This window comes from Staphylococcus marylandisciuri (assembly GCF_025519785.1).
Lineage (GTDB): Bacteria > Bacillota > Bacilli > Staphylococcales > Staphylococcaceae > Staphylococcus > Staphylococcus marylandisciuri.
On the sequence record NZ_JAOPKZ010000011.1, the window covers coordinates 57,672 to 107,400 of the forward strand.

The 49,729-nt window shown below is 34.9% G+C and carries 53 protein-coding genes, 7 pseudogenes, 1 riboswitch and 1 other annotated feature (1 of these 62 running past the window's edge); of the genes and pseudogenes, 27 read left to right on the plus strand and 33 right to left on the minus strand.

Annotation, left to right across the window (positions count from 1 at the left end; translation table 11 throughout):
• On the minus strand, positions 1 to 429 hold the start of the coding sequence (locus N9R04_RS07395) for a PLP-dependent transferase (RefSeq protein ID WP_262856077.1). 675 nt of this gene lie to the left of the window's left edge; only the first 429 of its 1,104 coding nucleotides appear in the window; its start codon is at positions 427 to 429; its stop codon lies off the left edge, out of view.
• A 61-nt stretch (positions 430 to 490) separates the two neighbouring features.
• Positions 491 to 846 (minus strand) — a binding site (T-box leader).
• A 188-nt stretch (positions 847 to 1,034) separates the two neighbouring features.
• Here N9R04_RS07395 and N9R04_RS07400 point away from each other — a divergent pair.
• Positions 1,035 to 1,871 (plus strand): ParB/RepB/Spo0J family partition protein, encoded by an 837-nt coding sequence (locus N9R04_RS07400; RefSeq protein WP_262856078.1) that lies wholly within the window; start codon positions 1,035 to 1,037, stop codon positions 1,869 to 1,871.
• A gap of 52 nt (positions 1,872 to 1,923) precedes the next feature.
• Here N9R04_RS07400 and N9R04_RS07405 read toward each other — a convergent pair whose 3' ends face one another.
• Together N9R04_RS07405 and N9R04_RS07410 are read right to left on the minus strand one after the other, a co-directional pair.
• Positions 1,924 to 2,382, minus strand: a complete 459-nt coding sequence (locus N9R04_RS07405) for a DUF3021 domain-containing protein (RefSeq protein ID WP_262856079.1) — start codon at positions 2,380 to 2,382, stop codon at positions 1,924 to 1,926.
• Positions 2,379 to 2,819, minus strand: a complete 441-nt coding sequence (locus N9R04_RS07410; protein ID WP_262856080.1) for a LytTR family DNA-binding domain-containing protein — start codon at positions 2,817 to 2,819, stop codon at positions 2,379 to 2,381. Before N9R04_RS07410 ends, N9R04_RS07405 begins: the two co-directional genes overlap by 4 nt.
• A gap of 397 nt (positions 2,820 to 3,216) precedes the next feature.
• On the opposite strand from N9R04_RS07410, the gene N9R04_RS07415 reads away from it, so the two are divergent.
• The 3 genes from N9R04_RS07415 to ychF are packed head-to-tail and all read left to right on the plus strand — an operon-like array spanning position 3,217 to position 5,434.
• The gene (locus tag N9R04_RS07415; RefSeq protein ID WP_262856082.1) at positions 3,217 to 4,104 is read left to right on the plus strand and encodes a mechanosensitive ion channel family protein; all 888 of its coding nucleotides are present in this window, start codon (positions 3,217 to 3,219) and stop codon (positions 4,102 to 4,104) included.
• 20 nt (positions 4,105 to 4,124) lie between these two features.
• Entirely contained in the window at positions 4,125 to 4,337 is a 213-nt protein-coding gene (locus N9R04_RS07420) for a DUF951 domain-containing protein (protein WP_306439843.1), read from the plus strand.
• Complete coding sequence (ychF, locus tag N9R04_RS07425; protein ID WP_262856083.1) at positions 4,337 to 5,434, plus strand: redox-regulated ATPase YchF; 1,098 nt, start codon at positions 4,337 to 4,339, stop codon at positions 5,432 to 5,434. Before N9R04_RS07420 ends, ychF begins: the two co-directional genes overlap by 1 nt.
• A 547-nt stretch (positions 5,435 to 5,981) precedes the next feature.
• On the opposite strand, the gene N9R04_RS07430 is transcribed toward ychF, so the two are convergent.
• Positions 5,982 to 6,797 carry a GH25 family lysozyme gene (locus tag N9R04_RS07430; protein WP_306439844.1) on the minus strand — a complete coding sequence of 272 codons (816 nt, stop codon included), beginning with the start codon at positions 6,795 to 6,797 and terminating at the stop codon, positions 5,982 to 5,984.
• A 368-nt stretch (positions 6,798 to 7,165) separates the two neighbouring features.
• Here N9R04_RS07430 and rpsF point away from each other — a divergent pair, with 368 nt between their 5' ends.
• Genes rpsF through rpsR form a run of 3 tightly spaced genes read left to right on the plus strand, consistent with a single transcriptional unit; the run spans position 7,166 to position 8,278 of the window.
• Positions 7,166 to 7,474 (plus strand): 30S ribosomal protein S6, encoded by a 309-nt coding sequence (rpsF, locus tag N9R04_RS07435; protein ID WP_262856084.1) that lies wholly within the window; start codon positions 7,166 to 7,168, stop codon positions 7,472 to 7,474.
• 15 nt (positions 7,475 to 7,489) lie between these two features.
• Positions 7,490 to 7,990 carry a single-stranded DNA-binding protein gene (gene ssb / locus N9R04_RS07440; RefSeq protein WP_262856085.1) on the plus strand — a complete coding sequence of 167 codons (501 nt, stop codon included), beginning with the start codon at positions 7,490 to 7,492 and terminating at the stop codon, positions 7,988 to 7,990.
• 45 nt (positions 7,991 to 8,035) lie between these two features.
• A complete protein-coding gene (rpsR, locus tag N9R04_RS07445) occupies positions 8,036 to 8,278 on the plus strand; it encodes a 30S ribosomal protein S18 (protein WP_262856133.1) in 243 nt (80 codons plus the stop codon).
• A gap of 193 nt (positions 8,279 to 8,471) precedes the next feature.
• Here the strand turns inward: rpsR and N9R04_RS07450 are convergent, their stop codons facing one another.
• Both N9R04_RS07450 and N9R04_RS07455 read right to left on the minus strand, forming a co-directional pair.
• Positions 8,472 to 9,479 (minus strand): Abi family protein, encoded by a 1,008-nt coding sequence (locus tag N9R04_RS07450; protein WP_262856086.1) that lies wholly within the window; start codon positions 9,477 to 9,479, stop codon positions 8,472 to 8,474.
• Positions 9,460 to 10,698 (minus strand): annotated as a pseudogene (locus tag N9R04_RS07455) (tyrosine-type recombinase/integrase). The gene N9R04_RS07450 and the pseudogene N9R04_RS07455 overlap by 20 nt, the downstream one beginning before the upstream one ends.
• A 45-nt stretch (positions 10,699 to 10,743) precedes the next feature.
• On the opposite strand from N9R04_RS07455, the pseudogene N9R04_RS11560 reads away from it, so the two are divergent.
• Positions 10,744 to 10,950 (plus strand): annotated as a pseudogene (locus tag N9R04_RS11560) (excisionase).
• Here N9R04_RS11560 and N9R04_RS07460 read toward each other — a convergent pair.
• The 6 genes from N9R04_RS07460 to N9R04_RS07485 form a co-directional block, all read right to left on the minus strand.
• Entirely contained in the window at positions 10,930 to 11,634 is a 705-nt protein-coding gene (locus tag N9R04_RS07460) for a hypothetical protein (protein WP_262856087.1), read from the minus strand. The pseudogene N9R04_RS11560 and the gene N9R04_RS07460 sit on opposite strands and share 21 nt — an antisense overlap.
• A gap of 41 nt (positions 11,635 to 11,675) precedes the next feature.
• Complete coding sequence (locus tag N9R04_RS07465; protein ID WP_262856088.1) at positions 11,676 to 11,870, minus strand: hypothetical protein; 195 nt, start codon at positions 11,868 to 11,870, stop codon at positions 11,676 to 11,678.
• Positions 11,871 to 11,894: 24 nt separating this feature from the next.
• Positions 11,895 to 12,032: a hypothetical protein gene (locus N9R04_RS07470; RefSeq protein ID WP_262856089.1), complete on the minus strand. Its 138-nt coding sequence runs from the start codon at positions 12,030 to 12,032 to the stop codon at positions 11,895 to 11,897.
• A 20-nt stretch (positions 12,033 to 12,052) separates the two neighbouring features.
• Entirely contained in the window at positions 12,053 to 12,262 is a 210-nt protein-coding gene (locus N9R04_RS07475; RefSeq protein WP_262856090.1) for a hypothetical protein, read from the minus strand.
• 14 nt (positions 12,263 to 12,276) lie between these two features.
• Complete coding sequence (locus tag N9R04_RS07480) at positions 12,277 to 12,771, minus strand: hypothetical protein (protein ID WP_262856091.1); 495 nt, start codon at positions 12,769 to 12,771, stop codon at positions 12,277 to 12,279.
• 117 nt (positions 12,772 to 12,888) lie between these two features.
• Positions 12,889 to 13,611: a helix-turn-helix domain-containing protein gene (locus tag N9R04_RS07485; RefSeq protein ID WP_262856092.1), complete on the minus strand. Its 723-nt coding sequence runs from the start codon at positions 13,609 to 13,611 to the stop codon at positions 12,889 to 12,891.
• Positions 13,612 to 13,751: 140 nt separating this feature from the next.
• Between N9R04_RS07485 and N9R04_RS07490 the strand changes: the two genes are divergently transcribed.
• The 7 genes from N9R04_RS07490 to N9R04_RS07520 all read left to right on the plus strand — a co-directional run bounded on the left by N9R04_RS07490 (position 13,752) and on the right by N9R04_RS07520 (position 17,022).
• Positions 13,752 to 13,964, plus strand: a complete 213-nt coding sequence (locus N9R04_RS07490; protein ID WP_262856135.1) for a helix-turn-helix domain-containing protein — start codon at positions 13,752 to 13,754, stop codon at positions 13,962 to 13,964.
• Positions 13,964 to 14,236, plus strand: a complete 273-nt coding sequence (locus tag N9R04_RS07495) for a helix-turn-helix domain-containing protein (RefSeq protein WP_262856093.1) — start codon at positions 13,964 to 13,966, stop codon at positions 14,234 to 14,236. Before N9R04_RS07490 ends, N9R04_RS07495 begins: the two co-directional genes overlap by 1 nt.
• Positions 14,236 to 14,397 carry a hypothetical protein gene (locus tag N9R04_RS07500; RefSeq protein ID WP_262856094.1) on the plus strand — a complete coding sequence of 54 codons (162 nt, stop codon included), beginning with the start codon at positions 14,236 to 14,238 and terminating at the stop codon, positions 14,395 to 14,397. Before N9R04_RS07495 ends, N9R04_RS07500 begins: the two co-directional genes overlap by 1 nt.
• A 1-nt stretch (position 14,398) precedes the next feature.
• Positions 14,399 to 14,782 (plus strand): hypothetical protein, encoded by a 384-nt coding sequence (locus N9R04_RS07505; RefSeq protein ID WP_262856095.1) that lies wholly within the window; start codon positions 14,399 to 14,401, stop codon positions 14,780 to 14,782.
• Between the two features lie 14 nt (positions 14,783 to 14,796).
• Positions 14,797 to 15,087: a hypothetical protein gene (locus tag N9R04_RS07510; RefSeq protein WP_262856096.1), complete on the plus strand. Its 291-nt coding sequence runs from the start codon at positions 14,797 to 14,799 to the stop codon at positions 15,085 to 15,087.
• Between the two features lie 8 nt (positions 15,088 to 15,095).
• Positions 15,096 to 15,404: a hypothetical protein gene (locus tag N9R04_RS07515; protein ID WP_262856097.1), complete on the plus strand. Its 309-nt coding sequence runs from the start codon at positions 15,096 to 15,098 to the stop codon at positions 15,402 to 15,404.
• 898 nt (positions 15,405 to 16,302) lie between these two features.
• Positions 16,303 to 17,022, plus strand: a complete 720-nt coding sequence (locus tag N9R04_RS07520; RefSeq protein WP_262856098.1) for a hypothetical protein — start codon at positions 16,303 to 16,305, stop codon at positions 17,020 to 17,022.
• Positions 17,023 to 17,743: 721 nt separating this feature from the next.
• Here the strand turns inward: N9R04_RS07520 and N9R04_RS07525 are convergent.
• The 3 genes and pseudogenes from N9R04_RS07525 to N9R04_RS07535 all read right to left on the minus strand — a co-directional run.
• Positions 17,744 to 18,028, minus strand: a complete 285-nt coding sequence (locus N9R04_RS07525) for a KilA-N domain-containing protein (protein ID WP_444544743.1) — start codon at positions 18,026 to 18,028, stop codon at positions 17,744 to 17,746.
• Positions 18,029 to 18,159: 131 nt separating this feature from the next.
• On the minus strand, positions 18,160 to 18,639 hold the full coding sequence (locus tag N9R04_RS07530) for a hypothetical protein (RefSeq protein ID WP_262856099.1): 480 nt from the start codon (positions 18,637 to 18,639) through the stop codon (positions 18,160 to 18,162).
• A gap of 5 nt (positions 18,640 to 18,644) precedes the next feature.
• Positions 18,645 to 18,999, minus strand: a pseudogene (locus N9R04_RS07535) (tyrosine-type recombinase/integrase); the annotation flags it as partial.
• 234 nt (positions 19,000 to 19,233) lie between these two features.
• Between N9R04_RS07535 and N9R04_RS11465 the strand changes: the two are divergent.
• Positions 19,234 to 19,362, plus strand: a pseudogene (locus N9R04_RS11465) (IS200/IS605 family transposase); the annotation flags it as partial.
• 749 nt (positions 19,363 to 20,111) lie between these two features.
• On the opposite strand, the gene N9R04_RS07545 reads toward N9R04_RS11465, so the two are convergent.
• On the minus strand, positions 20,112 to 20,939 hold the full coding sequence (locus N9R04_RS07545; protein ID WP_262856100.1) for a nuclease-related domain-containing protein: 828 nt from the start codon (positions 20,937 to 20,939) through the stop codon (positions 20,112 to 20,114).
• A gap of 101 nt (positions 20,940 to 21,040) precedes the next feature.
• Between N9R04_RS07545 and N9R04_RS07550 the strand changes: the two are divergent.
• Positions 21,041 to 21,550: pseudogene (locus N9R04_RS07550) on the plus strand (IS6 family transposase); the annotation flags it as partial.
• 222 nt (positions 21,551 to 21,772) lie between these two features.
• Here N9R04_RS07550 and N9R04_RS07555 read toward each other — a convergent pair.
• On the minus strand, positions 21,773 to 23,080 hold the full coding sequence (locus tag N9R04_RS07555; RefSeq protein WP_262856101.1) for a TrkH family potassium uptake protein: 1,308 nt from the start codon (positions 23,078 to 23,080) through the stop codon (positions 21,773 to 21,775).
• Between the two features lie 193 nt (positions 23,081 to 23,273).
• On the opposite strand from N9R04_RS07555, the gene N9R04_RS07560 reads away from it, so the two are divergent.
• Positions 23,274 to 23,669: a nuclear transport factor 2 family protein gene (locus tag N9R04_RS07560; RefSeq protein ID WP_262856102.1), complete on the plus strand. Its 396-nt coding sequence runs from the start codon at positions 23,274 to 23,276 to the stop codon at positions 23,667 to 23,669.
• Positions 23,670 to 23,754: 85 nt separating this feature from the next.
• Here the strand turns inward: N9R04_RS07560 and N9R04_RS07565 are convergent, their stop codons facing one another.
• Positions 23,755 to 23,979 (minus strand): hypothetical protein, encoded by a 225-nt coding sequence (locus tag N9R04_RS07565; protein ID WP_262856103.1) that lies wholly within the window; start codon positions 23,977 to 23,979, stop codon positions 23,755 to 23,757.
• Between the two features lie 791 nt (positions 23,980 to 24,770).
• Between N9R04_RS07565 and N9R04_RS07570 the strand changes: the two genes are divergently transcribed.
• A complete protein-coding gene (locus tag N9R04_RS07570) occupies positions 24,771 to 25,388 on the plus strand; it encodes a LysE family translocator (RefSeq protein ID WP_262856104.1) in 618 nt (205 codons plus the stop codon).
• A gap of 90 nt (positions 25,389 to 25,478) precedes the next feature.
• Here N9R04_RS07570 and N9R04_RS07575 read toward each other — a convergent pair whose 3' ends face one another.
• The 8 genes and pseudogenes from N9R04_RS07575 to N9R04_RS11475 all read right to left on the minus strand — a co-directional run.
• On the minus strand, positions 25,479 to 25,844 hold the full coding sequence (locus tag N9R04_RS07575) for a YdeH family membrane protein (RefSeq protein WP_262856105.1): 366 nt from the start codon (positions 25,842 to 25,844) through the stop codon (positions 25,479 to 25,481).
• 295 nt (positions 25,845 to 26,139) lie between these two features.
• Positions 26,140 to 26,322, minus strand: coding sequence for a hypothetical protein (locus N9R04_RS07580; protein WP_262856106.1), 183 nt, complete (start codon positions 26,320 to 26,322; stop codon positions 26,140 to 26,142).
• A 243-nt stretch (positions 26,323 to 26,565) separates the two neighbouring features.
• On the minus strand, positions 26,566 to 27,183 hold the full coding sequence (locus N9R04_RS07585; protein ID WP_262856108.1) for an NDxxF motif lipoprotein: 618 nt from the start codon (positions 27,181 to 27,183) through the stop codon (positions 26,566 to 26,568).
• Between the two features lie 475 nt (positions 27,184 to 27,658).
• The gene (gene ahpF / locus N9R04_RS07590; protein WP_262856109.1) at positions 27,659 to 29,182 is read right to left on the minus strand and encodes an alkyl hydroperoxide reductase subunit F; all 1,524 of its coding nucleotides are present in this window, start codon (positions 29,180 to 29,182) and stop codon (positions 27,659 to 27,661) included.
• 16 nt (positions 29,183 to 29,198) lie between these two features.
• Positions 29,199 to 29,768: an alkyl hydroperoxide reductase subunit C gene (gene ahpC / locus N9R04_RS07595; RefSeq protein WP_262856110.1), complete on the minus strand. Its 570-nt coding sequence runs from the start codon at positions 29,766 to 29,768 to the stop codon at positions 29,199 to 29,201.
• 477 nt (positions 29,769 to 30,245) lie between these two features.
• Complete coding sequence (locus tag N9R04_RS07600) at positions 30,246 to 32,243, minus strand: catalase (RefSeq protein WP_262856111.1); 1,998 nt, start codon at positions 32,241 to 32,243, stop codon at positions 30,246 to 30,248.
• 610 nt (positions 32,244 to 32,853) lie between these two features.
• Positions 32,854 to 33,228, minus strand: a complete 375-nt coding sequence (locus N9R04_RS11470) for a winged helix-turn-helix transcriptional regulator (protein ID WP_262856138.1) — start codon at positions 33,226 to 33,228, stop codon at positions 32,854 to 32,856.
• A pseudogene (locus N9R04_RS11475) lies at positions 33,205 to 33,498 on the minus strand (winged helix-turn-helix transcriptional regulator); the annotation flags it as partial. The gene N9R04_RS11470 and the pseudogene N9R04_RS11475, both read right to left, overlap by 24 nt.
• 139 nt (positions 33,499 to 33,637) lie before the next feature.
• Here N9R04_RS11475 and N9R04_RS07615 point away from each other — a divergent pair.
• The gene (locus tag N9R04_RS07615; protein ID WP_262856112.1) at positions 33,638 to 34,378 is read left to right on the plus strand and encodes a pirin family protein; all 741 of its coding nucleotides are present in this window, start codon (positions 33,638 to 33,640) and stop codon (positions 34,376 to 34,378) included.
• Positions 34,379 to 36,041: 1,663 nt separating this feature from the next.
• On the opposite strand, the gene N9R04_RS07620 is transcribed toward N9R04_RS07615, so the two are convergent.
• The gene (locus N9R04_RS07620) at positions 36,042 to 36,818 is read right to left on the minus strand and encodes a 2-keto-4-pentenoate hydratase (RefSeq protein WP_262856113.1); all 777 of its coding nucleotides are present in this window, start codon (positions 36,816 to 36,818) and stop codon (positions 36,042 to 36,044) included.
• A gap of 485 nt (positions 36,819 to 37,303) precedes the next feature.
• On the opposite strand from N9R04_RS07620, the gene N9R04_RS07625 reads away from it, so the two are divergent.
• From N9R04_RS07625 to N9R04_RS07635, 3 genes are all read left to right on the plus strand, one after another.
• A complete protein-coding gene (locus tag N9R04_RS07625; protein ID WP_262856114.1) occupies positions 37,304 to 38,059 on the plus strand; it encodes an NADPH-dependent oxidoreductase in 756 nt (251 codons plus the stop codon).
• A 94-nt stretch (positions 38,060 to 38,153) separates the two neighbouring features.
• Positions 38,154 to 38,735 (plus strand): hypothetical protein, encoded by a 582-nt coding sequence (locus N9R04_RS07630; protein ID WP_262856115.1) that lies wholly within the window; start codon positions 38,154 to 38,156, stop codon positions 38,733 to 38,735.
• Positions 38,736 to 38,783: 48 nt separating this feature from the next.
• On the plus strand, positions 38,784 to 38,951 hold the full coding sequence (locus N9R04_RS07635; protein ID WP_262856116.1) for a hypothetical protein: 168 nt from the start codon (positions 38,784 to 38,786) through the stop codon (positions 38,949 to 38,951).
• A gap of 423 nt (positions 38,952 to 39,374) precedes the next feature.
• Here the strand turns inward: N9R04_RS07635 and N9R04_RS07640 are convergent, their stop codons facing one another.
• The 5 genes from N9R04_RS07640 to N9R04_RS07660 form a co-directional block, all read right to left on the minus strand.
• Positions 39,375 to 40,763 (minus strand): L-cystine transporter, encoded by a 1,389-nt coding sequence (locus N9R04_RS07640; protein WP_262856117.1) that lies wholly within the window; start codon positions 40,761 to 40,763, stop codon positions 39,375 to 39,377.
• A gap of 499 nt (positions 40,764 to 41,262) precedes the next feature.
• Positions 41,263 to 41,418, minus strand: a complete 156-nt coding sequence (locus N9R04_RS07645) for a hypothetical protein (RefSeq protein ID WP_262856118.1) — start codon at positions 41,416 to 41,418, stop codon at positions 41,263 to 41,265.
• Between the two features lie 161 nt (positions 41,419 to 41,579).
• Positions 41,580 to 42,566: a hypothetical protein gene (locus N9R04_RS07650; RefSeq protein WP_262856119.1), complete on the minus strand. Its 987-nt coding sequence runs from the start codon at positions 42,564 to 42,566 to the stop codon at positions 41,580 to 41,582.
• A 129-nt stretch (positions 42,567 to 42,695) separates the two neighbouring features.
• Complete coding sequence (locus N9R04_RS07655) at positions 42,696 to 43,367, minus strand: hypothetical protein (protein WP_262856120.1); 672 nt, start codon at positions 43,365 to 43,367, stop codon at positions 42,696 to 42,698.
• Between the two features lie 313 nt (positions 43,368 to 43,680).
• Positions 43,681 to 44,106: a general stress protein gene (locus N9R04_RS07660; protein WP_262856121.1), complete on the minus strand. Its 426-nt coding sequence runs from the start codon at positions 44,104 to 44,106 to the stop codon at positions 43,681 to 43,683.
• 233 nt (positions 44,107 to 44,339) lie between these two features.
• A riboswitch (purine riboswitch) is annotated at positions 44,340 to 44,442 on the plus strand.
• 213 nt (positions 44,443 to 44,655) lie between these two features.
• Between N9R04_RS07660 and xpt the strand changes: the two genes are divergently transcribed.
• Genes xpt through guaA form a run of 4 tightly spaced genes read left to right on the plus strand, consistent with a single transcriptional unit; the run spans position 44,656 to position 49,578 of the window.
• The gene (gene xpt, locus N9R04_RS07665) at positions 44,656 to 45,234 is read left to right on the plus strand and encodes a xanthine phosphoribosyltransferase (RefSeq protein ID WP_262856122.1); all 579 of its coding nucleotides are present in this window, start codon (positions 44,656 to 44,658) and stop codon (positions 45,232 to 45,234) included.
• Complete coding sequence (gene pbuX, locus N9R04_RS07670) at positions 45,235 to 46,506, plus strand: xanthine permease PbuX (RefSeq protein WP_262856123.1); 1,272 nt, start codon at positions 45,235 to 45,237, stop codon at positions 46,504 to 46,506. It begins immediately after the preceding gene.
• Between the two features lie 34 nt (positions 46,507 to 46,540).
• Positions 46,541 to 48,007, plus strand: a complete 1,467-nt coding sequence (guaB, locus tag N9R04_RS07675; RefSeq protein WP_262856124.1) for an IMP dehydrogenase — start codon at positions 46,541 to 46,543, stop codon at positions 48,005 to 48,007.
• Between the two features lie 29 nt (positions 48,008 to 48,036).
• Positions 48,037 to 49,578, plus strand: a complete 1,542-nt coding sequence (gene guaA, locus N9R04_RS07680; protein WP_262856125.1) for a glutamine-hydrolyzing GMP synthase — start codon at positions 48,037 to 48,039, stop codon at positions 49,576 to 49,578.
• On the opposite strand, the pseudogene N9R04_RS07685 reads toward guaA, so the two are convergent.
• Positions 49,515 to 49,729 (minus strand): annotated as a pseudogene (locus N9R04_RS07685) (IS5/IS1182 family transposase); the annotation flags it as partial. The gene guaA and the pseudogene N9R04_RS07685 sit on opposite strands and share 64 nt — an antisense overlap.

The window sequence follows — 49,729 nt, forward strand, 5'->3', positions numbered from 1 at the left end:
GTTAGATATAGGTTCTATAAATAGTGCGCGTGTTTGAGGTGTGATAGTGCTTGCGACTTCTTCGTAGTTTAAAAAGTCTACGTATTTAAACCGAATACCATATTGTTGCTCATAGAAATCAAATAATCTAAAAGTCCCACCATATAAATCGAAAGAAACTAGAATTTCGTCGCCTGGTTTAAAGAGGTTGCAAATAAGTTGTATAGCTGACATGCCGCTTGAAGTTGCGAATGAAGCGATGCCGCGCTCTAACTTTGCGAAAGCCTCTTCAAAAGCAGAGCGAGTGGGATTTTTCGTTCTAGAATAATCATACCCTGTAGATTCACCGAGATGAGGGTGCTGATACGCAGTGGATAAATGGATAGGATTGGCTACAGCACCAGTTGCATCTTGCGTTAGTGCGATCTGTGCGAGTTCTGTGTTTTTCATATTAAGCATCCTCCTTTTACTAAAAAAAGCTTCCGTCCTTTAAACCCGAATACTATCGGATGTAAAGGACGAAAGCTTTGCTTCGCGGTACCACCTTTATTTGTTACTTTATCACTAAAGTAACCTTGTCCAGTACGCTACTTGTTAATATCTAGGGTACCGAACACTAAACATATATCAAATAGCTCATTATACGAGAAAGACGAGCATTAACCTGATATATGACGTGAATCAATCCAGTACGCCATTTAACAAATATTTATACTGTATCGCTATAACGGGCGAACCCGTTGATATCTCATATTGATATCAACACTCAAAGGCCATTTTCAAACTTTCTTTCTGTGTCTTCTTTCAGCGACCAAAGACTCTCTGTGCCAGCAGGGTAAGTTCTACTTTCCTTATTGCTGTGTTTAAACGCTTAATCAATTTATTACAACTCAGTTTACAGACAGAGCAATAGTTTGTCAACTACTTTTCTGAAAATTGCGAGTTGAAAAAATAATTGAATATACATTAAATATTGATACAACAACGTTTACCACTTGTGAATAGTTAGAAAAATTTCTACAATAAAGAGTGATTAAAGGAGAGGAGAGGGTAAGATGAGGCGTTCAGATAATAAATACGTAGATGGCAATGAAGACGCTACTGTCTATCATATTGCAATCAAAGATATCAAACCGAACCCTTATCAACCGAGGAAAACATTCGATGAAGAGAGCCTAGTTGATCTAGCGGACTCAATTAAACAACATGGAATCCTTCAACCTATCGTTCTTAGGCAAACTGTTAAGGGCTATCATATTGTGGTAGGAGAACGGCGTTATCGCGCTGCACAAATAGCGGGGTTAAGTGAGCTGCCAGCGATAGTTAAACAGCTGACGGAAAGCGAAATGATGGAGCTTGCAATTATCGAGAATTTGCAACGAGAAGATTTAAATGCGATGGAAGAAGCCGAGAGCTATGCGAAATTGATGCATGATTTAAATATGACTCAACAAGAGGTGGCCAAACGATTAAGTAAATCTAGGTCGTACGTAGCGAACATGTTAAGATTACTCAACTTACCACAGCCGATAGCCAAAATGATTCGGGAAGAGAAGATTTCTGGTGCGCATGGGCGGACGTTATTGGCGATGAAAGATGTGCATAAGATGAAGCGTTTAGCGAAGAAAGTTGCTCAAGAGAAGTGGAGCGTACGGTACTTAGAACGCTATATTGCAGATCATAAGGTGAATCAGAAAGTAGAGACGTCATCGAAGCGCGCTCAATCTAAACCTCAATTTATAAGAAAACAAGAGCGCCAATTAAAGGAGCAGTATGGCACTCAAGTTTCTATTTCAACGCGCAACCAAAAGGGGCAAATTACATTTGAGTTTACCTCTGAAGCTGAATTCAAACGGCTCATACGCCAATTAAATAATGACCAATTGTTTTAATAGAGTAGTGAGTATTTATCAATCAGGGTTGCTGACATACTATTTTCTCAGCCTATTGATTTCTTTCAAGTAAAGAACGATTGATTTCCTCGATGTGTTTTTTATTTTGATGGAAATTTATTAACCAGATGATGATATAGACGATGATGTACATAACTATAAAGCTCAGAATTGCTATTAGTTTAAGAGGAAACCAACCAGCAAGTATCCCTAAAGGACAAAGCCCACCAAGCATTAGAATAAAGTGCACCGTAGTTATTTTCCATAGTGGCCATTCAGTGCCCTCGAATAAGTAGCCACCTATGTGGAAGAGTACACCTATTAACCCCCATAGGAGGGTCGACAGTAACATAATCGAAGGTTCGTTGAGGTGGGCGTAGTACAATTTACCCATTGTAGAAACAGGTGATTGCGGAAAATAGTGACCCTCTCCGAAGATATAACTAAATATGATGGATAGCATAAGTCCGATGACTATTCCTATCCCATAACTTTTGAATAGTGCTTTCATAATGCTAATCTCTCCTTTATACTCTTAAGATAACGTCGTGAGGAATGAGTGAAATCTTTGTTGTTAAAGAATATTCGTATCAGTCCGTTTGCCTCTAATTTAACTTTATAAATAAAATTAATATTAATAATTTCTGATTTTGAAATGCGTACAAATTCAGAAGGTAATTGTTCTTCTAATTGATAGAGACGTAGATTAATTTCGTACTCCTCATGTTGAGTAAGTGCGAATACTTTCTTCGTTAGAGCTTTAAATGATTTAACTTCTTTGATGTTAATTAAGTATATATCTTGCTCTTTCTTGCCTTGAATTTGTCTTAAGTGATTCAAATTATCAATAAATGATATAAGCTGGTGTACTGCATCAGTCATTTTAGGTGCCGTTATCGATACAGCCTCTTCTTGGAATAGTTCGTTTATATTTAAATCGAGTTTCATTAAGTGTGCCTTACCTCCCTAACGTAAGTTCCTTTCTATTTAAACATATAGTGGAGAACCATTCAGCAGAGTGCAGATAAGTGGTGGTTTTCAAGTGATGAGTGGTCGCTAGTTGATAAGGAGTAGTTCACGTGATTGTATGCTCTCGGCATTTATCTTATCTTCCTGTAACAATGTAAAGGTTGTGTTTCTGATCTTAATTAGCATGTAATTCACCTTGAAATTATAAAAAACCTGAGAGATTGACTGCCTATTACGTAATAGTTTATATTTTACTTTTGGTAAAAATTGCAGAGAGTTTGAAGATAGCGGTTAAGGTCTTTCAATTCAGCAAGTTAATTACTTTGAATATTGCGTTTTATAATTATGAATAATATGACTGACGGGAGGTAATATCGTGAATCAAGTACTCAATATCTTAAGATCAATCGCGGCTCCATTAACGAAACCTGAAACATATCAACATTTCGCTTCTAATGTGGTAATGATCATCGTTTATATAATCGTAGCTTGGATTATAATCCGCATACTTAACAAGATTATCGCTCAGTTCTTCAAGCTACAAAATAGAGGTAACAAAGGAAATAAGAAACGTTCAAAAACACTGATCTCGCTTATTCAAAATATAGTAAGTTATGTGGTGTGGTTTATTGTGATTACTACAATATTAAAGAAATTTGGAATCAGTGTTGAAGGTATAATCGCCAGCGCTGGAGTAGTTGGGCTTGCTGTAGGTTTCGGCGCGCAAACTGTAGTGAAAGACATCATTACAGGTTTCTTTATCATCTTTGAAAATCAATTCGATGTAGGAGATTATGTTAAAATAAATAGCGGAGGAACAACGGTCGCGGAAGGAACAGTAAAGTCAATCGGTCTTCGCTCAACGCGTATCAATACGATTAGTGGAGAGCTCACTGTCCTACCTAATGGCAGCATGGGTGAAATTACTAATTATTCAGTGACAAACGGAACTTCTATCGTTGAGATTCCTATTTCTCCTAAAGAGAACATTGATAAAGTAGAGAAACAGCTCAATGAGCATTTAGTTTCAATTAGATCAAAATATTATCTATTTGTATCAAACCCTACAGTTATAGGAATTAATTCCTTAAAAAGTGATGAAATCATCATAGGTGTGACTGCTGAGACTGTACCTGGAGAAGGCGCTGCAGGCGGACGAATATTACGCAAAGAAATTTATAACTTCTTAAAGGTAAAAGGTATTAAAATGCCACAACCGCTTATGGTACAATATGATCCGGATAAACAAAATGACGCAGAATAGTTCGGAGGAGTGACAGCATAATGAACAACTACGGTTTAAATGATATTGTTGAAATGAAAAAACAACATGCTTGTGGTACCAATCGTTTTAAAATTATTAGAATGGGTGCAGATATCCGAATAAAATGCGAAAATTGTCATAGAAGTATTATGCTACCGCGACAAACGTTTAATAAGAAAATGAAAAAAGTTCTTGAATCTCATCAAGAAACTGATAATAAGGAGAATGATTAATGGCTTTAACAGCAGGTATTGTAGGCTTGCCAAACGTAGGTAAGTCTACCCTTTTCAATGCAATCACTAAAGCAGGTGCGCTCGCCGCAAACTATCCGTTCGCAACGATTGACCCAAACGTGGGGATCGTAGAAGTGCCTGATAGTCGTCTGAATGTCCTCTCAGATATGGTTCAACCTAAAAAAACTGTTCCGACAACATTCGAGTTTACAGATATTGCAGGTATAGTGAAAGGTGCCTCTAAAGGTGAAGGTTTGGGTAATAAATTCTTGTCTCATATTCGAGAAGTCGATGCTATTTGCCAAGTTGTGCGCGCGTTTGATGATGATAATGTCACGCATGTGTCAGGCAAAGTTAATCCAATTGAAGATATCGAAGTCATCAATATGGAACTCGTATTAGCGGACTTAGAGTCTGTAGAGAAACGTTTACCTAAACTTGAGAAGATGGCACGTCAGAAAGATAAAAAGGCTGAGAATGAAGTCCGTATATTATCTAGAATTAAAGAAACGCTAGAAGAAGGTAAACCGGTACGTAGTCTTGAATTTGATGAAGAAGACTATAAATATGTGAAGCAAGCCCAATTATTAACTTCAAAAGACATGTTATACATCGCTAACGTAGGTGAAGAAGAAATTGGCGATGACGATAATGAAAAAGTAAAAGCAATCCGTGAATACGCAGACAACGAAGGGTCTCAAGTGATTGTGATTAGCGCGAAAGTGGAAGAGGAGATTGCTACACTAGATGATGAGGACCGTGACATGTTCTTAGAAGATTTAGGTCTTGAAGAACCCGGTTTAAATCGTTTAATTCGGACGACGTATGATCTACTTGGTTTAGCCACATACTTTACTGCCGGCGTTCAAGAGGTACGTGCTTGGACATTTAGAAAAGGCATGACTGCTCCCCAATGTGCAGGCGTGATTCATACAGATTTTGAGCGAGGATTTATTCGTGCAGAAGTAACGAGTTATGATGATTATGTAGCGCATAATGGTGAAAATGGTGCTAAGGAAGCGGGCAAACAACGACTAGAAGGTAAAGATTACATTATGCAAGACGGGGACGTAGTACACTTTAGATTTAACGTATAAGAAGAATTAAATAGGGTGTAGGGAGCGGGACAGAAATCTAATTTGAATAAAAAGATTTCGTAGTCCTGCCCCGGCAAGGATGACTAGAATTGAAAAAAAGCTTGATACAAGCGCATTTTTAAATCAGTCATCTACTGCCGAGATGTTGAAGAGGCTGGGATTTATGTCCCAGCCTCTTTCTCTCTAGTCAAAGACCATTATGTCCTAGCCTCTATACCCTACTTTTTTATATTTTACAAAGAGGGCAGGCTGCCGGACGTCTTAAAAATATGGGTTGGGCCCACCCCAACTCGCATTGCTTGTGGGAGCGGGACAGAAATCTAATTTGAATAAAAAGATTTCGTAGTCCCGCCCCGGCAAAGATGACTAGAATTGAAAAAGCTTGATACAAGCGCGTTTTCAAATCAGTCATCTACTGCCGAAATGTTGAAGAGGCTGGGATTTATGTCCCAGCCTCCTTTGTCGGGGCCCCACCCCACATCCTAAACGCTTGTGTCCTGACCTTGATTAGACGTATAAATAAAACGGCTATTTAATTGTGAACTAATTAATTAGTAAACCATTTCGCGTTGACACTAGAATCAAGATAGCTTGCATCCACGTTTTGTTGTAACTCTGGTGAGTAATAACTATCTGTATACTGCCACAATACTTTCTCGCGTGTTGGTTGTTGATCAGTGTATGCAGCTAACCAGAAGCCATCGTAGTCACTTACAGCAATTGAAGCATTTTGTAACATGAAGTTTTCGTATGAATAAAGTAAGATTTTTTTATTACCAGCAAGACGCTTCATTTCGTCGTGCCAAGCTGACGTAGCTTCATCAGTAGTACCTGAAGTTACAGAATTTTGTTCAAAGTCGTTAACGTAGAAGCTTGCTTTTGGGGCACGGTTATATAAAGTTTGAGCCTCATAGCGTGCATCTTGTGGATTTTCATACATGCTGTAAGAGTAAACACCAAACTTCATACCATTTTTATCTAGTAAATATGAGTTGTGTTCTAATGACTTATCTACATATTCCGAACCATACTGTGCGCGGATAATAATGAAATCATAATTCTTTTTCAATTGTTTAACTTGTGCCTGTGTGAGATTGCCTTGCCATTCTGAGATATCTAATACGCGTTCCCCAGAAGATGTTGTTTTATCTTGAGCTGAACGGAATAGAGAACGGTTACTTTCTGATTGAGAAGGTTTTTTTGCTTTTTCCGGATGTTTTGCCATATATTGTTGATAGCCAGACCCCATTGTCCCTTTGGGCGCGTTATTGTCTGTTGCTGCGTGTGTTGTTGAAGTTAAAGCTAATGTCGAGGCAGTTAGAATACCTGCTGTCACTAAGCTTTTTTTAATTGATAAAACCAATTGAGATGCTCCTTTTTAGTGAATTTTTAGATAAAATTAAACTTTAACTACCACCATATATAAAGAGTAAAATTTTATATTCTAAATATAATAGTAATCGTAAAAGATTTAATATAATTTGACAACCATGCAGAATGATTTAAAAAAGATTAGTAATACGTGTAATCAAATTGTAATAGAGACGTATCTTTATAAAAAATGTTAGGTAGTAAGATATACGTTGAAAATGAGGAGACTCTCTGATATAATTCTAGATTGGAACTAATGAAAATTATTCCTTGGGATTGATGATTTGAGTAGGATGCATTGAATGCATTTGAATTGAATCTAGACATCCCCGCATAGACCATAAGGAGGTGCAAGAAATAATGGCAGCAACATATGAAGTGATGTACATCGTTCGTCCTAATATTGAAGAAGATGCAAAGAAATCAGTTGTAGAACGTTTCAACGGCATCTTAGCTTCACACGGATCTGAAGTTTTAGAAACTAAAGATTGGGGCAAACGTCGTTTAGCTTATGAAATCAAAGACTTTAAAGAAGGATACTACAATATCGTACGTATCAAAACTGACAATAACGATGCTACTGACGAATTCCAACGTTTAGCTAAAATCAGCGATGACATTATCCGTTACATTGTTATCAACGAAGACGACGACAAGACAAGAAAATAAAATGGGGGCGCTTAAATGATCAATAGAGTTGTTTTAGTAGGTCGCTTAACGAAAGATCCGGATTATAGAACAACACCCTCAGGCGTGAGTGTAGCTACATTCACACTTGCCGTTAATCGTACTTTTACGAATGCACAAGGTGAACGCGAAGCTGATTTTATTAACTGCGTTGTCTTTAGAAAGCAAGCAGAAAATGTAAGTAACTACTTATTTAAAGGTAGTTTAGCTGGCGTTGACGGTCGTATTCAATCACGTAGCTATGAAAACCAAGAAGGTAGACGAATTTTTGTCACTGAAGTAGTGTGTGATAGCGTTCAATTCCTTGAACCTAAAAACCAAAATCAACGTCACCAACAAAATAACGATTTCCAAGACTTTGGACAAAGTTATGGTGGCCAACAATCAGGGCAAAATACTTCTTACAATAATAATTCATCAAACAATAACCAATCTGACAACCCGTTTGCGAATGCAAATGGACCGATTGATATTAGTGATGATGACTTACCATTCTAATGTAAGTGAACGTATATAAAAATATTGATGAAAAGGAGGCAGTTCATCATGGCAGGTCCAAGAAGAGGCGGACGTCGTCGTAAAAAAGTGTGCTACTTCACAGCGAATGGCATTACTCACATCGACTACAAAGATATTGATTTATTAAAACGCTTTATCTCAGAACGCGGTAAGATTTTACCTCGTCGAGTGACAGGCACTTCTGCTAAATATCAACGTATGTTGACTACTGCAATTAAACGTGCTCGTCAAATGGCGTTATTACCATATGTTAAAGAAGAACAATAATATATAACGTATAGCAAAACCCTTTAGCAATCAGGCTAGAGGGTTATTTTTGTACTTGGATTTTAAAAAAAAGGGCAGAAAAAGGGCGCGTTTTGAAAGACTTTTAAATTTTGACATAAAAAAAGAGGCGACCGTCAGTAACAGTCAACCTCGAGTGCATTCCGCAGATATGCACCGCTATTTGATTATAATATTAATCTACTTTCAGATAGAAAGCAAGATTATTGATGAAATTTTTTAAGCTTTTTAATTTAGGTCTCGCTTCAACGCCAATTATTTTATCGTAAATAGATTCGCTTATTTTTGAGCGTAAATAATCTAGCTGTTGCTCAAATTGTCTTATAATTCTTTGAAGTTCTGTCTTAGAATAAGATAGACCAGAACAAATTAGAATTAATAAAATTAGATAATCGATTATTCTATTGAAATCTAAATTGTCTATACCCATTTTTACCCCTAAATATTCTTTTAACCTACTACTTGCTTCACCGGTTTTAAACCTACAGTCATAAAGTATACCATTATGGGCTATAGCATTTCTTAATCCTTTCATGCAATCAATAATGTCACCTAGTATATCTTTGCTTTGATCGAATGCGGGTGAATATAATTTTAATTGTTTTTGAGCTTCTATATTCAAATTAGAAGACATACAACGAGTGAAAAATACTAGGTTACCTAAAGTAAATAACTCAAACACTGCGTATAGTGGCACAGGTCTATCTTGGTGTATGTAATGGTAAATATAAGGTTTTGAATTACAATGTTCATGAATCATATCGTAAATATCTCTTCTTAGTCTGGTAGTGTTTTTTAAATGTTTTTTATATTTTGAGCTGCCAGGACTATAACTTTTATAATATGTTAATGATTTTTGAAATAAATTATCTAAATCAAATCCAGAGTTTATACAAACTATTTCTAACAGTCTATTTTTAATGGCAGTTTCACAAAACATAACGTGTTTATAGAAAAGACTTTTTATTTCTGTATCGAAATTGTATAAAGCTTGTAACTCACTGAATTTTTCAAAATTAAGTTTCTCTTCTTTGTTTAGAAAGAAATTATATCCTTTAAATCCGTGAAAATACCCCATGTTTCGTAACTGGCTTTTTTCTTTACTATTACTTATCTCAATGCTTTTATTATCCCTAATATGCCTCATCAAACCATTAATAGTTTTAGGCTTTTTTCTTTCCATAGTTTTTATTCCCAATCCCCTCTAGTTTATTCATCTTATCTTTAGCCATCTGATCCGTAACATAGGTGTAAATCTCTAAAGTTGATTTATAATCACTGTGACCAACTCTATCTTATATAGCTTTTAGGTTAATTCCTAACTGTGCAGGTGTAGATATGTGTGTGACGTAATGTGTGCGTTGTAACATATTTATTAATCGAACTAATATTAGTTGTTTCTTTAATTATATTGTTCACCTTGTTTAAGTCAATAGGAATTCCAGCAGTATTAGTGAATATATAACCTCTATCAATAAATTTATCATTCTACTGATTCTCTTTTTCATTTTCTAACATGAGTGTTTTAAGTAAATTAATACTTTGAGTTGTGAGTCCGATTGTTCGATAACTCTTACTTGTCTTAGTTGTTTCTTTAACGCCAAATGCTCTAGTATCTGCATCAGTAACCCAGTTGATTATGCCATTGATTTCTAGTGTTTTATTCTCAACGTCTACATTGTCTGTCTTGATTGCTAGGAGTTCGCCAATACGCATACCGTTGTTAATTTGGAACTCTACTAATGACCTAACCATTTCATAGTTGCGTTTTCGAGTAGCATGGCTTTTATGCTTTATCAAATAGTCGAAGCACTCTAGTAACTCCTTTACTTCACTATCTTCTAAATAGTTATTGCGTTTAGCTTGTAGCTCATTTCTAGTTTTAGCTTTCTTTGGTATATCTATTTTATCTAGCACACTAATTTCTTGCAGATCATAATATTTAAACGCATATTTGAAAACGGAACGGATAACAATAACAAGTGATTGAACATGTCCTGTACTATGTGATTTAGCCCATTCATTTATGATGTCTTGTAAGTATGTATGTGTAATCTTATAAATAAGTACATCTTTATCTATAGCAGATTTTACGGTGTTAGTATTGCTCGTTTTTTCTTTGATAGTGGTAGTTTTAGATCCAGAATGATTTTTATAATGTTCTAGCCACTCATCACACGCTTGGTGAAAGGTAAGTGTTTTTAGGGCAGTTGGTGTCTTATCATTCAACTTCTCTCTATACGCTCATTTAAAAGTCTTTGCGCCTCTTTCTGCGATTGTTTACCATTCTTATTTAGAACAACGCTAACACGTTTCCATTTGTCTGTGTATGGGTCTTTGTATTTCTCATAGAAACGGTACTGTGTTTGATTATGCTTATTAGTGAATTGCTCATGCCACATTTGTCATCTCTCCTTAAAAATTAGTACCAGATACTAAAAAGTGTTATGATAAAAGAAAAAGTTGGTGATTATTTGAATATAAATTTTGATGAAAAAGAGATTGCTTTTATTAAAGAATCAGTACAAAATTACAGTAATGAATTTGACATCTAAGATGAAGAGCAGTCAAAAAAGAAAGAAGCTTTTGAATCTATTGTGAGTAAAATTGAGTCAAATTATTGTAGTGCTTATTTATTTCGAATCATCAATTGATTTATTATACTCTGCTATTGTTTCTTGGTTATTGTCTACTAGATCTTTTAGTGTATTTAATAAAAAGTCACAATCTGTCTTTGCTACAGCACCAGCTTGAGTATGGTTGACGATATTTCGCATAGAATAGGCTACTTCAATACGTTTCTTAGTTCTATAATTTAATTTATTATTTTTTCCTAAATCTTCTAGTAGTTTACTATACATGAAAGAATCAGAATTCTTATGCTTAATATTATTCGCTCTTTTTAGTTTGATTAAAAATGTTTCTATTGCCACTGCAAATGTGGCTGCAGCCGGTAAATATAATTCTCTTTTATATGCTTCAAGCCCTTGATTTATTTGATAATCAAATGTATCGTCATGTACAATTCTTTTCATATCATCTAAATTCAAGTGGTTAAAGGGGGATACCGTTTTATGAGATTTATCACTCATTTTTTCATTTGAAGCCGCAAAATATTGCTGATATTGTTTTTTAGCAAAGCGTTTCCCATCTTGATTGTAGCCATCTAAAATGAAATTCTTAGTTTCTTTAAAAGGATATTCATCATGGAAAATTGATACATAGTAAATAAAATTATCATTATCAATTATATTGGTTTGCTCGCGAACGTAGTCATCAGCATTATATATATAATTAGTGTAATTTTTTGAAAGTGCGCTTGAATCTTCCTTTTGCAAATTATATTCATGCTTTATATTTATGTCATTTGTAAATATTATTACTTTAGAATATTCGAAAAATTTTCGTTTAAGAGAACTATAGAGCACCTATAATTATCTTTTTTCATAAATGGAAATGCTTCTGGATTACTTTGGTATTGATAAAAGTATCTTTCATTCACTACAAATTTATATCCTTCTAAAAATTCATGGAGGTAAGTATTCGCTATTTGAATAGATTTATGTTCTTCCATATTACATTTCCCCTTTGTTATATATTATTTTTCTTTTTCCAACCCAATAATCAGCATTACTACTACTGAAATTAGCATGAATGGTACGAAAATAGATGTTACTAGAAATCCACTAATCATGATTAGATAAAACTCATCAATCTTGTACTTGCCGAATTTCATAAAAAACTCCTTTGAAATCATTATAAGTCGCTTTCCCTAATTAAAATGTTTTCTTCAATAAACTGTATAGCTGGTTTGATTTTGATATAACGTTTGTTACCCTTGCCAAATCTGTACATGCAATGCTCTTGAAAATCAGCATCAGAATAAACATGTTTCTCTAAATCATTTTTTGAAATACCACTGATTCTTACAAACTCTCTCGCATCTGCAAAACCTATATATTCCATGATACTCCTCCATTTTACTTATTTGCTATTTTAGTTAATAAATTAATTATTTCTTTGTTCTGATTAATTAGCGTGTCATTATGTTCTTTCAATTCTTTATTATCTTTAATCAAATCATCAAGTAATTTAATAAGAGCGAAATTTTGGTTGATTTGTTCATAAGTGAATATAGTGTCGGAATCTTTAGGATTCATAGCAGTACTGGACAGTCTAGAGAAGAAACTATCTATAAATTGACCTATATTATTTACTTTTATTAACTCTTTGGTGGGATCTGTAACATTTGTTAAACCATGTTTTTTGAGTGTTTTGTTAACAGACTTGAAAGGATCTTGTTCCTCAATAGTGTTAGTATCTTTTTGTACTTTAAAATTATTTAAAATTTTTCTTTTTTGTTCAATAGAAAGTTCTTTATAGTTTTTCTTATCTTCTTTACTTAAGGTTGATAAGTAATCTACCTCAACCCAAAGTTCTTTCATGGTTAGTCTGTTTTTAGGTGCTTCTTTCATTCTACATCACTCCTGAATTCATTATATATACTACTTAATTAAAATTTTGCTATGTATCTCACAACCTTAAAATAGGACGTACGTGTGCAGAGATACGTAGTATTTAATTCAATGATACTAATCTAAATGATACCAATCTGTGACATTTTGTGTTCTGTTCTTTTCATCTGTAACCGTTAAATAAAAGTTTTCTGGATTTTTAATTTTAGGGTATTTACTTTCTAAATATACTTCTATTAATCTTTTGATTGTGTATAGATCACTTTCATCCAAAGTATTGTAATAGTACATGTCCTTCGTTTTTAAACTTCTTTTTTCGACTGTATCAAAATCCGTTAAAAAATCACGTCCATAGAAAACATTGTACTTACTTTGGTTCAGTAACCATTGTAAATCTAGATATGGTTCTTCTAATTCTTCGAAATTATTAGAGTTTCTAAGCATTTTTATTTTATTGGAGTATATAGATTGAGTACTACTAATACTCTTGCTTAAAAAAGCTTTTTCCTTTTTTTGATAAAATATTTCAAATTCGTCTTGAGAAGTTTCCATCTCATACTCTGTTAAATTACTATCATCGCTTGTTACAAATTCACCTAATAATAATTCTATTTCTGGTATTACAAAGTCTTCATAATTTTCTAAGTTACTATATTTTTCCATAGCATTAAGCATGAAACCGTATGTGATATTAAAAATTATTTCTAAAGTAGGAAAAGATCTTTTACGATTTTCGAGTTTACTTATATAAGTTGTTGAAACGTCAGCTAATTTTGCCAACCTATTTATTGACAAGTTTTCTTTAATTCTAGCGCTTTTTAAGATATCTGAGAAATACAAATAATCACCTCTAACCCTATAATAACCTATGTACATACAAACAACAATGATTTATGTTGACAAACCTATTGGATACATGTTTAAATGAATTTGTACAAATAAACAAAGTTTGTACATATAAACAAAAAGTAGGTGGTTAAATTCATAATAATTTGAGTTTGTTAATGCGGAAACATCGAGTTACAGCTTCAAAACTAAGCATAATAACTGGTATCTCTAGAACTTCAATACATGGCTTGTATCACGAGCGTACTGAAAATCTAGATACAAAAACAGTTATGAAGTTGTGTGAATACTTTAATGTAACGCCAAACGAGTTTTTTGGAATTAATGACAAAGAGGGGGCTAAATAATGGGAGTTCACAAGTTACATGAAAAACTAACGAAGGAAAACACTGTATTAGAACCAAAACAAGTGATGGTAAAGCCTATGTTTGCAAAGCCACACGCACTAGCGAGCATATTTGGTATATCGTATTCATCAGTCAATCGTATTTTAAAAGAGTGGGAGAAAGATTCAAAAGGGATTGATGATCTGTACTATTCATTATCATCCACTATGACAGTAATTAGTATTGCACGTTTTGAGGATTACATGAAGAAACGTCATAAAGGGTGGTTGTGATGGGTTTATACTCAATTTTTATGACACTCATTACAATAATAGCAACTTTAATTGTACTAGCATTTGGAGATATTTATTTATCAATAGTGATTTATGGATTGTTAAGTATTATAGCTGTACCAATTGCAAATCAATATGAATTTAAAAAGGAGAATGAATAAAATGAAAAGTATAACTAAACAAGATTACAAGGAATTAATGTATAAACTTTACGCAGACCGTATTGAAAATAAAGATATTAAAAATCTTGAAAGATTTAATAGAGACCAAGCAATTATTACTGCTGAATTTGTAGGTAAGAAATTAATTAGCAGTCAAGATAAAACTGATGTTAGAGATATTGCGATGGACTTCTCATGCATGGAATATATGGAAGAAATAAGTAAGAGTATTCAAGGTTCAGTTGTTGATTCAAATTTAAGCAATTTAAGTAAGTTTGCTAGAGAAGATGGGCTAAATGATTTGTATTTAGCTAAACAACAAATAGAAAAGTTGATTAACACTATTCAAGCTGAACATTCAGATTACCAATTATTCTATAAATAAAGGGGATTAACTTAATGGATAATAAAATACTGTTTGATTTATATCAGAAACGTTGGGAGTTAATAGGGCACATTCAAGCTAATGCAGATAATTTGGAAATGCTAGATGAAGTTAGAGAAATGTTCAATGGCGTTATGAAAGATAGTGCATCTATACAGATGGTGGAAAACAAACTCATCAATGAGATGAAGGATGACATCGAAGAGCAGCGTAAGTCATCAAAGCAATTAGATTTAATGTTAGTGCATAGTATGGCCACAGGTAATGTATTAGATTTCAAAGAAAATATGATGTTAAGAAAGTAGGAGAGAAAATGAAACAACTATTAAACATTAAAGATGATTTAAATGTTGCCAATTTAGAAAGAAAATTACAAGTAGTATTAGACCTTGTATGTGACCGAATGAGTGAAGATGAAGAAGCAGAAAATATATTTGCAAGATTTAACAAAACTGATTTAGCTTCTCATGCTAGAGAATTTCAAGATTTTAATTACATTGTTTCATCTACGTTAAAAGTATTAGTGGATGGAATTGATTATACAGTTAGAAAAATAAATGAAAGTATAGAAAAAGCGCTATCTGAACAGTCGGCAAACTTACCAGATAACGCACAACAATAGAATGTTTGATAACAATACAAATACATTCTACCAAATTTGAGTAACATTTTACATAGATATGTGGAAATTATTGGGGTTTAATAAGATACCACTTAAACATAATACTGATATATCTGTTGTTGAGTATGAGAGTTTAGACTCTGGATCATTCTAACAATTTACTGAATGTACGTGGGATGAGCTTGTTAACCGACTGCAAATACCTAAGATAAATAAGAAGTGGAAAAAAGAAAATTTTAATACCATAAGCAAATGGATAATTACAAAAAGGAGATAAAGAAAGTAAATCAACATTATATTAAGGGTTTAAATAACAATAAAGAATTAATATATTTCATAAATAACTTTGTAAAATTAGATTATAGGACAGTTATGTCTTCTATTAGCTTTTTATATACTTTGAAATATGTTGTTGAAAATCTATCTAAAAATAATGAATATATAGATTTTACTATTATAGAGGAATTGTAACAAAAGAATTTTGAGATTAAAAAAGGCGTAATGATACTTAAAACTAATGCGACACATTTATATTTATTTAGTAATGATGATACAGAAATTGCTTTAATGGGGGGAACATTTAATGGAATATTACAGCCAAGAAAAAAATAAAAATTGATTAATGATATAAATAGAGCCATATTGTCTTCGGCTGAAATTTTGAGTATTATGAGTAAACTAGATTCTGTTTTAGTTAACAAGATAAATATATTGTGTTCAGAAAAACAAGGTGATGGCACAATGACTTTTGTATCGGTACTGAGTATTTTAAATGGTATTTTCCTAAACATGCAAATGAAGTAACAAAATAAAAATAAGTGACTTTAAGCGCTTTAATTTATAGAATTCACTACTAAAAGAGGTTATAAATAATAAAATATTAAAAAAGAGGGATAATATGAATGACGTTGTTAAATCTATGGATGTAAATGTATGGTGGTCTTTATTTATATTAATAGGTTTATATGGTGTTAAAGAAATAGTTAGATATATATTGGATGCTCGTAAAAGTATTAAAAATATTGAAAGTGAAATGCAATATAAGTATGCTGAGAAACTATTAGATCAAAAAATACCTATATACGTAGAACATTATTCATATTTGAAGAAAGCAATTGGAATATATCAACATATTGCAAATTACTACCAAGAATTTGAAAAATGGAATGACGCCGTCTACAGTAACATAGTAAATGACAAACAGTATGCGATAGAAGACAAAGATGAAGCATACCGAAATATACTTGGTTATCGCTTTTGTGAAAATCTAAGTAATTATATAGCGAAGTTTGAAGATATGAAAATAAAATCTATAAATGTGTTTAGTCTGAACCAATTATTTATTGATGAAAATTTAATATCAAAATCATTAACTATTAATACAAAAATAGATAAAAAACTAGAGGAGTTAGTAGCTATTGAATTAAATATTGAAAAGCAACGTAATTTAAGTGATGAAGAATTTACAATTTACTATAAAAAGCAATTTTTAATGTTAAAATATCAAGACTTTATTGAAGAGGTTGAACGATACTTGGAAGAAGTGAAAATAGAGTTTTATAATGAATACAATATCGAATTACAAAATGATTATGTTAAAGGTAATAAAAGAGTATAATTTTGATGATAAGGACAAGGTAATATGTTCGCAAAAGTTCGCAAAGTTGCGAAATAGTGTGCATGTTCATAGCCTTTCAAAATGGAAATGTGCACTATAAAACGTTGATTGAACCCCGTTTTAAACACTAATGATTATTTATAAAATAGCAGCATATAAAAAGAGAACAATAATATATAGTATATTGTAAAACCCCGTAAACCTAGGCTTACGGGGATGTTTTTTGCATTTTAGAATATAGAAAATGGGCGTGATGTGAATCTTTTGTCCAAAAAGTAATTTTAAATTACTAGTCCAACAATTTTTGGTTTTGAGAATTGTTAAGTGTTTTAGAATGTAACAGTGATTTCATTTGTTTTCTAGCTAAGCTGTTTAAAATTTCTAGTCTTGAACTTTGTTCGATGCCTTTTTCGATTAATTTCGCGTTTCTGCTTTCTAAATTACTTATAACAATCATTTCTTCAATAGAAGCATAATCTCTTTGATTCCCTTTTTTGTCAGGATTATTTACTCTCCATTGTGTCGCAGTTAAACCAAAAATTGCAACATTTAAAACATCAGCTTCATTAGCATAAGTATATCTTATCTGTTGTTGTGATAGCTTAGAGTTGATTAAATTATCTTTGTTAGCATCTGTATGGATTGAATAGTTATTTTTGCTAATTAAACGTTTTAAATCCCAATTTAACTTTTCTGGATCCTCCTCTTGTTCTTTTAAACGTTAGTAATTTTGAATGATATATAATTTAAATTCTGCTGAAATCCATCTAGCGAATTCGAAAGCTATGTCTTTTTGAGCAAATGTACCTCCATATCGCCCAGCTCTAGTAATTAAACCAATAGCGTTAGTTGTATTGATCCATTTAGTTGAAGACATTAAAAACGCATTTCTACCAGCTTGATTTCTAAGCCCGTCGAATTTGACGGGTTTAAAATTAGGATTGTTTATATTTTCCCACACTCCCAAAAATTCTATAGTAGCTTTAGATCGGAGCCAGTTTTTTATAACGTCATTTGGATCATCACTTTATATTTTGCAATATCTGTCAGACTTATATAATCTTCACTTTCGTTTTTTAAATATAGTTATTTGTTGTCCAATTGCATTAATTTTTTCATTTTAGTTATTAGCTCCTTTTATGACGGTTTTGATAAACCGTACACTTCTCTTAAAAACGGAAATGGTATTGGCTTAGATTTTTTATTAAATTGTGCATGCCTAGAATTTTTATTGCCATGTACTGTTAAATCAGTAATGAGTGTCTCTATAATTTTCTTTTTCTCACGTTGCCAAATCCAATATTTACAAACTACTTCTGCACCGCTTTTACTGTTGATAGGGTAGACTAATCTAATTTTGGTGCGGATTTTTTCGTTATTATAATTTCTATTTTTATCTATAATGTATCCAACTATTAGCACAAGAATAGAAATAAAAATAAAGATTATGCACGCATCTAATATTAAGTAAATAAATTTTTGGAAATTTAAAATCGCTGTAGCTTTATATGAATAATATTCATTTTGGCTAATTCCGAATCCATTATTTAGAATGTATAATAAAATGTTTTCAATATCGGTAATGATGGAATTTAATTTTTCTTCTATATTATTCAATTCATTTACTCCAATTTATTCATCATAACTTTAGTTATTTGATCAGTAATATGTGTGTATATCTCTAGTATAGTTTTATAGTCTAAATGTCCTACTATATCTAATATAGCTTTTAAATTAATCCTTAATTGTGCAAGTGTTGATATGTGTATGACGTAATGTGTGCGTTGTAACACGTTTATTAATTGAACTTATGTCAGTCGTTTCTTTAATTATATTGTTCACCTTGTTTACGTCAATAGGAATTCCAGCAGTATTAGTGAATGTATAACCTCTATCAATAAATTTATTATTCTACTGATTCTCTTTTTTATTTTCTAACATGAGTGTTTTAAGTAAATTAATACTTTGAGTTGTAAGTATCGTATTAATTTTAAATTTAATAAAAATACTTGGAATGAGATAACTATTTATTAAACACTTTTGAAAAGAGTTAGTTTAGTTCAAAAGAGCTTTTTAAATTGCTAAATGTAAACCATGCGTTATGCGTATGGTTCAGGGAAGGTTTTACTGCTGCATTAAAAATAGGCATCCCTCATGATAGAAGAATAATTGGTCAGCCAACCAATATTAACTACACGAGGAGAAGCCAATATGTCTAACGACACAAATAGTTTAGTATATACAAAGTGGAATTGTAAGTATTACATAGTTTTTGCACCTAAGGATAGAAGATAAATTATATAGGAAAATAAAAAGGATATCGGTATAATTCTGAGACAGTCTCTTTACGCCAATTAACGTTTGAGAGATAGACGCCTCCACTGTTACACCATGAATTATGTGCACTTACGATAAGTTTAATTATGTATTATCTTTTTTTCAACTTTTTAATGAATTTATTGCTTTTTTTGCCTCCCTTTCGTCGCTATACTTATAGGCCTCCTACATGCTTTGTTTAACTCTCTTTTTGGATTAGTGTTAATATATGCATCTGCTTCTTTTTTCTAAAATTCCATTTCGAATTTTCAAACAATTTTTATATATTTTGTCATTTAAAATATATAAATGAATCTAATCCTAAAATTGTTCCAATTATAAAAAAGATAGAACGAAAAAACTACTTACTTATAAATAACATAATTCAAAGTTATATAGGTTATCAGTAGGGAGCGGGACAGAAATCTAATTTAAATAAAAAGATTTCGTAGTCCCGCCCCGGCAAGGATGGCTAGAATTGAAAAAAGCTTGATACAAGCGCGTTTTCAAATCAGCCATCTACTGCCGAGATGTTGAAGAGGCTGAGACATTACATTACGTCCCAGCCTCTTTCTCTCTAGTCAAAGACCATTATGTCCTAGCCTCATCGGTAAAATTAAATAATCACTACATAATGCCAAAGTTTTTAGTATTATAGTTAATGTTGTAATAAAAAATTATAAAATAAAGTCAGAATAACTACTACAGGACCTGTAATCGTTGTTATATTACTAAATATTCCTAGGTATATACTTTATCTTCTATTAATAGTATTATATTTTATAATTCTTAAATTTCTGTTCTAAATTTTTTATTTGGCTTTCTTCCAACTTTTTAAAAGTAAAACTTTCCATTCTATTTTTTAGTAAATTATATAAATTTTCCTGTTGATTCACTCCTACTATCCCATTATTTTTAGTTGATCCATCAATAAAATGATATTTATCATTATGATAATTAAAGTATATAATACTATTGATGAAATATTGATTGTCTAAAAGATCACTTAATATTTTCATTGTTTTAAATATCTGTTTATATGGATTACCATTGTTTCGATATTCAATTTGCCCATTTTCATTTAATTTTAAAACAAAGGTTTGATATTCATTTTCATCTTGCTTATAGAAAATATATCGATTTAATAATTCATACTTAGTTCCTTTCAAGCTTTCTTTAGAAATGTTGTAGTATATATCCCCTTCCCAATATTTTGTTTCAAATATATAAATACCGAAATCACAAATCACCATATGATCTATTTGTCTAGGTTCTTTTAAATCATACAAAAAAAGATTATCGAGCTTCACAAAATTACTGATATTAACTTCTTCTTTCAACTTTTCAAAAACTTCTTGTAGTTCTTTAGAAGCTTTGACTTCCCCTTTATTTTTATCATATAAATGACCCGAATGATAACTTTCTTTTAAATTTTCATTCTCTCTACATACATCATTATATTTTTGATTGAGCTTATCATATCGATTTGATAAATCTACGTTTTGCTTTTTCAACTTCATACTATCATTATTCTTTTTATAAATATAACTTACTAAGCAGAACAAGATCATAGAAAACAATAATAAAATGATAACTATCATACCGGCACTCCTTAATCATTGATCTAATACCACTATAGCGTTGTGCTGGTTCAGTTGCAAAGTTAAGTTTATATTATAATTTTAATAAAGTGTTGTTCTATATGAATTGTTTCAGATATAAAAAATTCGGTAAGCATGTTATTCCTATAGCTGTTGCCAACTACTTAAGAAATGCATTATGATATCGTGATATAGCTGGAATGTTAAGAGAAAGCGGTGTGAACGTTCTTCACTCAACCGGTTATCTTTGGGTTTAAGAATATGCACCTATTTTGTGTCAAAATGGGAAGAAAAACATCCTATTATAAATGACGCATTGAAGAAACATGTATTAAAATTAAAGGAAAATGATGCTACTTGTATTGTGTGATTGATGCAGATGGTCATATATTAGATGAGTGGTTAAGCAAAAAAAGAGATATTGACTCAAGATAGGCGTTTATAAAGCGGCCCACTAAACAACTCGAAAACCTCAAATAGTGATTACAGATTAAACGCCTTTAACGAAGATAGCAATGGCTAAACTAATTAAGACGTTTAAACTTAATCTTAACTCTCATTATACATCTAAATATCTTAATAACCTCATTGAACACGACCTCCGTCTTATCTAGTCATCCTTGCCGGGGCGGGACTACGAAATCTTTTTATTCAAATTAGATTTCTGTCCCGCTCCCTCATCATAATTAGTGTTAATTGCCAAACAATCGGCTCCAACCCCTTTTTTAGATGCTTCGTCCTCATCATTGAGCTCATTTGTTGATGGTTTATCATATTTCGATAATCTATCCTCTTTATTTTATTCAGCACTTCTCTTCATTTTACCACCGAGTTTAAAGGTGAATTGTCCCCTTAGCATATTTAAATGTATCGTGGCGTTTTTCCTTTATAAATAAATGCATTAATGTAAGTAGTCCTACTTTACCTGAAAGCATGACGATAATAACCATAAGTTTGACTACGCTGTCATATTCTGTAGTGAAATCCATCGTTAGCCCCACGGTTCCGAATGCCGAGACGACTTCGAAGAGCACTTTAATAAAAGGATATGATGGATGTATAGAAGTAATAATAAAGGTAACCATTAGTACAAATGTACTTGAAAGTAATGTAATCGTTGTGCCGATCTTTAGTAGTTTGTCTGAAATCGTCTTATTAAAAAGTGATGGGTAAACAGAATTTCTTAATGTCCCGACTACAAAGACTGTCAGTAAAGCGAAAGTGGTTACTTTAATACCTCCTGCAGCACTCAGAGGAGCGCCGCCAATAAACATTAATAACATCATCGCCATTGCAGAAGCGGTGTGAATCTCGCCTATATCCACAGTGTTAAAGCCAGCTGTACGAGTAGTTACTGATTGGAAGAATGAGGCTCCAATTTTCTCAATTATAGACATATGGGATAATGTATTATTTTGTTCAAAAATAAAGAATGTGACGGTACCAAAGATAATTAAAATAGCTGTAGTGGCCAATACCACTTTAGAATGTAAAGCTAATTTGTTTAACCTTTTACAAGTAATAAAGTCTATGAAAACGAAATGACCGATACCTCCCATGATAATTAAGATAGGAACGATGAGGGTCACTACTGGGTCACTCGCATAGCCTAGAAGATTATCGCTAAAGAGCGCAAATCCTGCATTGTTAAATGCTGAGACTGAAGTAAATAAACTGATAAACGTACCTTTACCCAAGCCAAATTTAGGTACAAAAGATAAACATAGACATAAGAAACCAACTAATTCAGTTGTTAAACTATAGATAACTAGGTGAATGATGAGTTTAACGATACCACCTGGCTTATCGATATTCCACGTTACCATTAACAAATGTCGATTCTTTAGAGTAATGCGTTTATTGAGGATGAGCAGTGTAAGAATAGTAACTGAAACTATTCCCAAGCCCCCAATTTGAATGAGAATGAGTATAATAATTTCTCCCAGCGCATTAAATTGATTTGCGACGTCCACTGTAGTTAGACCTGTCACAGTAAATGCACTTGAAGAGATGAAAAAAGCATCGATCAAGGCGATGGATTTCTTACCGGTAATAGGCAAGTAGAGTAATAGCCCTCCAATTAGTGTTGTAGATATAAATAAACAGAAATAAATATATAAAGGTTTACTTAATTTACTCATGTCTATAACCTCTTTATTAAAATGATTGACTATATTCTATAACTTATAATTAAAAAAACAAGCCTTTTCTATAAATTAAGTATTAAAATTTTGTAAAAAGATTTTCTAGTTTTATGGTGGATTTTCAGTGAGAGTAGTAAGATAGAGTTAAAGTAGTGTCCATAGATTAATCTAAATAAAAGGGGATGAAGAAATGAAAAAAAGTCAAATTCAAGACAGAATTCGACAAGTTTACGATGATATACTTATTAATTTGCGACTTGAAACTATTGATGAGTATTTTGCGGCAGATTATAAGCAGGTGACAGATCACCATGAAGTAGATTTAAATGGCTTCAAAGAACATATGGCCAAACTAAAGTCTGTAGTAAAAAAGATGAATATTAATGAGTTCACAGACCAGCTTATTGATGAAGACCAAAAATGTGTATTTCTAAGATATAATGTACACGTGGAAAAGAAAGATAGTAGCGATGGTCTGATAGAAGTTTATGCACTTTTCAAATTTAATGACGAGGGGAAAATTAAAGCTTGTCATGAATTAACGCAGGCGTATCAAACGCATGTAGAAGGGTTAGGAAGCATATAATTTAATGTGAAATAGGCGTGTATGATTGATTGGAGAGAGAATAATCTATCATACACGCTTTTTATATAGTAATGAACAAGTTTGATTAAATTGTATTGTGGACCACGTCCTTGAAATTATAGTTTTTTAGAATAGTACATCCAAGAGGATGCGTCCCATTATCAACATGGTAATTAATGTCTTGAAGAACGTCTAAGATTTCGTATTCAGGCGTAGTGATATCAAAAGTATACTGGAAGAGATGGCCGTGATCAGATAATACTGTGGCAATGAGCTCCTTATTCTCCATGTTATAATCCAGCAGCTTCATAAAGTATTACCTCCTTTAATAGATAGTCAATTAAGAGATAAATGATGTGATTCTAATTTAGAATAATTATAATCTAAGGAGTATTATACTTTACTTTACCACTAATATAAAGAAATATGTACGAATTTAAGTAAGCCTGGAACATAATGGTCTTTGACTAGAGAGAAAGAGGCTGTGACATAATGTAATGTCTCAACCTCTTTCAGCATCTTGGCAGTAGATGACTGATTTGAAAATGCGCTTGTATCAAGCTTTTTTCAATTCTAGTCATCCTTGCCGGGGCGGGACTACGAAATCTTTTTGTTCAAATTAGATTTCTGTCCCGCTCCCAATCTAAAAAGAGGGTTCGGTTCTCTCAATATTACAAGTCCTGATAAATGATAAAGAGGGAATTAAAAATATAGTGATTAATCAAAAAATTAGACGGAAGGGAGTCTTAAAAGATAGAATTTGTCAAAGCTGCTGACGAATTAATAGGTCCAGCGAGGTTTTTCTCTAAATAGGTAGAAAAATAGGAGCGAGACTACGAAATCTTTTTATTCAAATTAGATTTCTGTCCCGCTTCCAAAGAGTAATATGTTCATGAATATAAAAGACTAGTAGTTGTTTTCAACTACTTCTATAGTTTACCACGGATATAGAAACCAATGCAATTACCAATATTAAATAAAATTTTTATAATTAAAATATTGCCAAAATTAGAACTTGAATAAAATACGGATAATAAAGCTAATGGTATTGGTATTAATATGTAAAATTGATAGAATATAATGCGTGCGGAGGTGACATACATGGAAGAACTAGGCTCATTTATAGCTATAAGTTTACTCATAATTATCGTTCCAGGACCCGATTTTTTTATAGTAATGAAGAATTCAGTTTCTTCAGGTAAACGCAATGGTTTGTTAGCAGCGACAGGTATAGCCTCGGGTCATTGTTTGTATTCGCTACTCGCAGTTTGTGGATTAATCGTTATCGTTACAAAGTTCCATTTATTATTCTTAATAGTTAAATTCTTTGGAGTGGCTTACTTAATTTATCTTGGTGTAAGGAGTATTATTAGCGCTCGTCAAAGTATGAACTTTACCACTTCAGGCATTCAACACCAGCCCACGAAATATTTCACTTCATTTCGACAAGGATTTCTTAGCACCACTTTAAACCCTAAAGCTTTATTATATTATCTAAGTATATTACCTCAATTTATCGATACAGGCGTAGGTTTAAGTTTACATATACTACTATTACTTGGTTGTCTAATCATGGCGATTTGGATTTGGTTTATCTTCTGTGTCTATATCTTTCAATATATTAAAAAGTTCTTTGCGAATCGTGTCTTTAAGGCAGTCTTCGACTATGCGGTCGGTTTCATCCTCATTGGCTTATCCATCAAATTATTACTCGGTTAAAAAAAGTGCGGGCTTATATCAAATTCTTACACTATCTTTAAAATAGTAGGTAAGAGGATGAGGTATAACGCCACGCACTTTTTAATCATTTTAAGGACGATTTTGAGCAATAAGTATAATAATACCACTTAGTATAAGAATAAGCGTAGTCAAGCCAGCAACAATGATAGCGCCAATATGCCCCGTAAAGATGAGCGCCATCGTAACGAATAATAGAATCATTGCAGTTAGAAAATGCCAAAGGGCTGAAATAATACGGCAAGCCAAATGATTAAAGTAAGCTAGTACTACAGCCGGTAGAAAAAAGATAATAAATGCTACGACATTAGCTAAAACTTCTTTGGGGTGATCTAACGAAGCGGTGTTAGAGCCAGGTAGACGTGAGGCTGCTATTACCAGCTGAGTAACTACTATCAATACTAATGATAAAAGAGCACTCGAAATTCTTGTTACCAAAATTTCACACCTCATTTCATTTAACAATATAAGACCATTGTTGCTGATTAAACTACAAGTGTCAAAAATCTATAACGCTGTTGAGTACTGAGCGTTATAAATAGAAAAGGGAGCGGGACTACGAAATCTTTTTATTCAAATTAGATTTCTGTCCCGCTCCCTCAATATTAAGGTTGACTGACATGTTTATAAGCAAAGTTTCTTTTGCTTATAACAAAGTCGTCTCCTCTCAAATATTTAAGTCTCAAAAAAATTTATAACTTGATAAAAGTACCATTATCGCCTAGAGCAATTTTTAAGAGAGGTGAACAAAGTAGTCTAAATTATCAAGTAGGCTCCCTAATAATACTGCTAAAATAACTGTTGTAATGCTGAGAAAAATATGAAGCGGATGTATTTCATTTTTCTCTTGCTTATCAGATAATATAAAAGCAATGAAGACAGCAGTAATTGCTCCGATTGAAATAGTAAGGATCATATTTCTGCCTCCCAGTATTAACGTAAGCTTTCATTATCTGCATTCTATCAAAGTCTAGTTAGCAATATAAAGCTTATATTACGAAAAAAACCTTACAATTGTGTAAGGTTTTTAACATTTTAGTAACACTGAGTAAACTTATCAGAGTAGAAAGTCTATCAGTAAGCTTATTGTATGTGATGTATTAGACTGTCATATTTGTAATATCTGAGTAAATGGTGGCTTTAATTGATTTAGCGACGTTTATTTATCAACCGCGTCAGTTTTAATATTTTTAGATTTTAAGAACTTTTTAATCTTATCTTGTTGTTTGCCGTTCACATCACCCGCGTATTTTGTAGAAACATCAACTACATTGAGTTCATTTTGAGGTTGATAATCGAGCTCTTCAATATCTTCATCGGCATTTTTAATCGTACTGTTTAAAGCTGTGAAATATTTAATGATACGGTCCACATCTTCTTTGTAGCCCTTAGGTAAAGTGTTATTTTCTACATATTTTTTAAAGCGGACATCGTTTTTGATAGATAAATGAGATAGCTTCGATAACTGGTCGGCTTGTTTATCTGTAATTTTTTTATCCGAGCCGTACTGTTTATCCAATTTATACTGCATTAGGTATTTGTTATCGAGAATATCCGAGTTAATATCAACATACTTTTGAATAGCACTATTCATTTCTTCTTGTGAAAGTTTTTTGCCCTTTTCTTTAGATTGGAAGATATCTTTTTCACTTAACTTTTTCACATTTTTAGGGGCATGTTTAGAACTATGACCATTATCGTCATCACCACTATGACCACATGCTGCGAGCGCGAGTGTGAGCACACAGATTAATCCAAGTATTAAATATTTTTTCATTTTCCACTGGATCTCCTTTAAGTTTTTTCGTTTAATGTATGAATAGATTCATTCTTTAGAGTACCACGATTTCAACGTGAAGAAAAATAAGTGTATATAGAAAAGAATGACATATTATTGAACAACAAATTAAACGTTAGGGCAGGGACCTAATAAGTGAAATGATAAGACTCCCGGAAGTCTTAATACTAATAATCTGTTTAACTATGAGAAGAGTTTTTAACAATAACACAAGACATACCCTGTTCTTTTATAGTTAATCTCTCGTAAGATTAGAGATATTGGCTATTAAAATCACATATAGTGATAAAAAACTGTTATTGAAAAGACCTAACGCTCTTTTTGGTGGAGAAATAAAACAATAGCACTAAGCTGTCTTCAATACGAAAAACGCTTAGTGCTATTATTTATACTATTGCTATAGCTGAAATTTAATTATTACTTATTAATAAATGATAGGTGGAATAAGCAAGAATTAATTGCGAATTATATAGTCGAATGCGTTGAGTGCTGCATTTGCCCCAGCACCCATTGAAATAATGATTTGTTTATTACGGTCATCTGTTACATCGCCTGCTGCAAAAATACCAGGTATGCTTGTAGCGTTTTTGCGATCTATCATTATTTCATTAGCTTGGTTAAGCTCAACGTAGTTATCGAGCCATTCAGTATTAGGAAGCAAGCCAATTTGTACGAAGATACCATCTAATTCTACTTGATGTTCTTCGCCAGTTTCTTTGTCTTGATATTGAATACCTGTAACGCTTTCTTCGCCTAATACTTCTGTAGTTTGTGCATTTTTAATGATAGTTACGTTCGGTAATTCTCTCAAACGTTTTTGTAAGACTTCATCAGCTTTCAACTCTGGATTCCGTTCGAGTAACGTTACATTTTTAACAATACCCGCGAGGTCAATCGCAGCTTCTACGCCGGAATTGCCGCCACCGACAACTGCAACATCCTTACCTTCAAATAATGGTCCGTCACAGTGAGGGCAGAAAGCAACCCCTTTGTTGAGCAAGCGATCTTCTCCAGGGACTTGAAGCTTACGCCAACGCGCACCAGTTGAAATAATAACAGTCTTACTGAGTAGTTTAGCATCATTGTCTAAAGTGACTTCGATACCGTCGTCTGTCTTCTCTATACCTGAAGCTTGAACACCTTTCATCACGTCTACATCATACTGGTTGATATGGTCTTCGAGTGCAGAGGAGAATTGAGGTCCTTCAGTTTCTTTAACGGTTACGAAGTTTTCAATTGTTGCTGTATCGTTAACTTGGCCACCGATACGATCTGCAACGATTCCTGTGCGTAGCCCTTTACGTGCTGTATAAATAGCTGCAGTACCACTTGCAGGTCCGCCACCAATGATGAGAACCTCATAAGGATCTTTATCATTAAATTCTGACGGATCTGATTTGCTGCCTAATTGGTTGAGAATATCTTGAATAGACATGCGTCCATTTCCAAACTCTTCTCCATTTAGGAAGATAGAGGGTACAGCCATGATATCTTCAGATTCTTCTTTAAATACTGCGCCATCAATCATAGTGTGTGTAATGTTAGGATTGATAACGCTCATGAGATTTAGGGCTTGAACTACGTCAGGGCATTTTTGACAAGTTAAACTAACATACGTTTCAAAGTGATATTCTCCATCTAGAGATTTGATTTGATTTATAACACTTTCTTCTTCTTTAGGTGGACGACCGCTTACTTGTAATAGGGCAAGTACGAATGAGTTAAATTCATGACCCATTGGGAGGCCGGCGAATGTAACGCCAGTATCCTCATCTGGGCGATTAACTGTGAAACTTGGTGTACGTTTAAGTGATGTTTCTTCTACACTAATTTGTGATGACATTTCAGACACTTCGTTTAAAAGTGATTTAAGTTCTTCTGATTTATCATCTGAACCTAAACTTGTTCTTAAGACTACGTCACCTTCCATTAGTTGAAGAAGTTGTTTCAATTGTGATTTTAACTCGTCATTAAGCATTTAAATCAATGCCTCCTTAGATTTTACCAACTAAATCAAGGCCTGGTTGTAACGTTTCAGAACCTTCTTCCCATTTAGCTGGGCAAACTTCGCCTGGATTCTTACGTACATATTGCGCAGCTTTAATCTTGCTAACTAATGTACTAGCATCACGACCAATGCCTTCCGCGTTGATTTCTGCAGCTTGTACAACACCGTCTGGGTCGATGATAAATGTACCGCGATTAGCAACGCCGCCTTCTTCGTCTAATACATCGAAGTTACGAGTAATAGTTTGAGAAGGGTCACCAATCATAGGATATTGTACTTTGTTGATTGCTTCAGAGTGATCATGCCAAGCTTTGTGAACGAAATGTGTATCAGTAGATACTGAGTAAACATTTACACCAAGGTCTTGTAATTTGTCATATTGATTTTGTAAATCTTCTAATTCTGTAGGGCAAACGAATGAGAAGTCTGCAGGGTAGAAGCAAAGAATACTCCAAGAACCTTTAAGATCTTCGTCAGTTACTTCAAAGAATTCATCTTTCTTAGGATCATATGCATTTGCTTTGAATGGTAAGATTTCTTTACTAATTAGAGACATAGTGAAACATCCTCCTATATTCGTAATCTTTATTTGAATTAGAATTATTTGAAGGTACTACAGCCCCTTATTTATAATAATTCTAATCTCTTAAGTCTAATTATCACATGGTAAATTTAATTAGTCAACATAAGCGCTCTGTGAAATAAATTATTGAACTGACAGTTATTTATTAACCTTTTATATCTTGTTTATGCACGCTTTACCAAAATATCACAATTTCTTATAAAATGAGAAATAATGAGAGTTGAATTTCAATTAGAGTATTTTATTCTCAACTGGAAAGTGAAATATTAAAAAGATGTTGGTACAATAGTTTTTAGGATTTGAGCACGGGGCCCCAACACAGAGAAACTGGAACATAAAGGTCTTTGACTAGAAAGAAAAAGAGGCGGGACAGAAATCTTTTTATGCAAATTAGATTTCTGTCCCGCTCCCTCAATTTCACTCATGAAGAGCTATTTTTTATAATCAACCTTATCTTTCACGGTCCCAATAACGCACGCGTTCAAACGCTTTAACTATCGCATTTGGTTCATCTGAAGTGATGACGCCAGGTGCTTCGAAGTTAACTTTACTATTAGCCATTTGTTCTTTCGCTTTCTCGTTAACTACGATCGGTTTGTTATGTTTATAAGCGAGTTCTGCAAACTCTTCCGCTGCTGGATGAAGGTCTGAACCATCAGAGAGTACGATAAAGCTATCGAATAGAGTTGGATGAGCAGTATCATAAGTTTCAGTGATACCGAAATCCTCTTCAATAGCTTTAGGATGAGCACCTATGAAAGCAAAGTTAAGTTTGTTATCACTAAACACTTGTGCATAGGATTTCAATGTTTCTTTGTCAATATCTCCATTTGTAGCTACGGCTACTGAATGACCTTCTAATGGGATATTGTATTTCGTCATAGTAAGCTGACTATCTTTAGCGTCTGATTGTACTTCTTCATTTTCTTCAGGCACTTCTACGCCTACGTTTTGTGCTACGCGTTCCGCTAGTTTACGATCCACTTTGTTAAGTTGGTTTACTGCATTTTGTTTTACTCCAATATCTTTACATTTACCAATTTCGAATGAGAAACCATCGACAGTGTGGTCGTATTCTGGCTGTGTTAAGCTGTTGAGATAAAGTCGTGCTTGAGTGTAATAGTCTTTAAAGCTGTCACTACGTTTACGGATTTTACGACCTTCAACTTTTTCTTGATAGTGTTCATAGCCACCTTCTTCTCTTGGAGTCGTATGTGGATCATTGTTGTTAAGGTAATTCTTATGATAAGCTGTTTGACCTTCGTGACGATTCATCTGATGCATTCCATCACGTTGGTTGTTGTGAACTTCATTGACAGGGCGGTTAATTGGAATTTGGTTGAAGTTAGGTCCGCCAAGTCTTGAAATTTGAGTATCTGTGTAAGAGAATAAGCGACCTTGTAATAGGGGATCATTTGAGAAATCGATACCAGGAACAATGTGACCAGGGTGGAATGCTGCTTGTTCAGTTTCATCAAATACGTTTGTAACATTTTGGTTAAGCGTCATTTTACCAACAATCTTCACTGGGACTTGATCTTCTGGCCATATCTTAGTTGGGTCTAAAATATCGAAATCAAAGTCAAACTCTTGTTCAGGTCGAATGATTTGAAGACCTAATTCCCACTCAGGGTAGTCGCCTTTCTCAATTGATTCGTATAAGTCTTTACGGTGGAAGTCTACATCTTTACCGTGCAATATTTGAGCCTCGTCCCATACGAATGACTCGAGACCTTGCTTAGGTTTCCAGTGGAATTTAACAAAGTATGATTGACCTTCTTTGTTCACTAATCGGAATGTATGCACTCCGAAACCTTCCATTTGTCTATAGTTCTTAGGAATACCACGATCACTCATTGCCCATACTGCTGTGTGTGTAGATTCTGGGTTTTGAGCAAAGAAATCCCAGAAAGTATCGTGAGCTGAGCCACCTTGAGGGACTTCGTTATGCGGTTCAGGTTTAACAGCGTGAATCAAATCAGGGAATTTAATCGCATCTTGAATAAAGAAGACTGGAATATTGTTTCCTACAAGATCAAAGATACCTTCATCAGTATAGAATTTTGTTGCAAAACCACGTACGTCACGTACAGTATCAGGTGAACCCTTAGAACCTTGTACTGTGGAGAATCTTACAAAGACAGGTGTCTTTTTCTCTGGCTGTGTCAAGAAGTCTGCAGAAGTGTATTCTGAAAGGTCTTCATACACTTGGAACTCCCCATGCGCACCGAATCCACGAGCATGCACGATTCGTTCAGGAATACGCTCATGGTCAAAGTGCATTATTTTCTCTCTGAAGTGAAAGTCTTCGAGTAGACTTGGCCCGCGATCGCCTACAGTTAGAGTGTTTTCATCTTCGCTAATTTTGACTCCATTATTAGTCGTCATGGCTTGTTGATCATTATTTTTTCTAAATTGATTCAATTGTTCTTGTTTTTTATTAGACATACTATTCCCCCACTTTCTTATAGGTATTATTCCACATTTATTAAAAGTGAAACGTAATTAAAAGTACGCTTAAATTTTAATTTAATAGGAATAGTAGCGGTTAGTAATTTAATGTATACGTAACAAGCTTCTATATTAAAAGAGGGATAAATGCTGACGGTCGAGAGGTAGTAATCTATCAAATCTGATACATAATAGTGCATAATTTGTGAACTCAACCTAGGGAGCGGAACAGATATCTTTTTATTCAAATTAGATTTCTGTCCTGCTCCCCTCACATCACGTTTCAGAGCTGCCAGGTAATGGCTTGTTTGAGGCACAAATTCGAGGCCAACATAAAGACATCTCACTCCACTGGATGACTCAGTAAAATGAGATGTCGTTTTTATAAACTGCAACATTAATCGTACTTGCTTGCCTAGAGTATGAATCAAACATGTAGTCCCTCGAATACTACTCAGCACCTAATAACCTCGTTATAAATTTCCATTCTTATATTCATCGGCTTATCATTCTAAATAAGTGTTAAAGAGCATTCTCTATTTTCACTTTCTTGAACAGTTCTGTTTTAGGCGCTTTTAATAACCGTTGCTTGTGTTAATTGTTTCTACTATTTGCTTTTTCCAAACTTATCATTCCATTCTGCTAACTCTAATAAAACAGGTTCTAATGATCTGCCATATTCAGTTAATGAATAAACGACTTTAGGAGGGACTTGGTTGAATACTTTGCGGTCTATGATACCTTCCTCTGACAATTCATGTAACTGATTGGTTAACATTTGCCTATTAATAAAAGGAATATTTTTTAGAAATTCATTAAACCTTCTATCGTTATCTAATAACTCTAATATGATGATTGTTTTCCATTTTCCTACGATAAGGTTAATAGTTGTCAGCGCCTGGCAGGTATAACCAGGGTTATCTTCAGCTGTTATTATTTTATGTCGAGTAGAGAGTGTATGTTTCTTCCCCCAACTATTCATACGAGCTAACACCGGTTCTAATGAAGCTCCATACTCAGTTATAGAGTATTCAACCTTTGGTGGAACCTGGTCATAAACTTTGCGACTAATAATTCCATCCTCTTCAAGCTCTCGTAATCGTAACGTCAGCATTCTCTTATTGATATCTGGAATGAGCTTTTGAAGTTCACTATATCTTAAAGTGCCTTGGGTTATTAATTGATAGATAATGATAGGCTTCCATTTCGCTACAAATATTTCTAAAGTGTTCTGCAAACTTTGATATTCCATCTCAACACCACCTTTTTAAGGGCTTAAATATATAATAGTCTAATAATTGTTCCCAAGTAAAATAATTATCCCTACTTTTATTACTCCACATTTTGGTTAATAATGAAAATCATCAAAGCAATTAGGAGGTACAATTAAGATGAATATATTAAAGAAAGATCAAGTTTTTCCTCAAGGTAATCATATGTTTTCTATAAAACTTATTAGACCAGGATTAATATGGCAAGACCCAGAATTGGATGACTATGCTTTTGGTCCTTTGAGTAGAATTGACCATGCAAATTTAGCAAAAGGTACCCTCGTCCGCATGCACGAACATGTTAATGATGAAATATTAAGTTATATATGGAAAGGAAATATGTTGCATGAAGATTCCACAGGAAAGAAAGTAACTATTTCGCCTGCCAAATACATGATGATGGGTGCAGGTAAAAGTTTTTTTCATGAAGAATCAACACCAAATGAGTCAGTAGAGATGCTTCAAATATTCATTAGACCGCGAGAAAAAGATCTAGAACCAGAAGTGCAATTTTCAAGTGCAGAAATAAAGAGTAATAACGACTGGAATTTAGTTGCTGGTCCAGAAAATATTGATCCCCCTTTAACAATTAGACAAGATGTTATCGTAATGGATTATCATGGTAAGAAAAACGATGTTATTGAAGTGCCTCAATATGATGGGATGACCCCTTGGCTGTATGTAATGGATGGTAGCATTAATATTTCTAATCAAACCCTCGACAAAGGAGAAGCTATTACAACTGAAGACAGTGATTTTTCAGAGGTTAAGTTATTAAAAGACACAACTTTAGTATTATTCTTAGTAGATTTAAATGCACCTATGACACTTGCAGGGAATTTCAGTGGTGTTAAAAAATAAAGAAGAATCGACTTTGATAAATGATTATAGATGATGATATGGTTAGCAGGGGCTTTCTGAATGGGTTTAAACTGGACATTCCTAAATGATTGGATTTAGAACGTACCCAACTAAAGTTAGATTTCAAATTCTATCTTCTGAAGTAAAGGTCGGGACGAAAAGTTTCTGGACTATTTAAGCACAGAGAGGGAGCGGGACAGAAATCTAATTTGAACAAAAAGATTTCGTAGTCCCGCCCCGGCAAGGATGACTAGAATTGAAGAAAGCTGGATACAAGCGCATTTTCAAATCAGTCATCTACTGCCGAGATGTTGAAGGGAGCGGGACAGAAATCTAATTTAAATAAAAAGATTTCGTAGTCCCGCCCCGGCAAGGATGACTAGAATTGAAAAAAGCTTGATACAAGCGCATTTTCAAATCAGTCATCTACTGCCAAGATGCTGAAAGAGGTTGAGACATTACATTATGTCCCAGCCTCTTTCTCTCTAGTCAAAGACCATTATGTCCCAGGCTCTGTTTTGACCGTCAATCTCTAAATATGTAATATAATATATATATTATAATCGTCAGAACATATAAGTTTTAAAACGAATGAATGTCGTTTATTTGCAACTAAATACGAATTAGTAAAGGAGTTGCGCAAGCAAGTTCTATCACTGCAGCAGGCACAGTAGAAGGCGCAGTTTCTGTATTAGTAAATGCAATACCTGGATTAGGTCAACTGCTATTTCAGGAGCTACGTCAGCTCTCATTGGCTTTTTAGCTTCAGGTGGAGTCTACATAAAAGGAAAAGGTGCTACAGTGAGAAAAATAGGTTGGCAATAAAGAAAGAGGTGTTATTCTGAATTATAATCTAATAATTGCAATTATCGTCTTTGTAGGAGTATTTATAGGGTCTCTCTTAACATTTAAATTAATAGAATATAAAAATATTGATAGCATTATACTAAAGGTCATTATAGGGATGATTTTTAATGGTGTAATTATTCTTCTATTATACTTATTAGTAAATCTAATAATATAGAAGGCATTTTTACCTTTTTGTCTTCTAGAGGGGAGCGGGACAGAAATCTAATTTAAATAAAAAGATTTCGTCGTCCCGCCCCGGCAAGGATGGCTAGAATTGAAAAAAGCTTGATACAAGCGCATTTTCAAATCAGTCATCTACTGCCAAGATGCTGAAAGGGTCTGGGACATTACATTATGTCCCAGCCTCAGGGACTGGCGACTTCAACCGGTCCTATTTTTAATACAAAAAGAGCGCAATTATCTCTATAATTAAAAGTACTCAACCACTCAAAATTAAGGAGATAATGCGCTTATGTTTAATATACTAACAACACTTAAGATTAAAGAAAAAACATTACCTCTTTAATGGATAATGACAGTCTAACCTCTTTAATCAGTTGGAATATTGTCACTTCGACTGAAAGTGTTTGATCTGTAATAATATTTAAGGTTAGCCCAGTATTAATCAAACGTTGAACAACGGCTGTACAAAATGGTTACATCGACTTTTACTCAACTAATTATTTAAGATATATTCATCTGCATCAATCGCACGCTACCCATAGCTCCGTTTTCTCTTTATTGTAATAGATATTTCAGCAAGCAAATTCTTCGTTGAATTTAATCTGTACCATTTACTGCGCAACAAAATGAGCTATTCAAATGAAACAGAAACTGTGCCGACATCAGTATACTTTGCCTGATACGTGCCCTTCTTAACTGGGATAGGTGAGATAAATGTACCTGACGAGATGATCTGTCCTTTTTTCAACCTTTTATTATGAGATGCAAGTTTTTGTGCGAGCCACTGTAGAGACTTAATCGGATTACCTAGAACCTCACTGGAGCTCCCTGTAGCGATCTCTTCATCATTGTAAACCAATGAAAGATTGATATTTGCAAACCCTTCATAAGTGAGCGGTTTAGTTTCTTCTCCTACGACGATTAAGCCCGTAGCTGTATTATCAGCTAGTAAATCTGCAAGTGTAAAGTTAGGGAACCAATCAATATAACGCGCATCTGGCACTTCGATACCTGGGGCAATGCGCACATGATTGATTATATCTTCAGCGGTAGGGTTTGAAGGTAAGTCTGCCGTCAGTATAAACATGATTTCTGGTTCAATAAGAGGTGAAAATAATTGTGAAAGTTTAATCACGCTCTCGCTTTTATGTATTTGATGAGATAATAGTGTGCCATATGCGGGTTCATGCGTTTGGGCAATACTCTGTGTTGCCTCGCTTGTCATGCTTACTTTATAGCCAGCTATATCTGACTGCTCATCTTTCATGAGTTGATTAATCAGTAAATCTTGAGTGGCATAAGCTTCATCTTCTGTGAGTGATACTTCTTGACTAATAAATGGAATAGGTTGATGTGTTCGATAAGCATGAAGTAATTTTTCAGTAACGTTATCATTTCCTGCAGACATAATAAAAATCTCTCCTAACTTAATTATCTGAAAATTGTTATTACTATGATACGGTTTATTTGTATTTTGTGCAACTGATAGTAATCTGAAAAAGAGGGGGCGGACAAAATAATAGAAATATGCTTCGATACAGTAACTGGCTGAATTTGGATTGTAACTCTGCAGGCAAAGATCTATGTTCACATAGAGAAGGTCGCACTTTAACTCATTGAGGTTAAGTTATAAATCAATATAGATTTAGCAAGATGAAGCCTTTGTTAGTAGCGATCTAAAATTTTTTATTGAGCCAGGCTTAATAGAAGTCTAGTCAATCATATGGAGTGATAACAGAATCACAGAGGTTTCTGTCGCAAGCTCATATACCTATTAGCTTATTATCTTAAATAGGTTTACTATCAGTTTGTATTTTAAGAAAGATGGGTAAAATTAAATTAATAATATTAAGATAAATTAAATAGAAATATAGATTTAAAGGAGTGACTATCGTGTCTGATTACGTATATAACTTGCTTAACAAGCACCATTCAGTTAGAAGATTTAAGGATCAACCTCTACCTGATGAAGACGTAAAGAAATTAGTAGAAGCAGGACAAGCGGCATCTACGTCTAGTTATCTACAAACGTATTCCGTTATCGGTATAGATGATATAGAAGTGAAAGACAGCTTAAAAGAAGTTTCAGGTCAACCTTATGTAGTTAAGAATGGATACTTATTTGTGTTCGTCATAGACTTTTATAGACACTCTCTAATGGATAAAGAAAAGAGAGAGGAACTACAAGAATCATTTGGTTCTACTGAGAATTTATTGGTTGGATCAATAGACGTAGCCCTCGTGGCACAAAATATGGCTGCTACTGCTGAAGATATGGGATATGGCATAGTTTATTTAGGTTCACTTAGAAATGATGTTGCACGGGTGAAAGAAATTTTAGACCTCCCTGACTATACCTTCCCTTTATTTGGGATGGCTGTAGGTAGACCTGCTGATGACGAGCAGGGGACTGCTAAACCAAGATTGCCATTTGAAGCTGTTTTTCATAAGAATAAATATATACATGATGCTGATCAACATCAAGCGCTCATACGAGATTACGATCAAGTAGTAAGCAGTTACTATGATCAACGCACGAATGGCGAGCGTACTGAAACATGGAGTAATCAAGTTATTAATTTTATGAGCACTAAACAACGCCTTGATATGTTAGATGAGTTAAATAAGTCAGGATTCATTCACAAATAGTGGATTATGTGAGGGTGCTTGCTTTGAGAATTTAAATTAGAGCTATTGGTTGCATACTCATTTTTAATAAATGTGTAGAGAGGGATTGGTATCATTGGCGATGTTGAATCAATTTTTTCATAAGTGTTATCGCGGGTTTAATAAATTAGTTACGCGCAACCCGTTTGCTGATTATACGAAACCCCAATTCGATAAGGATGAATTAGAAGAAGGTTGGGAAAAATATACTAAGAAAATAGCGATTGGTGCAAGTGCTTGTGTAGACAACACTGCTGAGCGTATCTTTATCCTTATTTCATTTAATAAGCAACAGGTAAACATGGATATGTTTATGCAAATGAATGGACGATTGATGATGTGGAATGATCTCGATAATCCAAAGTATAAGGAAGCCATATACCAACACATGATTGCACAAGCACCTAAGCTAGTTGATCGCGTTCACAAAGCTTATCGTAATTCGCACGCTACACCTCTAGCCTTTACTTTAATTCAATATGAATTTGAATCAGGAACTACTTATTCTCATAATGTTTCACGAAAAAGTAGTGAAGCGCATCTAGATAGAACACCAGCTTTTTTAAAGTGGTTTGATGATGTACGTGATGAAACTAAGCGCCTTCATATAGGCAGTCGTAAAGAATTGACATGGGGGCCATTTAAATCAAAGTTATAAATAAAGCACTCTAACTGAGCATGAGGTCAGGACAAAAGCGTTTAGGATTTGAGCAGGGGGCCCCAACACAGAGAAACTGGTAAACCAGTTTCCACAAGCTATGCAAGTTGGGGTGGGGCCCCAACACAAAGAAACTGGTTCATCAGTTTCCACCAGCAATGCGAGTTGGGGTGGGTCCCAACAAAGAGAAACTGGGACATAAAGGTCTTTGGTTAGAGAGAAAGAGGCTGGGACATAAATCCCAGCCTCTTTCAGCATCTTGGCAGTAGATGACTGATTTGAAAATGCGCTTGCATCAAGCTTTTTTCAATTCTAGTCATCCTTGCCGGGGCGGGACTACGAAATCTTTTTTATTCAAATTAGATTTCTGTCCCGCTCCCTCTTTCAGCATCTCGGCAGTAGATGACTGATTTGAAAACGCGCTTGTATCAAGCTTTTTTCAATTCTAGTCATCTTTGCCGGGGCGGGGCTACGAAATCATTTTATTCAAATTAGATTTCTGTCCCGCTCCCATCGTGATTTCTGTCGACAATCCTGCTGTTGGGATGCCGTTGATCGGTTTCCCAGAGCACAGAATCTTTATGTCTCAACCTCTAGGGGGATGCTCGGTTAGAGTGCAATTATTATTGTTCTTAAACCTTAACTTTCTTGTGTGGATAGCTCATCATAATGTTTACTATTGTAAGTATTTTTATCTAGGTGATGAGTGAGTTTAGCTGTCCCTGCACCAGCTAACATCGAATCATTGACATTCAGTGCAGTACGACCCATATCGATAAGGGGTTCAACTGAAATGAGTACACCTGCTAACGCAACAGGTAAGTTGAGTGTTGAAAGCACGATGATAGAAGCGAACGTTGCGCCGCCACCCACACCAGCTACACCGAATGAACTGATAATGACGATGCCTATAACACTTAGTATAAATTGTAAATTAATATCTACGTGAGCGGCTGGAGCAACCATTATGGCAAGCATTGCTGGATAGATACCTGCACAGCCATTTTGACCTATCGAAAGACCAAAGGACGCTGAAAAGTTAGCTATACCATCAGGTACACCTAAACGTGCTTTTTGCGTCTGGATATTCAATGGCAATGAACCAGCGCTTGAGCGTGAAGTAAAGGCAAATAAGAGTACTTCTGCTGTCTTTTTGACAAATGTAACGGGGTTTAAACCGAGTCCAGCTACTATAATGAGATGAATTATATACATCGCAATGAGTGCCACATAAGATGCAATTACGAATTTACCAAGTGTCCAAATCGCACTGAAATCACTAGTCGCTATAGTATTAGCCATAATCGCTAAGATACCGTATGGTGTCAGACGCAATACGAAAGTCACGATCGCCATTACTATTGAATATACAGCGTCGATACCACGTTTGAGTAAATTGCCGTGATCAGGTTGTTTACGCATGACACGTAGGAATGCAAAACCGACGAATGCTGCAAAAATCACAACCGCGATAGTTGACGTTGTACGTTGTCCCGTAAAGTCTAAGAATGGATTAGAAGGTAATAATTCTAATATTTGTTGCGGTAGTGTATTAGCTGTCATATCTTTTGCTTGTTTGGCGATTTCACTGCCTCGTGAGTGTTCAGCACTACCTAGGTCAATGCTTGAAGCATCGAGGTGGAAAATGAGTGCTGATAATATACCGATAACAGAAGCTATTGCAACTGTCCCAATTAGGAAAATAAAGATAAGTGTCCCAATTTTAGCGAACTTTTCACCAATTTTAATCTTAGTAAAAGCAGAAACTATAGAGACGAAGATGAGTGGAATAACTATCATTTGAAGAAGTGATACATATCCATCTCCTACGATGCTAAACCAATCTGAAGTCTGCTTTGTCACGTGGGAATCCGCACCATAGATTAAATGAATAGCAACGCCAAATATGATACCTATTGCTAACGCAGAAAAAACACGTTTTGGGAACGAAACGTGCTTTCTAGCCATAACATTTAATCCGATGAGGAAAGCCACGAGTATTATAATGTTAAGTATCGTTAATAACATATAAACCCACGCTTTCTAATCTATTTGTGTTCATGTATAATTCCGATATACATACTAAGGATAATACTTACAAATTATTTAATCAAGAAGAAATTTAAATATATATATTGAAGAGTAAGGCAGCGTTCAATGTTGACGGTGCTTTTAGTGCTATTCATTGAACAGGAATCCCATGCAGGGCTATGGGTCAAATTTAAATAGGACAATTGTTAATCTCACTAGAGTAGGTAATTGCTATTGTCTCTTCTAGCTTAGAAGAAAATAGGTACTAACTCTTGATAACGATTCACTTAGAGCCTGGGACATAAGTTCCCAAAAAAATTGCGAGAGGCTGAGACATAATGTAACGTCTCAGCCTCTTTCAGCATATTGGCAGTAGAAGACTGATTTGAAAATGCGCTTGTATCAAGCTTTTTCAATTCTAGTCATCCTTGCCGGGGCGGGACAGAAATTTTTTTATTCAAATTAGATTTCTGTCCCGCTCCCTACTTTTTTATAATCAATACTTCATATTGAATGGCTTTGCTTTTCCACCCCCAACTCGCAGTGCTTGTAGAAACTGATGAATCAGTTTCTTTGTGTTGGGGCCCACCCCAACTCGCAGTGCTTGTTGAAACTGGTTTACCAGTTTCTCTTTGTTGGGGCCCCTGCTCAAATCCTAAACGCTTTTGTCCCGACCTCTAGTGGTGAGATAGTGGGGTAATGGAAGAATATCGCAGGAGTTCGTAAAAGAGAGAAATATAGAAAAGAGGGACTAAGACAATTAGTTAAAATAGGCTTTGGTCTCAGTCCCTCTATAGATGAGTTATGTTCTTATTAAAGATTAAACAGACGCGCGAAGAACCCTTTTTTCTCTTCTCTAGGCTGAGCCAGAGGAGAAGACTTGTGAGTAGATGTAGCAGTATGAGTCTCCTCTACTGTATCCTCTTGGCTAGTTGAAGGGGTCTGTGAAGTTTTATCGTTCTGATTAGCTGTATGCTCTGATTGTGCGGCTGCTTCTCCTGATGTAGATGTTTGCCCCTTGTTAGCTGTTGCTGCTGTCTCTGTATTCGTTTGTGTAGATGCGTTAAATTGCGGCGTTCCTTCTGATTTAATAGCTGACGTTGAAGTCGAGTTATGATTGGCTTTAGAATTATCGTCAGTTGAGACTTGCGTTACTTCTTCTTGGGTAGTGTTATCTTCTGTTTTAGCTTGGGACGCTGGAGTAGCGGTCTGTGGTGTGGCTGATTGAGATAGTTTCTTCTGGTCCTCTAATAATTGAGAAGCAGTTTTAGTAAATTCGCTTTGTTCTTTATGTATTTTCTGCAAATCATCTTGTGCCGTTTTGATACTATCCGTGGAAGTTTGAATGTCTTTAAGAGACTTCGTATTATCATCTAGTTTAGCTGTAATTTGATTCTGAAGTTCTTTTAATTCACTTTGTTGCTGATGGACTTGATTGATCATTTGACCTAGCATATGACGTTCATCGCGCATTTGTTGAATTTCTGTGCGCAGTTCGTCTATTAAATGAGAGACATTTTGATCTGTAGGAAGTTGATTGTCGTCATCTTTAACGATAACTTGCAGAAAATCTTTTTCTTTTTCAAGTTCTTCGAAAGCTAGATCATAGCTATTAGTTTCTTTGACTTTCTCCGCTATATCTTTGAAAAGATCAATATCATCTTCCTTGAAATCAGTAGCTTCTCTACCGCGATATTCTGTCTTGTTTAAATGATAGCCACGCTCTTCTAGATGTTGGACGATTTTACGAACTTGTTTCTCACTGAGTTCAACGCGTTGAGCAAATTCTTTAGTTAACATAGACACGTTTCCTTTCGTAGAAAAATACTAGGTTTTACACTGACCTCTGTCTGCGGTAAGTGAAACCTCAGTCTTACCTCTATGTTAGTTTAAAACGTTTAAGCTATGATTTCAAGTGCATTAGAGAGACTAATGTGTAGTTTTACGTAACTTCATCTGTTCTAACAGCTGATAAATAATCGTTCGCGGTATCTTATTAGCGAATACGTATTTAAGTATGTAATTTGATTTGACACTTGTGCCGTAAATATCTTTTGAGAGTTCAATATTAGGTTTTATATACAAATCTTTAGCTACTGAAGAGGTTTCATTTTTTAAACTCGGTCTAACGTAATCAATTTCATGTTGTTTCCTGAAACCGTGGTTTTGTAGAAATTCTTGTCGGTGATGAATAGCAGTTTGAGTTTCTTCATCTGGATCTTCAGGTTCTTTTGGTACCTCAAACATAATAAAGTTAACATCTCGTTCATGTACTTGATTAGATAGCTTGTTAATTTCGCTTTTTACTTCTTCAAGCGTGTCGTCCATTAGCTGGTCGTGATGCGGTACATTTTTTGCTATGAGGTAAATTAAGAAAGAAGAATTAGTTGTTGCCTCATAGTGCGCTGTCGCTAAACTCACTACCTCATCATTTTCAATCCCGACTAAAAAAATATAATCATCTTTAGTGTACTTATTCTCTAAAGATTGTTTAAATATTTTTGAGTCTTCATAGAGAGATATATTTAACTTTTCGTCGTACAACGATAATGCCTCGGCAAATAAAGGTTCTTGGCTCGATTTAACTAATTGAAACTCCATGTTACTCCCCCTCCCAATCATATAATCTTTAAGCTCGTATCGATATAAATAGGGTGTATGTCAAGAATAATCTATTTTTTTAGCCACGCCAACATTAAATTAAATAAAAAACCAACACGAAGTCATACTCAAGGGTAGAACTCAGTGTTGGCAAGTGATAGATACTTATGGAAATTCAATTATTAGTTCGGGTTTAGCGCATCTACGTCTTAACAAAAGAAGGCGGCTCCTTAAATCGTAATTAAACGATCGTGTTCTAATCTTATTGCTCATCTCTATTCCCTAATATGACAGATAGCGACTTAAATAATTTTTAAGACTTAGGGCCTTCAGACTCTTCAGCGTAGTGCTCGTCTTTTCTTTGATCATTGACTTCTTCGTCATTATAAGCTGCGTTGTTATCTTCAACTTCTCTGTGATTTGATTCGTCTTTAGAAGCAACTAAAATTAACTTATCATCAAGAATAGCTTCTTTGTAACGTTTTTCTTCTTCTTCACTTAAGTGGTAGTTTGCTAATACAGCTTGTTCTGAATCTTCCCCTGTAAGCATCTTTGCCATTGCATCGCTAAATGTGCCACTTGTAACGATTAAACTAATTTCAGAGTCGTGAATGCGCTCATCCTTTAACTTTGTACGGCTTAACACAGTTAATTCATAGTCTTCATAGCCTTCAGAATGCTTCTTATCAATTTCATTAAATAGCTCGTCTGTGTTTTCAACAATTTTAAATTCTGTCATAGCAAATTCCCTCCATCTTTCTGGGCGAAGTAATTATAGAACTTTTACCCTTAATCTAGAAATAACAAACGTTTCACTTATATTATATAACTTTTAGAAAAGCTAGACAAACTCCTGCGTGTTAGGGAGGAGAGTGTTCTCTAATTAGTTAGAGACCTGAAATAGAGTTGATTATTTAGAATATTGAGTATACTTTCAGTGATATTGAAAAAAACCCGCAAATTTGCTATTATCAGTTAATAATTTATTTAACTCATATAATCTAAAGAATATGGCTTTAGAAGTTTCTACCATGTTGCCAGAAACAACGTGACTATGAGTAACAATTCAATACATCTTTAATGGCGTTCACTTTGAATTACACTATCCAACCAAGTATCTAGCTCCTTATCCCCTTTTAAGATACAGAATTAAGACAAGTTGGCTTATTGAGGGTTTCAACGAATAGGTAACAAGGTGGAAGTAGACGCATTGTATTGCAAGTTAACTCATAGTTCCTAAATTTCGATATTTAGGGATTTTTTTGTACTTAAAATAGGAGGGTATAAAGTGAACTTGTTGCAAGAAAAAGTAAAGGAAGACGGCGTCGTTATCGATGAGAAGATTCTCAAAGTCGATGGCTTCCTAAACCATCAAATCGATGCCGATTTAATGTGGGAGATAGGTCAAACATTCTACCAACAATTTAAGGATGAGGAGATTACTAAGATATTAACCATTGAGGCTTCAGGTATCGCGCCTGCTATTATGGTGGCTAAACGTTTTGGAGTGCCATGTTTGTTTGCTAAGAAAGCGAAACCGAGCACGTTAACTCAAGGTGCATACTCAACAGATATACACTCTTTTACTAAAAATAAAACGTCTCATGTGATGATATCTGAAGAATTCCTTAACGCCAATGACCGCGTACTTATCATAGATGACTTCCTTGCTAATGGAGACGCCTCACTCGGTCTAAATGAGTTAGTTCAACAAGCAAATGCTACTACAGTTGGTGTGGGGATTGTTATTGAAAAAGCATTTCAAGCCGGGCGCCAAAAATTGAATGAAGCCGGTCTTAAAGTTTCATCTTTGTGTGAAGTTGCATCGTTAGCTGGAAACAAAGTGACGCTAGTAGGTGAAGCTTAAATGGTTAGAAATTTCATCTTAAGTGTTCAACATCTATTAGCCATGTATGCTGGAGCAATTCTAGTACCTATTATCGTGGGTAAAAGCTTACATTTCAACGCTGAAGACATTGCTTTTCTCGTCACGGTAGATATATTTATGTGCGGTGTAGCGACTTTTCTTCAAGTGTGGAAGGGCACTGGGACAGGTCTACCTATCGTCCTCGGTTGTACCTTTACGGCCGTAGCACCAATGATACTCATCGGACAAACACAAGGCATCAGTAACTTATATGGTTCACTCTTCCTATCTGGAATCCTTGTAGTGCTGATTGCTCCGTTCTTCTCATTCTTGGTGAAGTTCTTTCCTCCGGTCGTAACGGGCAGTGTAGTGACGATTATAGGAATTAATTTAATGCCTGTAGCCATGAACTATTTAGCTGGTGGCGAGGGTGCGAAAGATTACGGTGATGGACGAAATCTCATCTTAGGTTTAGTTACGTTAATTATCATATTAATCCTTCAACGCTTCACTACAGGTTTCCTGAAATCGATTGCTATCTTAATAGGGCTTGTGCTTGGCACGATTATTGCAGCTTGCTGTGGTATTGTTGATACCGGTCAAGTAGCACAAGCGCATTGGTTTGCGCTACCACAACCGTTCAGGTTCACGGGCTTTAGTTTCGATTTAGGTGCTACACTCGTCTTCTTTATTGTAGCTCTTGTAAGCCTTATTGAGTCGACTGGTGTCTATCATGCGTTGAGTGAAATCACCGGTAAGAAGTTAGAACGCAAAGATTTGCGTAAGGGTTACACTGCGGAAGGTCTAGCGATTATACTAGGCTCAATCTTTAACGCATTTCCTTACACTGCATATTCACAAAATGTCGGGCTCGTCTCTTTATCAGGAGCGAAGAAGAATAATGTCATCTACGGCATGGTAATTCTGCTCATTATATGTGGGTGTCTTCCTAAGTTAGGCGCCTTAGCTAATATGATTCCATTACCTGTGTTAGGCGGGGCGATGATTGCGATGTTTGGAATGGTAATGGCCTATGGCGTCACGATACTCGGTAATAGTGATTTTAAAAATCAAAACAACTTGCTCGTTATCGCCATTTCGGTAGGTCTTGGGGCAGGCATAAGCGCAGTACCGCAAGCCTTTAAATCCCTCGGAGAGCACTTCTCTTGGCTCACTCAAAATGGCATAGTTATCGGAGCTCTAACAGCAATTATCTTAAATTTCTTTTTTAATGGTATAAAGTATCAACAAAAGCAAGAAGATATGAAATAATAAAGCTATACTATAAATATTGGAGGCTGTAAACATGTGGGAAAATAAATTTGAAAAAGAATCTTTGACATTTGATGATGTGTTACTCATGCCAGCTGAATCTGATGTACTACCGCATCAAGTAGATTTGAGCGTGCAACTGTCAGATAAAATCAAGCTGAACATTCCATTAATTTCTGCAGGTATGGATACGGTGACTGAATCAAAAATGGCAATTGCGATGGCACGCCAAGGTGGTCTAGGTGTAATTCATAAAAATATGAATGTTGAAGACCAAGCTGATGAAGTACAAAAAGTTAAACGTTCAGAAAATGGAGTTATTACTAACCCATTCTTTTTAACACCTGAAGAAAAAGTGTTTGAAGCAGAAGCATTAATGAGTAAGTACCGCATATCAGGCGTACCTATCGTTGAAGATAAAGACACACGAAAGTTCGCAGGTATTATTACTAACCGTGACTTGCGTTTCATCGAAGATTTCTCAATTCAAATTTCAGATGTAATGACTAAAGAAAATCTTGTTACAGCTCCAGTCGGCACTACGCTTTCTGAAGCGGAAGAACTGTTGCAAAAACATAAAATAGAAAAATTACCCCTCGTAGAAGATGGTCGTTTAGAAGGGCTTATTACGATAAAAGATATCGAAAAAGTACTTGAATTCCCTCATTCTGCAAAAGACGAAAGCGGTCGACTACTCGTAGCAGCTGCTATCGGTATCGCTAAGGATACAGATATTCGTGCAGAAAAACTCGTAGAAGCAGGCGTAGACGCTCTCGTTATAGATACAGCTCACGGTCACTCTAAAGGTGTATTAGAGCAAGTGAAACACATTAAAGAAAAATTCCCACAAGTCACACTTATTGCAGGGAACGTGGCTACTGCAGAAGCAACGAAAGCACTTTATGACGCTGGCGCAGATGTCGTGAAAGTAGGTATTGGACCAGGGTCAATTTGTACAACTCGTGTAGTTGCTGGCGTAGGCGTACCTCAAATTACGGCTGTATATGATTGCGCTTCTGAAGCACGCAAACAAGGTAAAGCAATTATTGCTGATGGGGGTATTAAATTCTCCGGCGACATTATTAAAGCTTTAGCAGCTGGTGGTCATGCAGTTATGTTAGGTAGCTTACTGGCAGGTACAGAAGAAAGTCCAGGAGCAACAGAAGTGTTCCAAGGTAGACAATACAAAGTTTACCGTGGTATGGGCTCTTTAGGTGCTATGGAACACGGTTCAAACGACCGTTATTTCCAAGAAGATAAGACGCCTAAGAAATTTGTGCCAGAAGGTATTGAAGGTCGTATCGCTTATAAAGGGCCATTACAAGATACAATTTATCAACTTATGGGCGGTGTAAGATCTGGTATGGGTTACACTGGATCTAAAAACTTGGAAGCTTTAAGAGAAGAATCAAGATTTACACGTATGGGCCCAGCCGGTCTAGCAGAAAGCCACCCACATGATGTTCAAATTACTAAAGAATCACCAAACTACTCATTCTAAGTTAGTTAATTAAAGGAGATCTAATTGTTATGGATATAGCGAACGAGCAAGAGCTCATACTTGTCTTAGATTTCGGCAGTCAGTACAATCAACTCATTACACGTCGCATCCGTGAGATGGGCGTGTACAGTGAGTTACATGATCACGAGATATCAATAGAAGAAATCAAAGCAATGAACCCTAAAGGTATCATCTTGTCAGGGGGACCTAATTCAGTTTATGCTGAAGATTCGTTCACGATAGACCCAGCTATTTACGACTTAGGTATTCCCATCTTAGGTATTTGTTACGGCATGCAACTGACGACAAAGCTGCTCGGTGGTAGGGTTGAACGTGCTAATCAACGGGAATATGGCAAAGCGATTATTAATGCTAAATCTGACAAATTGTTCTTCGGTTTGCCTGAAGAACAAACTGTCTGGATGAGCCATTCAGATAAAGTGATTGACATTCCAGAAGGTTTTGAAGTTATCGCGGATAGTCCTAGTACGAATTATGCAGCTATTGAAGACAAATCACGTCGTATATATGGTGTGCAGTTCCATCCGGAGGTACGTCATACAGAGTATGGTAATGATCTATTACGTAACTTTGTTCGTCGCGTATGTGAATGCACAGGTGAGTGGACGATGGAAAACTTTATCGAGTTGGAAATTGAGAAGATTCGAGAACAAGTCGGTGACCGTCATGTGCTATGCGCAATGAGCGGCGGTGTGGATTCATCTGTTGTAGCAGTATTGTTACATAAAGCGATCGGTGACCAATTAACTTGTATTTTCGTCGACCATGGTCTATTGCGTAAAGGTGAAGGCAATATGGTTATGGAACAATTCGGTGAAGGGTTTAATATGAATATCATTCGCGTGAATGCGCAAGAGCGGTTTATGAAAAAATTAGAAGGTGTATCCGATCCTGAGAAGAAACGTAAAATTATCGGTAATGAATTCGTGTACGTCTTTGATGATGAAGCGGCTAAATTAAAAAATGTCGACTTTTTAGCTCAAGGTACACTTTACACTGACGTGATTGAATCTGGAACGAAGACAGCTCAAACGATCAAATCGCACCATAATGTAGGCGGTCTACCGGAAGACATGGAATTCGAATTGATTGAACCGATAAATACATTATTTAAAGACGAAGTTCGAGAGTTAGGAATTGAGCTAGGTATACCGGAACATCTCGTCTGGAGACAGCCTTTCCCAGGTCCAGGTCTCGGTATTCGTGTTCTAGGAGAAATAACAGAAGATAAATTAGAAATCGTACGTGAATCAGATGCGATTCTACGTGAAGTGATACGTGAAGAAGGTCTTGAACGTGATATTTGGCAATACTTCACTGTGCTACCAGGTATTCAATCTGTCGGAGTAATGGGCGATTATCGTACGTATGACCATACGGTTGGTATTCGCGCAGTAACTTCTATTGATGGTATGACAAGTGACTTTGCTCGTATCGATTGGGATGTCTTACAAAAGATTTCAAATCGCATCGTCAATGAAGTAGATCATGTCAATCGTGTTGTATATGATGTGACATCTAAGCCACCAAGTACCATAGAGTGGGAATGACATAAAAGTGTGATAAAAGAGCTAGAAGAGGCTGGGACATAAAGATCTTTGATTAGAGAGAATAAGGCAATTTCTATTGTAATAATACAGAAATTGCCTTTTTTACTATTATTTTGACTATAGTTAGCTCGTTGAGCTACTACTTTTCTTA

What these genes read in the sequence shown, in the direction of transcription:
- N9R04_RS07400 (WP_262856078.1), top strand. Translation starts at nt 1,035, where the DNA reads ATGAGGCGTTCAGATAATAAATACGTAGATGGCAATGAAGACGCTACT.
- N9R04_RS07405 (WP_262856079.1), bottom strand. Translation starts at nt 2,382, where the DNA reads ATGAAAGCACTATTCAAAAGTTATGGGATAGGAATAGTCATCGGACTT.
- N9R04_RS07410 (WP_262856080.1), bottom strand. Translation starts at nt 2,819, where the DNA reads ATGAAACTCGATTTAAATATAAACGAACTATTCCAAGAAGAGGCTGTA.
- N9R04_RS07420 (WP_306439843.1), top strand. Translation starts at nt 4,125, where the DNA reads ATGAACAACTACGGTTTAAATGATATTGTTGAAATGAAAAAACAACAT.
- ychF (WP_262856083.1), top strand. Translation starts at nt 4,337, where the DNA reads ATGGCTTTAACAGCAGGTATTGTAGGCTTGCCAAACGTAGGTAAGTCT.
- rpsF (WP_262856084.1), top strand. Translation starts at nt 7,166, where the DNA reads ATGGCAGCAACATATGAAGTGATGTACATCGTTCGTCCTAATATTGAA.
- ssb (WP_262856085.1), top strand. Translation starts at nt 7,490, where the DNA reads ATGATCAATAGAGTTGTTTTAGTAGGTCGCTTAACGAAAGATCCGGAT.
- N9R04_RS07450 (WP_262856086.1), bottom strand. Translation starts at nt 9,479, where the DNA reads ATGGAAAGAAAAAAGCCTAAAACTATTAATGGTTTGATGAGGCATATT.
- N9R04_RS07465 (WP_262856088.1), bottom strand. Translation starts at nt 11,870, where the DNA reads ATGGAAGAACATAAATCTATTCAAATAGCGAATACTTACCTCCATGAA.
- N9R04_RS07470 (WP_262856089.1), bottom strand. Translation starts at nt 12,032, where the DNA reads ATGAAATTCGGCAAGTACAAGATTGATGAGTTTTATCTAATCATGATT.
- N9R04_RS07475 (WP_262856090.1), bottom strand. Translation starts at nt 12,262, where the DNA reads ATGGAATATATAGGTTTTGCAGATGCGAGAGAGTTTGTAAGAATCAGT.
- N9R04_RS07480 (WP_262856091.1), bottom strand. Translation starts at nt 12,771, where the DNA reads ATGAAAGAAGCACCTAAAAACAGACTAACCATGAAAGAACTTTGGGTT.
- N9R04_RS07495 (WP_262856093.1), top strand. Translation starts at nt 13,964, where the DNA reads ATGGGAGTTCACAAGTTACATGAAAAACTAACGAAGGAAAACACTGTA.
- N9R04_RS07500 (WP_262856094.1), top strand. Translation starts at nt 14,236, where the DNA reads ATGGGTTTATACTCAATTTTTATGACACTCATTACAATAATAGCAACT.
- N9R04_RS07505 (WP_262856095.1), top strand. Translation starts at nt 14,399, where the DNA reads ATGAAAAGTATAACTAAACAAGATTACAAGGAATTAATGTATAAACTT.
- N9R04_RS07510 (WP_262856096.1), top strand. Translation starts at nt 14,797, where the DNA reads ATGGATAATAAAATACTGTTTGATTTATATCAGAAACGTTGGGAGTTA.
- N9R04_RS07515 (WP_262856097.1), top strand. Translation starts at nt 15,096, where the DNA reads ATGAAACAACTATTAAACATTAAAGATGATTTAAATGTTGCCAATTTA.
- N9R04_RS07520 (WP_262856098.1), top strand. Translation starts at nt 16,303, where the DNA reads ATGAATGACGTTGTTAAATCTATGGATGTAAATGTATGGTGGTCTTTA.
- N9R04_RS07545 (WP_262856100.1), bottom strand. Translation starts at nt 20,939, where the DNA reads ATGATAGTTATCATTTTATTATTGTTTTCTATGATCTTGTTCTGCTTA.
- N9R04_RS07555 (WP_262856101.1), bottom strand. Translation starts at nt 23,080, where the DNA reads ATGAGTAAATTAAGTAAACCTTTATATATTTATTTCTGTTTATTTATA.
- N9R04_RS07560 (WP_262856102.1), top strand. Translation starts at nt 23,274, where the DNA reads ATGAAAAAAAGTCAAATTCAAGACAGAATTCGACAAGTTTACGATGAT.
- N9R04_RS07565 (WP_262856103.1), bottom strand. Translation starts at nt 23,979, where the DNA reads ATGAAGCTGCTGGATTATAACATGGAGAATAAGGAGCTCATTGCCACA.
- N9R04_RS07570 (WP_262856104.1), top strand. Translation starts at nt 24,771, where the DNA reads ATGGAAGAACTAGGCTCATTTATAGCTATAAGTTTACTCATAATTATC.
- N9R04_RS07580 (WP_262856106.1), bottom strand. Translation starts at nt 26,322, where the DNA reads ATGATCCTTACTATTTCAATCGGAGCAATTACTGCTGTCTTCATTGCT.
- N9R04_RS07585 (WP_262856108.1), bottom strand. Translation starts at nt 27,183, where the DNA reads ATGAAAAAATATTTAATACTTGGATTAATCTGTGTGCTCACACTCGCG.
- ahpF (WP_262856109.1), bottom strand. Translation starts at nt 29,182, where the DNA reads ATGCTTAATGACGAGTTAAAATCACAATTGAAACAACTTCTTCAACTA.
- ahpC (WP_262856110.1), bottom strand. Translation starts at nt 29,768, where the DNA reads ATGTCTCTAATTAGTAAAGAAATCTTACCATTCAAAGCAAATGCATAT.
- N9R04_RS07600 (WP_262856111.1), bottom strand. Translation starts at nt 32,243, where the DNA reads ATGTCTAATAAAAAACAAGAACAATTGAATCAATTTAGAAAAAATAAT.
- N9R04_RS11470 (WP_262856138.1), bottom strand. Translation starts at nt 33,228, where the DNA reads ATGAATAGTTGGGGGAAGAAACATACACTCTCTACTCGACATAAAATA.
- N9R04_RS07615 (WP_262856112.1), top strand. Translation starts at nt 33,638, where the DNA reads ATGAATATATTAAAGAAAGATCAAGTTTTTCCTCAAGGTAATCATATG.
- N9R04_RS07620 (WP_262856113.1), bottom strand. Translation starts at nt 36,818, where the DNA reads ATGTCTGCAGGAAATGATAACGTTACTGAAAAATTACTTCATGCTTAT.
- N9R04_RS07640 (WP_262856117.1), bottom strand. Translation starts at nt 40,763, where the DNA reads ATGTTATTAACGATACTTAACATTATAATACTCGTGGCTTTCCTCATC.
- N9R04_RS07650 (WP_262856119.1), bottom strand. Translation starts at nt 42,566, where the DNA reads ATGTTAACTAAAGAATTTGCTCAACGCGTTGAACTCAGTGAGAAACAA.
- N9R04_RS07655 (WP_262856120.1), bottom strand. Translation starts at nt 43,367, where the DNA reads ATGGAGTTTCAATTAGTTAAATCGAGCCAAGAACCTTTATTTGCCGAG.
- N9R04_RS07660 (WP_262856121.1), bottom strand. Translation starts at nt 44,106, where the DNA reads ATGACAGAATTTAAAATTGTTGAAAACACAGACGAGCTATTTAATGAA.
- pbuX (WP_262856123.1), top strand. Translation starts at nt 45,235, where the DNA reads ATGGTTAGAAATTTCATCTTAAGTGTTCAACATCTATTAGCCATGTAT.
- guaB (WP_262856124.1), top strand. Translation starts at nt 46,541, where the DNA reads ATGTGGGAAAATAAATTTGAAAAAGAATCTTTGACATTTGATGATGTG.
- guaA (WP_262856125.1), top strand. Translation starts at nt 48,037, where the DNA reads ATGGATATAGCGAACGAGCAAGAGCTCATACTTGTCTTAGATTTCGGC.